Genomic DNA, 47,888 nt, shown 5'->3' on the forward strand with positions numbered 1-47,888 from the left:
CGGTGCTTTCAGCCGTTGTCGTCTGTGAATTTGAACTACAACCGCCCAAAAATACCATTATCACTAATAAAAATGGTATCATCCTCTTTAATCTTTTCATTGAATTCTTTCCTCTCTTTTTCTGTTAGACTTTATGAGGCGTTTTTATATCGGCAATATTCTCACATAATCAGGGATAGACTTTGTAGTAAATGAGAATCTCTTGATCATTTTAAGGTGCCCGCCTCGCTTTTTTTATTATAGGCGGATTATGTGACGGCTATATGGATAACGGCTGTTTTTTTATTGAAAGACCGCCTTTTATTTTCTATCATCAGCACTATTCTAAGTCTACAATTCTGGCCATTTCTTTTTTGCAAAGTTTGCTTGACATTTTTTGCAAAGCAAACTATACTAAAAATGCAAAGTATGCTATGCAGATTATTAGAAGGTGTCATATGAAAACACGAATCAAAGAATTACGAAAAGAACGAAAACTCTCCCAAGAAGAACTGGCCCTGGCGGTGGGCACAACCCGACAGACCATTACCTCCATTGAAGTGGGCAAATATACGGCTTCGCTGGTATTGGCCTATAAAATTGCCCGTTTTTTCGGGCTGACCATTGAAGAAGTTTTTGACTTTTCAGAAGAAAATGAATTTTAGGAGGCAGGATCATGGAAAAATTTAAAAGAACGGTTAAACGAAGAATTACCATTTCTTCAGGAATGGCCTTGTTGGCCCTGGTCTTGGGGGCTTATAGCATTTACTCAATCATTACCGCAGATATCTCAACAGCTACCCATTCTGACGGTTTTGTGGCAGGATTCCAGTTTGGTCTGATTGTCAGCATTCTGGTACTCTCGGTGATTGACATCATCAAGCTGAGCCTGACGATTAAGGACGAGACCAAACTGAAGCTATTATACAATAAAGAACATGACGAACGCATGAAAGCCATCCGCAGCAAAGCGGGGATGCCGCTGATTGCTGTCACCTCAGTGTTGCTGATTATTGCCGCTATTATTGCCGGGTACATTAATATCACCGTTTTTTATACCCTGATCATTGCTGTAGCTACCCAACTGTCAGTCAGTGCCGTGGTCAAGCTTTATTGTATGAAAACCATGTGAAGGGGGGACGATGATGAAAAATAATCGTTTGTTTCCAGTGATTATCACGATCCTGATGGTCTGTCTGGGCGTCATGGTCGTTAACTGGCTGATTGTACCCCTGCCAGATTGGAGCGTTCGCAGCTTTGGCCTGCTGATGCTGGCCGACTTGCCGGTTCTGGTTTATTCCCGGATAAAACTTAGCAAAACCATCAATAAAAAGAAAGGGAGTTTTTAATATGAAAGCAACCATGCGAAAAGAACTAAAAATCGGACTTATACTATTTGCCCTATTTAATCTCGTCAATTTGTTCACCAATAACCTGTTCCCAGAAGTACCGGCCCTGCACTTTATCCTCGGTGGGCTGGCCGGGCTGGCGTTTTGCGAGACGATTATCGGTATCTTACCGGAAACCACTTACACAAAACTGAAAAAATTAAAAAAGAACTTATAAATAAAACCCTCAACAACCGAGAATTGTTGAGGGTTTTGTTGTGAAATTATTAATTTTATCGGCTACTTCTGCAACCGTCTTTTTTAAACTTAGTTTGCAGTCGTCTCAAACTGAAGTGCGGCCAATTGATAATGGGCGGTTTTATAGGTACTGTAGCCACCAGCCAGATTGTAAATATTGGTAAAACCATGGCCCTTAAGAATCCGGATCGCCAGATACGCCCGTTGTCCCACCTGACAGCTTACATAAATCGGGGCATCTTTGTCGATTGGTATTTCACCAATCCGATCCCGAAGACTATCCAGCTCAATATTCACGGCACCCTTAATCCCACCTGCCCGGACTTCCATCGGTGAGCGGACGTCCAGTAGAAATCCGCCAGCTGCGATAATCTGGTCAATTTCATGCCACTGAACGGTTTGATAAACGCCATCGATAATATTCTCGGCGATATAGCCCAGAATATTCACCGGATCTTTCGCCGATGAGAACGGCGGCGCGTAAGAAAGTTCAAAGTCCTGCAGATCCAGTACCGTGGCACCCAATTTCATCGCCGTGGCAATCACATCGATCCGCTTTTCAGTGCCCTCCTGGCCAACCGCCTGGGCGCCAAGAATTTTCAGGGTTTGCGGGTCATACAGCAGTTTTAAGGCAATATTGGTGGCATTGGGATAGTACCCGGCATGGTTGCTGCGGTGAGCCACTACCACCTGATAGGGGATTTTTTTGAGATCCAGCAGGGCAGCATTATTGCCGGTGGCGGCAATGGTCTGATTAAACACCTTGGCTACGGCAGTTCCCTGAATCCCGACATTACCGATTTTTTTACCGTTAATATAATCGGCTACCAACCGTCCCTGACGATTAGCCGGCCAGGCCAAGGGAATGGCAGTCGGCGTTTTGGTGACAAAATCGACCACTTCCACGGCATCGCCGATGGCAAAAATATCGGGATTGACGGCATCATTTTCGCCGATAAAGACCTCATAATTGGGGGTCGTGACGATATGTCCCCGGGGCCCCACTTTCAGGTTAGCCTGTTTGGCCAGGGCATTTTCCGGCACCACCCCAATCGCCAGAATAACCAGATCGGCTTTAAGCACCTGGCCGCTTTCGAGCACCACTTCATGGCCCTCGTTCTGGAAATGATCAACCCCATCTTCGAGAATCAGATTAACGCCATTGGCATTGATTTCCTGATGAACCAGCTGGGCCATTTCAAAATCCAGCGGTTTTAAGACCTGGTTCATTTTTTCCACTAAAGTCACATTGATTCCCAATTCCTGGAGGTTTTCAGCCATTTCAACACCGATAAAACCGCCGCCAATGACCACGGCCCGGCTAACCTTGCCACTGTCCACCACGGCCTTGATTTTATCGGTATCGGGAATGTTTCGCAGCGTCAGGATATTTTTGGCTTCCGCCAATCCCGGAATCGGCGGTGCGATGGGTTTGGCCCCCGGTGAAAGGATCAGTTTATCATAGCTCTCGGTATAAATTTCACCGGTTTGATGGTTTTTTACCGTCACGGTTTTTTGATCCGGATCGATGGCGGTTACCTCACTGAAATTGCGGATATCCAGGTTAAACCGTTTGGACATCCCTCCAACCGTTTGAACCAGCAGTTTCTGACGATCGGTAATCACATCGCCGATGTAATAGGGCAATCCACAATTGGCAAATGAGATATATTCGTCCCGTTCAAACAGGATGATCTGATCTTCCTCACTTAAACGTCGAAGTCTGGCGGCTGCGGTGGCACCGCCAGCGACACCACCGACAATTAGTATTTTTTTCATTGGGTTATCTCCTTCTTGCTATTTATTATTTGGTTTCAAAGCTGGTTTTACATTTAGGGCAGCGGATGGTGATTTTGCCCTTATTACTGGGGGCCCGCATTCTGGTCTGACAATTCGGACAGGTCACCACCCGATGATCGACCAGTTCCAGTACCTTGGCCTGATCCAGACCGATCACGGCATCATCGCCGATGATAAAGGTCGGTACGCCACGAATGCCCCTGCGGGCCATTTCCTCTTGGGCCGCGACATCAACATTAACGTCCTTCTCAACAAATTGAATGTGATTCTGCCTGAGAAAAGCCTTTGCGGTCTTGCAATGCGGGCAGGTCTGGGTGGTAAATAAGGTTACATCTTTCATTACTCTCACCTGATTTCTTTTTTTATTTATGACTTTGTTTGTTTATAAATTAACGTAATTCATCCTACCAGATTTGTACCCGATTCTCTGTGATTTCATCACATAGGAGTTAAAATTGACAAAAAAATAAAACAACCGAAAACTTCTGTTTTCCCGATTGTTTTATTCAGAATGAACAGTCTGTGACTGTTGAGGTTGTCGATAAACTCCCGTACCGACCAATTGTTAATCTGTTGTCCGCTGCGAAATCGGACAGGCGATGCCGTGTCCGCTCCGATGCGGACAACATGATGTAACAATTGTCGGTACTAGGTTATCTTTTTTGACAGTCTGAACAGTCTGTGACTGTTTTCTCATTTTTATCAAACCACGCTCTGTTTCAGACCGCTTCTTCAATCCGATCCATTTCACAACAATACGCCACTTTCTTTAATTCGGTTTTTTTTACGGTTTTTCATTTCCTTATAGGCAAACTTGGTTCCTTTTTTACAGCCATCATCCTTGACCATCAAAACCGAAAGTCCTTCCATCAGCAAGGTCATTTCACATTGACGGGGGCAGCTGTTACAGGTGAGTTTAATTTCGCTGATCCTATCCTCTTGCGGAATTTTCACTTTTTCGTTTTCTAAATATGTCTTGCTCATTGATTCGCCTCCAAAACCTTTACTCAGAAACAGATTGACCTCGACGACACCGCCATTGTTTACCGGGACCGTCGCCACGTTCTGGCCGATTTTTGTAAAATATCATCTTTTCTGAATTATAACACAAAATCCAATGATTGTTAAATAAATAACTATTGGAAACGTTATCTGTTTTGGTGGTTAATCTTTTTTAAAGAATCCTTCTGCTAAACCGATAAATTTTAATACCGAATGATCCGTCTTCACCCAAAAAACAATTCGGTAATCTGATCTGCAAAAAACCCCCCCTCTTTTCAGTCATCTCACTAATTGAGGGGGGATTTTTTATTTGACTACTAGTTTCTTTACACAATCACCCGAACCGCAAAGGATTCTTTGCACGCCGGACATTTAACCATATGTTTACCCCGTTTGATCGGCAGTTTCAGGGTCTTCCTGCAATGGGGACATTTCCGATACCGATGAACCCGGATTTCTTTGATCCGCCGCAAAAATATCCGGCCTGATTTTTTGACGGGGTTCCACAGTTTCAGGAATTGTTCGTTTTCACTCCGTCGGCGACTGATATTTCGGGAAAAACCCCGTAACACCATCAGCAGAATCAAACCGTTTGAAATGACCATCAGGATCGTTGAATTGACCATCATATTGATCATCATCAGTCCCAAAGCCAGAAATAAGCCAGCGTAATAAAGCGGATCAATACCATAACGGCCCGTCATAAAGCGGATCAGCTTATTTTTTATACTTTCCATTTGTTGTCTCCTTCATCCGTTAACCATCGATACTAAAATATTAATCCCAAAAACGACAGCAAAAACTGGATTGCATAAAAACCAATAAACAACTTAACGATGGTACCCAGTGGGGAAAAACTGGACGTGCGTCGACTGGTGCTGCCAAACCAGCTGCGTCGGCCACTCATTTGACTCAGCAGGTTTTGATACTCGGCATTATCCGGCTCCATCTCAACGGCCATGCGGGCATGTTCCCGGGCTACGTCCCGGTAACCCAAGCCATAGTTGGCGATGGCACTATAAAAATGCCACTTAGCGCTACGATCCGCGAGATGATTAAGAATATTAAGCGCTTCTTCGTAGTTGTTCATATTAATCTGGTCAGCGGCGGCTTCAAAACTGTAGCTCCGCCGCTGGCTGTAAAAAGCTCCAAAAATCCATTCAAAGGGATCAAAGCCTTCAAAGGGGTCAGCCTGACCGCTTCGGCCATCGCTGCTGCTATATCGATAGGTATAGGTTCTGGTTTGTCCCGGATGACCTGGTTGATAGGGACTGGCATTGCCATGAGCATTGCCGTAAGCATAGTTGGCCTGACCGCTTTTGATCAGATCATAGGCCGCATTGACCTCGCTCATTTTTCGGGCGGCTTCCGGATTACCTGGATTCAAGTCGGGATGGTATTGCTTTGCCAGTTTTTTATATGCTTTTGAGACGTCCTCATCACTGGCATCGTGAGGAACCCCCAAAATGTGATAGGGATCCAAATTCATGGTTATTCCACCTTTATCTGCAAATTTATTTGAAAATTTAATCGTGGAACGATTGTACCCCTTAATGTTTAGGTTTTGTTTAAACAATTGAATAAAAGCATTTCAGATTTATGTAAATAGCCTGATAATTTTGTTTCTTGCGAGATTATTTAAAAAAATTCTTTTTTGTTCATGCCCTAAAAAAACACCGCCAACCGATGAAGATCTCATCTGCTCACGGCATTTAAAATACTAATTACCTATCATTCAGCGTTTTTGTGACAAAATTCCGATCGTCGATCGCCCCGGTAGCACAAAATAATTATCGCCCAGGGTCACGCCAATTTTGGCGGTTTCGCCAGCAAACATGTCAAACAGTCGTTTCTGTTCCACCGTTGACCATTCTTCCCCGTTTCCGGGAACGTAATCCTGCGCCGCTGACCAGCCAGCTTCAGCTTTAACCGCCTCGGCAACAAAGACCTTACCGGTATTGACCAGCAGATTCATGACCTCATCAATCATAAAAAGCTCCATGGAGTCTTTCAAAATTTTGGCATAATCATCCAGCTCCGTACCGACCGTGACAATATAGGGAAAAACCGGCTCGCTCTGGTCGACATAGCCCCGGAGCAGTGTGCTTTCAAAAGGCACTCCGTTGATTTTAACCCATTCATCGGTTTTTTCGGTAACCTCAGCTTGAAAGTAAATCGCCTTGGGCCGGGCAATCTGTTCCACCACTTCGTAAATAGGCTCGAGAATATCCAACATTGCTTCATTGCCTCTTAAGTGTAGCTCTTTGTCCAGGGTTTCCATATCGTAATTAAAGGGAAATTTCTCAAAAATTCTAAACTCCATTTTTACATTCTCCAATCTTTTGACTTGTTTTAAATATACCCATTCTTCATTAAAATATTAAATAAGAGTAAACTTTTTATTGTAAATTATGTTTCTCTATCCAAACTCATTGTGACGACCCATTGCGATCCCTACCAAATGAAAATCTGTCAGCATATCTTTGCCGAATTTAAAAGTATTTATTTTATGTAAATAAACTCTGTGATAAAATGATTTTACCAGCTTTTGCAAAACATTTGCAAAAGCAAAATAAACTAAAGGAGTCACCCAATGAAAAGAAAACTGCTGCCCTTATTACTTATCCTGGCTCTACTGTTAAGTGGCTGTGCAACAACCAAATCCAGCAACGGTAATCCCGATACGCTTTCTGATGCAACAGCTGCACTACAGACGGAAATGGACGAGATCCAGACGATGTTGGAAGAAATCGGAACTTCCGTCGGGAAAAGCCCGGCCGGTGATGAAAAAGCCTATTCACTGATGAACAAACAACTCAACAGTAAAACCTATTTCTTTGATATCCTGGTCTGTGATGCCGATTCCAATGTGACCCAGGTCGCCACGAAAATGGACAGCCCTTTTATTGGTCTCAATTTAAAAAGCATCAACCGCCATCCCGAACTATTTGTCGATACCCCGGCGATGGTTATCAAACCCCACACCTCCACTGATGACACCCCTTACCTCTATGCTTCAGTACCGATCAAAAACGGTGGTTGGGTAATCGCCTACATCGATCCTTATAGCTTTGGGGCCGAACTCAGTAAACTGGCCATTGGACAGAATCTCGACCTCGGCCTCATTGACACCAATGGAACCAATGTCTACACCAGCAACATGACCGAAATCGGCAAAAATATTCTGACTGACCCCATTTACAGCAGTTTTGTCGAACTGCAAACCCTGATTAAAAATAAAATGATCCCCAATGCCCAGGGCGAAGGAACCTATACCTATAATGCCGTCGGCACGAATGACCCCGTGCAGAAACAAGTAAAATGGGACACTGTTAGCGCCTTTGGCTCGGATTTGCGGATTTATGTCAATTCCGAACCTGGTACGGGTGAACCCACAACCAGCAAAGGTGACCTGCGCCAGTTTACTGACGAGGAATTATCCTGGTTGGATACCGCCAGCACCTTTATCTATAGTGAATTCACAACGCTCGAAAACCTCACCAAAGCAGCTGTGACTGCCTATCAACAATCCGGTGAAAATAGCGACGCTTTCTCCAGCGCCTTAGCCGCCATTGCCAAAGAAAGCCCAATTGCCAAAAATGTCGCCTTTGTCAATAATCAAAACCTCATTACCAACGCCTATCCCACTTATTTTAAGGGTATTTCCTTTGATCTTTATGATAAGAACATTCCAGCTATCAGCCAGCAAAAACAGCCTTTTATCACCGACCTGACCTTTGCCGATCATCAGTCTCCCTCGATGCAGCTGCTGGCCTTTGTAACCCCCGTTGAAAAGGATGGTCAGATTGCCGGATATATTGTGACCCAGGTACGCCTCTATGATTTTGCGGCCTATCTGACCAATCTGGAAAGTATCGGCAAAGATGTCAACTTCATGCTCACCAATAACGACGGAACGATTCTATACGATGGTGATCTCACTGAAATTGGCATGAACACGTTTGAAGATGACCTCTACGCTGAAGGCACCTTAAGTGACTATATTCACAATGAATATAAGCCCAATCGGGAAGGCCAGTCCCAATATGAATTCTATGGCGCCGGAATGACAGAAATCATTCCCAAGCGGGTTGTCTGGAAAACCATGACCTTTATGTGGAATGACTTTAAGCTCAGCATGAATTCGGAATGGAAACCGGTGGAATAACAAACCTGGCCATTCTTTTATACTTTACCCTGACACCTGCGCTAAAAAGCCGGTTCAAAGCAGACAGATTTTTCTTCCGCTTTGAACCGGCTTGTCTGGCGTTGGTTGTCGATCAGACTAGCTGTTGCGAATGGCTTTAACCGGATAGGCTTCAATGTACCCGCGGTAGCCCATCGGTGCCAATTGGAACCGCGGTGCTGCTTCGGGTGCCCATTGGTAGCCGTAAACGGTTGGATCAAAGCGTTTAGCATGCTCCCAGATCGCACCGATTTCGGCCATAAAATCGATATCATCATAGGGTTCACCCTGAAATACCAGCATCGTGCAGGGCGGCAGCTCGATCAGCTCGTATCCTTCCGGAATGACATTGGCATAATCCAGCGGTACCTCCACCCCCTGTACATATTGGGATGTCCCTTCCCGGATCAGATGCCCGGGCAACCACATCCCGATGGGTTCGTACAAGGCTTCCTTGACACTGGTCAGCACCGACCAGATCTCACAACCAACTTCTTCACAATAGCCAAAATACTCGGTTGCTTTGACACCCCGCTTTAACAAAAGCTTCCGGGCTGGCCGCTCAATTACCTGAACAAATACCGTTTTGGTTTCTTTTTTTTCGCTCATTCTATTCTCTCCTTTATGCATCGACTGGTAGGTATCGAAAACTTTCTGAGGCATAAATAATTTGATCGGCGGCGTCTGACGACCATATTTGCCGGGGGCCATACCAAACTCCCGGGAAAATGCCCGGGTAAAGCCTTCATGGGAGTCAAAAACAAAATCCATGGCTACATCGATGATTTTCACCTCCTCATCTCTCAAAAGAAGTGCTGCCTGCGTCAGACGCAGGGCCCTGATATAGTCAAAAGGCGGTTTTCCCGTAACCTCTTTGAACAGCCTGGCCGCATGCCAGGGCGAATATCCGGCTACATTGGCCAGTTCTTTCAAGGTGATCTTGCGGTGGAGATTCGTTTCGATATACTCCTGCATCCGCTGCACCGCCTGAATAACCTGTGCCTCTTCCATTTTTCTCACCTCCTGACTTGATTATAGACCAGAACTTCAAACCGTTCTTGACATGCCTTGCGAAACGACCATTTTCTCGCACCCGGGTAGCCACTACCCCACCAGATGATTAAACTGGCTGTTATACAAATCAGCATAGAATGTCTCCGCAGCCAACAACTCCTGATGGGTTCCTTTTTCAACAATGGTACCGTTATTCATTACCAGAATCAGATCGGCGGACTTAATCGTGGACAGCCGATGGGCAATCACAAAACTGGTTTTGCCCTTCATGCTCTGAACCATCGCTTTCTGGACTTCCAGTTCGGTTTTGGTATCAACGCTGGATGTCGCTTCGTCAAGAATCATCAGGGCCGGATTGGCCAGCATCGCCCGGGCAATGGTTAATAACTGCATTTGACCCTGGGAAACCGTTCCTTCTTCATTGGAAATCACTGTATCATAGCCCTCTGACAAGGTTCGGATAAAATGGTCACAGCGGGCCGCCTTGGCGACCGCAATGATTTCTTCACGGCTAGCATCCATTTTGCCGTAAGCAAGGTTCTCTGCAATGGTACCCTTAAAAAGCCAGGTATCCTGAAGTACCATCCCCACCATCCGCCGCAGCCCACTTTTTGACAGTTTCCTGACATCAATGCCATCCACTGAGATGGTTCCGCCTTCCAGCTCATAAAAGCGCATCAACAGATTAACCAACGTGGTCTTACCGGCACCAGTGGGCCCGACAATGGCCACCATCTCATTGGGTCTGACGGTAAAGCTGACATCCTCCATCAACAATTGCCCGGGTTTATAACCAAAGCGGACATGTTCAAAGGCCACCGCCCCGTCTGGCGCTGTGATCGCTATGGGGTTGCTGGTTTCCGGCAGCTCTTCGGCTTCGTCCAGAAATTCAAAAACCCGCTCGGCTGAGGCCAGCGCCGCCTGCATTGAATTGATAAAATAAGATGCCTGGGTAATCGGATCGGCAATCTGGTTAACATACTGCAAAAAAGCCTGCACGGTTCCAATGGTCATACTGCCGTTAATGGCAAAGATCCCGCCAACAATGGCCGTCACCACAAAACTGAGTTGTGTCAGAAAACGGATCGCCGGATAGATGGCATAGGTCACAAATTGTGATTTTTTGTTGGCCTGATACTGTCGTTCACTTAACTCCCGTTCGGTTTGCGTGACCATATCCTGCTGGTTAAAGCTTTTGATAATCAGATTGCCGGTATAATATTCTTCGATTTTTCCGTTAAGTTCCCCTAACACCTTCTGGTTTTCAGCGAAAATTGCCAATGTTTTTTGGGAAATCGCTTTGGTGGCAAAAACGCTAAGCGACATCGTCGCAATGATGATCACCGCCATAATCGGGCTGAGTGCAAACATAATCACTACACTGAAAACCAGGTTGCAAAGGGCATTGGCAAACTGTAAGGCCCCTGTTTTTAAGATCTCAGCAATCTTATCGGGATCATTGGTGGTGCGGCTTAATATTTCGCCGGTTTCATTGGCATCGTAATAATGAAGCGGCAACCGGGTAATTTTTTCGCTTATTTTCTCCCGCATCGATAAGGCCAGCTTTTCTCCGACACTGGCCATGGTATACTCCTGAACAAAGGCCACCGCTGCCCCAATCAGATAGGCCAGCGCCAACAAGAGCAGCGGCAACCCGACAATTTTTGCCAGCTGTTCATAACTGCCACCCAGGCCATTTGCACGAATGGCCTGAATCAGCTGATCCAGGGCTTTGCCCATGATGATCGGGGTAACAGCAAAGAGTCCGCTGCTGACTACTGCCGCCAGCAAAATGATCAGCAAGGCCCATTTTTGTTGCAGCAACAACCCCATCAAGCGTTTTCCCGCCAGCTTGGTATTTTTCGGAATATCTTCCATTTCCGGTTTTACTTCGGGATTAAACGCCTGCTTCTTTTGCTGTTGTGGTTTTTTTCGCCGTTTCCTCATAAACTGCCGACCTCCTTTTCGCACAGCTGCGATGCCACAATTTCCTGATAGACCAGGCAAGTATTGATCAGTTCAGCATGCCGACCAATACCAGCCATCCGACCGGCCTCCAGCACGATAATCTGGTCAGCATCAATAATCGTGCTGACCCGCTGGGCGACGATCACCACCGCTGCCGAAGCCATCTCTTTTTTTAAGGCTTGTCTCAGCGCCGCATCGGTTTTAAAATCGAGTGCCGAAAAACTGTCGTCAAAAATATAAACCGGGGCTTTTTTTACCAGCGCCCGGGCAATGCATAACCGCTGCTTCTGGCCGCCGGAAAAATTGGTGCCACCCTGGGCCACCGATCGCTGGTAGCCTTCGGCAGTCTCCATAATAAAGTCATGGGCCTGGGCGGTTTGGGCCGCCTGTTCCAGTTCCTGCTGAGTGGCCTGACTGTTTCCCATCCGCAGATTATCGGCAATGGTGCCACTAAAAAGGAGCGCTTTTTGGGGTACATAACTGATGTTTTCCCGCAGCTCATGTTGAGAAATCTGGCGGATATCCACCCCTTCGAGTGTGATGGTGCCGCTGGCGACATCATAAAGACGCAGCATCAGACTGGCAATGGTACTTTTGCCCGAACCGGTGCCACCGATAATGGCCGTTGTTTTTCCCTGCTCACAGGCAAAACTGATTTCCTTAAGAACCGCCTCCTCGGCACCCCGATAGGAAAAACTAACCTGATCAAAAACAATTTTGAAGGGATCAGCCGGATTTCTTCTGGATTGCGGTACGGTCACATCGTTTATTTCCGGAATCGTATCCAATACCTCCTGGGTACGATCAAGGCAAGCCTTCATTTTAGGCAACATAACCATCACCATCGACGACATAATCAGAGCGATCAGCAAAAGAATGGTATATTCTGAGACGGCGGTAATGCCGCCAACCTGTATTTCGCCATTGAGCACCAAAAAGCTGCCAAACCATAACACCGCTACCAAACTGATTCCCACAACTGACCAGATCAGCGGACTGAATACCGCAAAGGTCTTATTCAGTTTAATCACGTTATTGGCGTAATTTAAAAAGGCCGCATTGGTTCGATTTCTCTCAAATTCGGAATTATCAAAGGCCCGGATGACCCGCACCCCGGTAATCGCTTCGCCCATGATCCGGTTAATGCTATCCAGTCGCATTTGGATGGTTTTGGAGATCGGACTGGCCTTGATAAAAATTACATAGATACCCAACATGAAAAAAACCATGGCCAAAATCGGAATCGCTACCAATTTGGGGCTCACGGCGATCGTCATAATAATCGCCGTCACCGCAATAATCGGTGCCGGCAAAACCATTTGGGCCAGCATAATCACCGTCTGTTGGATCACCGTGATATCGCCAGTTGCCCGGGTAATCATTGAAGCGGTACTGAAGTGATTAAAGTCACGGATTGATAAAATCTGGGTTTTGTCAAAAATCCGATCCCGCAGGTATTTTCCTGAAAGGGCGGCTAAATCGGCACTCATATAGCTGGCCCATAAGGAAATCAGGGCTGATAACCCAACCGCTGCCAGCATCTGCAAGCCCAATCGCACAATTGCCATCAGATCATTTTTGAGAATCCCATCATCAATCATTTTGGCCGCAAAATAGGGCACCGCCAGCATACTAAAGGACTGGATTACCGTGGCCAGTATGATTAAAAACAACAGCGCTTTTTTTGTTTTTAAAAATTTAATCAAATATGTCATCTTTCTGCCCTCCGAAGTTGTTGTGAATCGTTATGTCGGTGTATTCTTGCTTTTTACGAGATTCGACAATTGTTAGACCTGGTTTCTTAGGTTTTAATCACGAACAGAGAATCAGCCTTGCTTTTTTTCACCTTTCGTATAGCAGGCATCACTTTTTTCCCTGGCTAGTTTCAACAGATAGGCCATTTTGTCATCGGTATCGGTGCCAGGTTCGGGAATATGCACGGCCATTTTGAGGTTGGAATGATCCGCTACATCAAAATTGCTAATTTCAAAATCCAGGCGGCCAACAATGGGATGTATCAATTGTTTATAGAGTTCGCCATTATTTTTTATCTCATGGAGTGGCCACCAGCAATTGAAATCGGTACTTGCGGCTTTGAGGTCCTCAACAAACTGTTTAAACCAGGGATCATCAACAAATTTTCCGCAGCTTGCCCGGAAGCGTCCCACCATCCCTTTGGCATGGTGTTCCCAGTCGACAAACATGGTTTTATATTTTGCATCGGTAAACATGGCCCAGACGATGTTTCGCTCAAGCTCATTCATCTCATCGAAATCACCAAAGATTGTGCCAGCCGCATCGTTCCAACCGATGACATTCCATCGCTGGTCGGTGATCAACGACGGACAATGGCAAAGACTATCCAGAACATGTTGCAATGCCGGACTGATCAGATGCTGACGTTTGGAACTTTCCGACGGAAGAGGCTGGTTGGATAGGCGGTAAAGATAAGTTCGCTCTTCCTCATTAAGCTGCAATACCCGGGTCAGGCTCTCCACCACCGAAGTCGACACCTGAATGGGTCGCCCCTGCTCAAGCCAGGTATACCAGGTTAAACTGATCCCCGCCATTTGCGCCACTTCTTCTCTTCTTAATCCCGGTGTCCGCCGCCGTGCAAGCGCTTCAAGCTCAAGTCCCACTGGTGTCATGCTTTGTCTGCGCTTTTTTAGAAAATCACCCAGTTCTCTGTTTCGCTGTTCACCATCCATTTCTCTGCTCCTTCCCGTTAGTATTGATACTAGTATAATCACTCTTCTGGTAACATGATCGCATTTATTGTATTCTGATTAAAAAGTTATTATTGGAGGCAAATCATGAACTACCAAACCCTTAAACTGGTCAGTTTTTCACCGACCGGTACCACCGAAGCTATTCTGAATGCCATTGCCCAAGGTTTTAATCCCGGCGATTTGATCACGATCGATATCACCCGACCGAAACAACGGAGCCAACCCCTTCTACTCGCCACTGATGACATCCTGCTCATCGGCGTCCCCGTTTACATGGGGCGTGTCCCGGAAGTGATTGGCCCCTGGTTAAAAACGCTTCATGCCACAAACACGCCGACGATTTGTGTGGTAGTCTATGGCAATCGCGTCTATGATGATGCCTTGCTGGAACTGCGGGACATCATCATCGGCAATGGTTGTCTGCCCATTGCCGCCGGAGCTTTTATTGGCGAACACTCTTTTTCAAGTTCCGAAACACCCATTGCCGCCGACCGACCCAATCCAAGTGATCTGGCGCTGGCCGAAAGCTTTGGTCGAAAAATTAAGGATAAGCTGCTTACACACCCAAACCCTGACCGCAATTGCCTGATCTCGCCCCCGGGCCAGATACCCTATCGTGGCGAAACGACCCTTTGGGATGTTGATTTTATCGCTGTCAGCCCTGCCTGTAACAACTGTCAACGCTGCTCAAGCATCTGTCCCACCGCTGCCATTAATCCCCAGGATAGCCGTCAGATTGATCATAAAAAATGCATCACCTGCTGCGCCTGTATTAAAAAATGTCCCACCCAAGCCCGATCAATTAAGCCGGGGCCGGTTCATGACGCTGCTAACCGGCTTCACACTAATTTCAAAGCTCCCAAGCAACCAGAACTTTTTTATTAGCAGCAGCATCGCTTTCACCCTTGTTCGTATCGACTGGTGTCCGCTGACAACCGTTGCCCTTTCTGACAAATGCCCAAATGACCTATTTGTCGCCTAAGCCGCTACCGTAAAACCCTGAATCACTAAAAACTAGTCCAGTTCAAACAGTAATGGTGTGTGATCCTGTCGTGGCCCTGAATCAATCATTTCCGATTTGACAATGCGGTTAGCAATCCGATCACTGACCAACCAGTAATCAATCCGCCAGCCCGAATTGTTGACTTTGCTGGTCTTAACCCGTTGCGCCCACCAGGAATAAACGCCGGTCACATCGCCATGCAAAAAACGAAAGCTATCGGTAAAACCTCTGGCCAGGAGCTGGCTGAAACCCTGCCGTTCCTCATCGGTAAAGCCAGCGGAGCGGCGGTTATTTTCCGGATGGGCCAAATCGATTTCCTGATGGGCGACATTAAAATCACCGGTCGCAATGACCGGTTTTTTCTGATCCAGAGCAGCCAAATAATCGGCGTACTTCTGGTCCCAGATTTGACGATCAGCCAGACGATTCAAGCCATCTCCAGCGTTTGGGGTATAAACCTGGGTCAGATAAAAATCATCAAATTCCAGGGTGATGATCCGACCCTCTGCATCCATGGTACCTGGTGCGCCAATGACTGGCCTTGTAACAGCTGGGGTCAGATCTTTCTGGTATAAAAACATGGTTCCGGCATAGCCCTTACGGGCTGGTTGGACGGAACTGCTCCAGACGATTTCATAATCTGAGAACCGGTCACTCAGAATTTCAAAGTGTCTTTTCGTTGGCCCCTTATCCGACAGTTTTGTTTCCTGAATGGCAATCACCTGGGGCTGATGTGTGGCGATCCTTTCCAATACCTGCTGCGATAATTGCGCCCGGGGTGACTCTCCGGTTAATGCCGCATTTAATGAATCAATATTCCATGATATAAACTTCACGCTTTTTCTCCTCGTATCCTAGCTTAAAAAATTCTTTCATTGCCGAAATTGCTTGTTTTTTCTTTATAATTTATGTCTCATCATCTCATAATATCGCTGTCGAAACAATAATTTTTCTTAATCGCTACGCCAATTTCTTTTCTCAGGGCGTCTCTTTTCTCAAAAAAAGATTGCTTAATAAATATCGTTATGATATTATTTTGATATCATATTGAAAGAAGGTATTTATTATGGACGAGAAAATTCTCCATGGCAAAAAGCATGGTATGCTGGTATTCCTGATCTCGCTGCTCATTTATGCCGCAGCCCTTGTCGGTCTTATCGCCACAATTGCCACTGACGGTAGTGGCATTGTGATTGTTATTTGTCTTATTTTGCTTTGCACCACCTGGCTGCTCTGGCCGGGGCTGAAAGTACTTAAACCTCAGGAAGCTCTGGTGCTGACCCTTTTTGGTCATTATGTCGGTACCATCCGAGAACCGGGATTTTATTTTGTCAATCCATTCTGTAGCGCCGTTAATCCGGCAGCCAAAACCCGTTTAATCCAAAGCGGTGATGTGAAGGGGGATAAAGATGCGGCAACGGCCGAACCCGCCTCACGTAAAATTTCCTTAAAAATTATGACCCTTAATAATAGTCGCCAGAAAATCAATGATTGTCTTGGTAACCCCATCGATATCGGCATTGCCGTTACCTGGCGCATTACCGACACCGCCAAGGCTGTCTTTAATGTTGACAATTACAAAGAATACTTATCCCTGCAGTGCGACTCTGCCCTGCGAAACATTGTGCGACTTTATCCCTACGATGTGACCACCAATGTCGATACCACCGGCGACGGGATTGCCGACGAGGGCAGCCTGCGCGGTTCCAGTGAAACCGTGGCTAAACGAATCAAAGAAGAAATTCAGAGTCGGGTCGATGAAGCCGGGATTGAAGTGGTGGATGCCCGCATCACCTTCCTAGCCTATGCCCCCGAAATTGCCGCCGTCATGCTGCAAAGACAACAGGCCTCAGCCATTATTGATGCCCGTAAAATGATTGTTGATGGTGCTGTCGGAATGGTGGAAATGGCTTTGGCCCGTCTGAATGAAAATGAAGTGGTGGTGCTTGATGAAGAACGGAAAGCCGCCATGGTGTCAAACCTCTTAGTCGTTTTGTGCGGTAATCATGATGCCCAGCCGATTATAAATTCAGGCAGTCTTTATTAGGATCATGGCCGATAACAAAAAAAAACAGATCCCCCTCCGACTTTCCCCAAAACTTTATGATGCCATCGCCGCCTGGGCCGAGGATGATTTTCGATCCGTTAATGGCCAAATCGAATACCTCTTATCCGAATGCGTACGGCAACGGAAAAAAAACGGGAAATATGTCTCGGATGAAATAGACATCCCGCCCGAATTGGATATTTAAAAACAATCAATGCTGCTGTCGGGAATTGAGAAATATAGGCATCAATCGGGTTGATCTCATCAATTTTAGTCGTGGTGGTTCACTTACTCTACTATTAATTTAAACAACCCATTTCGTTCTCCGTTTCTTTACTTAAACCACATCATGATCATTTTGGGGCGGGAAATCATGGGCTAACAGATCGACGAAGCTATACTGCTTCTCGCCCTGAATCAACTCTCTTTTGAGGACGACCTGATTTTCGCTGATGATTTTAATCGCAGTCTCCGTGGATTCCAGAAACCCCCTGGCCTGATTGGTAGGAATCACCACTGGCATCCGGTCATGAACTTCCGCCACCAGTTTTACCGGTGGCTTTGTCATAATCAGAAATTCATCAGGCCCCTCTTCCTGCCCATGAAAAAAGCCACCAAGATACATCAGCCCGTCAGCACCACTAAAGCGGAATTTCTCTTTTTTCGCATTCCATTCATAAAACCCCACCGCCGGAATCAGACAACGACGCTTTAGAAAATCATCCCGAAAAACGGCTTTTTCCAGCACCGTTTCGGAACGGGCATTAATCAACAACGTCTTTTTTTGATAATGCCGATTATACCCCCATTTAAGAAGCCTAAGCGCCATTCCCTGCTGATCCGGCCCGGACACATAAACCGGGGCCAGATCGGTTGGGTAAATATCCCCTTTTTTAATGGTTACATGATATTTTTTATTGACTTCTTCAACAATCGCCTTAATCGCTTTTTCTTCTTTGTCAGAATAAAGAATATAACGTCCACACATATTTTACACCTCGCTTTTTATAACTGGTTGTAATTTCGCCTGTAAAAAGGAATACTGCTATCGACTGCTGCGCCCTTTACTCACTGCTTCTCAAATTATTTTACAATCTCCAAAAATGCGGCTTCATATGGTGCCCGCTTTTCTGATTGCAAGGCATTATCCAGCCGCAACAAGATATTGCCGATCTGATAGGTCGTTCCTGCTGCATCAGAAAAAACCGTTAAATAATCGTAACGCTGTTTCGCTACCGCATAGTCCTGATAAACTTCCACCGATCCACCGATGGGTTCAATCTGATTTTCCACCTGCTCAATGGAGGTATCTTCAAAGCGGGCGGCCTGGGCTAATTGGAGATTTGGCTGTTTTAATAAACCCGTTGCATAATCAGGATCGGTATATACCACCACTTGCCCAATCGGTTGTCCCATTGCTTTTAGCTGCTCGATGATTTCCTGCGGTGACAGGGTGCAAAACAATTGCGCATCCTGTTGTTCTTTTGCTTTTTGTTTTTTTGCCGCTGCAATCAAACTTTCAAAGCTAAACTGCTCGGTCTTTTGATAACGGCTATCATAGGTGGTTTTACCTTCTTCGGAATCTGAAAAAAGATATAAGGTTTCCTCCTCTACTTTAAACCGGATCTTCCGCTTTGGTGTATCCACGTCATCTAAAAATAACTCCAGATAGTTTTTATTAATACCACCGATCTGCCACTGACCTTCCGAAACCGTCAGTTTTCCATCATAACCATTATAAAAAGTGACAGACCCATTTTCGCTAAAAGCATAGCCCGTCATTGCTGTATCATTTAAATCCCCCTCACTGGGCACTAATTCCCAATTACCAACGAGTACTGCTTTATTTTCAGCACAGCCCGAAAGTACCAACAATGAGCTAACCAGAAACAGAAGTATCACTAACCCCTTAATACCTGTTCGTGTCTGCATCTTTCTTATATTTATTTCCCCCATTTGGAAAAAGGAATCCTTTTTCATGCTTTTCTTCATACTATCCTACCACCTTAAAACACCTTTGATAATTCTTCCAGATAGACCAAATTTAAATCATTTTTTGCAACGCTCATCATCTTATTCTGTTTGCTTTCTTCTGTATAATGATTCAGTAAATCAACGGTCATCCTGCTTGCCAAGCTCAGGGTCATCGTTCACATTTTTATTCTTGATTCCAGCTTCGGTCTTACGCTTCTTTTGTTTATTTTCACTAAGTATCTGATTCTCTGCCACTCTGAATGCAACGATTTTTTGGATCAGATCAAAGGGGATTGGCTGATTGAGAGGAAATTGAACCGAGCCTTTGGCACCTTTATATTTTGACAATTCTTGCTTGAATTTTTCGATACCCGATGGGGCGGGATAAAACCCGATATGGTTTTTATAAGCCGCAAAATGAACCAGATTGCCGCCCTGATAAAAAGTCGGCATCTGATAACTGATTTTTTCTTCCGCTTCGGGCGCCGCTTCTTTAATAACTTGCCGGATCTCCTGAAGGATTTCCTGAATTTCTGCCGGGAATTGACCAATATAGGTATCAATGGAGTTAACATTTTCTTTTTTAATCATTGCTACTTTATTCCTTTCGACTTTAGTATAAGTGTACCAATCACCATCACAATTTACCACTATTTTTATGTTTTACTTGACCTGTCTGAGGCATGGTGATAAATTCTAAATATAAAATTATCGGTAATTGGGAAAAAACCGGATTGGACATCCTGCTTCTGCACCTATTCCTGCTACGATTGCCAGAAAATATTGGAGGTTCCCCATGGAATGGAGTCTATCTTTTGAACAGGACCATGAACCAACCCTGGCTGAGATGATCAGTTTTGTCAATAATCCGCTCTGGGTTGATTTACAAAGCTTTATTGAAACCACCTATCATATCCAACCGGTCATGAATTACAGCCGTTGCTCCGCCCAGCACGGCTGGAATCTGAAGTACCGGAAAAGCAGCAAATCCCTTTGTGTTCTTTACCCTATGGATGGCTATTTTATTGCCCTGGTCGTAATTGGAAACAAAGAGCTTAACGAAATGGAAGCCTACCTTCCCCAGGCCAGCCCAGAAATTCAGGCCCTGTTTAAACGAACCTCCTTTGCTGCCGGCGGCCGCTGGCTGATGATCCCGGTTACCTCGGAACGGATTCTTGACGATGTCAAAAACCTGATTCAAATCCGGGTTCGACCGAAATTGTAATGGGCTTATTACTGGATTCTGACAGGCTTTATTCGCACTAAAGGGGCAATCTAGACGCTCGACCAGAAAGGTATGAATTTTCAAAGGAGAATCAAATGAAAATAAATGCAAATGGACGTGAAATAAGAATCCTCGGTTTTGGTACTGATGATGAAAATTAAGCCTAACCGATATTGCGATATACAAAAGTGATGATCCAACTGCAGTAATTGCCAATTGGATGAGAAATAGGGATACTGTTGAATTTCTTGGTTTATGGGAATCTTTTCATAATCCAGATTTTAAACCCCTCGAATTCGAGGGGTTTAGAAGACAGGCGGGATTAAATGCTTTTACAATATCACCCAAGAAATGGATCGGAAGCGTTAATGCAATCGGCATAACTAGCAAACCCGGGAGATACGGCGGAACTTATGCCCATTCAGACATTGCCTTTGAATTTGCATCATGGATATCCCCTGAATTTTACTATACCTCAATCATCTGATTATACCTTAGAAACAATGAATCGTGGGACTATTATAAAATTTGATGGCAATATTGAAGTACCTTCTGAATTTGATATGACACATCTGATAGGACAATTCAAGGGCATGATTAGTCAAGAAATTTCATCAAAAATGTCCGATGGTGAAGCGGAAGTATTTGTAAACTTTTTTGAAATATGCAATCCAAAAATTCCGATTATTAGTCAATTCGACACTGGTGACGTTATTTCATTAATAGAATCAGAAAACCTTTTAGTTCAATACCCTGATATTGAAGATTATGAGATCAACTTCAACTATACTACCAAAGGAAATACTCCATAAGAATGAAATTAATTAAAACAGACCGTGATTAGCAATTGACAAACAATAACTCGCGAGTTATTATAATATAAACAGGGGGTGTGAGGTTTGCACAAAATACTTTTTTATAAAGACCCAAAAGGCAATGAGCCAGTATTGGATTTTATCAGAGAATTAAGCAAAAAAAACGATAAGGACAGCCGTGTTAATCTCAATAAGATCAATGATTACATCCAAATGCTCAGTAAATACGGTACAAAGATCGGCGAGCCATACATCAAGCATTTAGAGGGCGAAATTTGGGAGATCAGGCCCTTAAGAAATAGAATCTTCTTCGTCGCCTGGGTAGATGGTAGTTATGTATTGCTACACCAATTTATAAAGAAATCACAAAAGACCCCTAAACGAGAAATCGAACAAGCCAAACGAGAATTGGCATTCTTAAAAGAAAGTGGTGAAAATAATGAATAATAAAGCAATTGGTAGTAGCTGGACCGATGTCAGAAAAGAAATTTTTACACCTGAAGAAATTCTGGAATCAGATTTAAGGGTTGCTCTCATGGGTGAAATCATTAAAGCACGCCATGATAAAGGGATTAGCCAGAAAAAGCTTGAAGAATTAAGTGGTGTCAGACAGCCAGTGATTGCCAGAATGGAAAGAGGTTCTACCGATCCCAAATTAACAACAGTCCTGAAAATTTTGGAACCGTTAGGAATGACTTTGACGATTGTGCCCATAAAGGAAAAACGCATGCGTCTTAAACCGCCGTTTGAACTCAATCTTTCTAAAAATGGCGGTAAACATCCTATAAAAAGAGGCTAGCCAATGAGCCTAAAGTTTTGAAAGAATGGACGCATTAATCAAGAGTCTTTAGGGGTCAAAAAATCTCTTTGGGGTAACCTTAGGGGTCAACCCTGCAAAGAGTATAAAAAAACAGCCACAAACGGCTGTATTATTCGATTTCTTTATTAATTTCAAATGGCGGAGAGAGAGGGATTCGAACCCTCGGTACGCTTTCACGTACACACGCTTTCCAGGCGTGCTCCTTCGACCACTCAGACATCTCTCCTCAGGTAGAACAAAAAAATTATTCAATTTTTTCATGCTTGTTGATTATACGGTAATTGACCCTAAAAGTCAATCTTTTCTTTGTAAAACCCCTTTTTTTCTAAACCAACCGCTTCATTGCGCCAATTATTTTATAAACGGCGGTTACCTACTGGCACCCGCCGCTTTTAACTTATCGCTTTGTTGGTTTAGCAAAGCTGTTTTTTATCGTTTATAACGCTTTGCCACCAGAATCCCCAACAGCAGTACCAGACAGGAGCCTCCCAGAAGCATCAGGGATGGGAGATCCATCGTGCTTGCCGTGGTATCACTGGGCCTGGTGCGCTCCTCTGGCTGATTTGTTGCATTTTCTGACTCGGTTTGCCCATTCCCGGTCTGATTTTCACCAGCAGCCAAATCGCTCTCTGCCGTTGATTGCGTATTGGTTGCCGCCGTGGTCGTATCCGCATCGGGTCGGTTTGGCGGTTGCCCTTTGGCGGACTGCAGAGCCGTTGCTGACTGCTCACTGGTAGCATCGGCATTGGCCGTTTGATCGGTCCCTTGCATAGTCGGTGCTGTCATTTCCCGGTCCATACCACCACCCATACCGCTGCCCATGGCCGCAATGTCAAGACTGCTGGCATCGAGCAGCGCCGTTGGCTGAGCAGCCTGTCCCTCGGTGGTCGCCGGAATGGTTCCGTCCAGCTGGCCGCTGATGCTTTCGGCCCGGAGGGTACAAAATTGCTCAAGTACAGCAACCCCGGCCTGATACTCTTCATAAGTACAGAAGGCCGTCGGATCGTCTTTTACATAATCCGATATCAGAGCCGTAGCCTGATCGATGGTCTCGGTACATTGACCACTCTCAAAATAGCCGGAAATAAATTCCTGAAAATACTGATGATATTGTTCTAAATACGCTTCATTGGAAAGCAAGACACCCAGTAGCGGTCGCTCGTCCATGGTGGTTCCCGATACCGGGGTATCAATGGGATTGTTCACCAGGGTTGTTGCTTCATCGGTGCTGGTAGCCGTTGTTGTTGTCCCGCCACCCATGCCGCCACCACTGAAATTGCTAAAAGCCAGATTATAATCCCAGGCAATCATTGATAATTGGCCCTGATCTTCCCGTAAATAATAGTTATGTTTCATGCTGCCAGTGTAGCTGTCAAAATTGTCGACGAAATTATGCACCACAAAATATTTAAGCACCGCTTCCACATCCACCACCGTTTCCAGATTTTCCCCGGCATTAAGCTGTTTAATGGAATCAATCAGTCGTTCTTTATCGCTGGTGGTGACATCAAAAACGGCCCCTTCCCAGATATTTTCGTAGCTGGAGAGTTCATCATCGGAATAGATTAGTGCCACATCATTTCCCGAGTTAACGCCCATTCCCATTTGGCCGATGTCCGGAAACTGACCAGCATTGGCGGCCGTTTGATCGGGCTGACCGGTCGTCTCGCTGTTCATTTCCGGAGGTGTACCGATGTTTTGTGGTTGAAACCCATCAGCAGTTTGGGAAGCACCGTTTTGGTCGGTCGTTGTCTGACTGTCAGCGGTTCCCTGCGGCCGTTCCGGCATCTGGCTCATATCGGGCTTTTCACCATCGCCCATTTCTTTGTCACCCCCAATTTGCATGCTGTCGGGTTTATAGATATTGCCATAATCCGAACCGTAATTGCGCTGGGCAAAGGCTTCTTCCACCCCTTCCACGGCCAGGTAGAGACCAAAATATTCACCATTTACCGACACTTTTGCAAAGCTCGCTAGCGGTGCCGCTACTCCCATATAAGCCATCATGTCATAACTGAGGTATTCTTTTAAATAAGTATTGTCCGAAATGATATTGTTTAAATTGAGCTTATCCAAACCATGATAGGTTAAACCGTCACTGTATTTGTCAAAGTCAATCTTGAAGCTATAGCGCTCCGAATCCGACGAGACCACGCTGGTAAGCGATGAATTGCCCTTGGGCCGAATCGCCACATTGTCAAGGGTTTCGCCATCAACGGTAATGGTACAAAGCTGATATTCTTCATCGGCGGCATTCTCCTGCAGATTGTTCCAATCCGATTCAGCAATCTCAATGTCGATGGTATGAACCATGCTGTCGTCAAATAATGTCGTTGCATAACTCAAGTCCGTACTGCCACTGACGGTGATCCCCAGGCTTTCGCCAAAATAGGCGAAAACCAGTCCGAACATCAGGGTGATGATGCCAATGATGATGCAAATCCGTTCAATATTTTTGTGATCGGCCAATCGGGTCACCTCGCTTAATTCATAAATTCGCCATTATAGCTGACCAGGACGGCATGATTAACATTTTTCAACTCAACCACCTGGTTAATAAAGTCGGTGTTATCATTTTTGAGTCGCACCTCGATGTTCAGTTCGATACCCTCCCGGGAAACTGTTTTATTTTTGATAATGCTTTTGGTAACACTGGCATCGATGAATTTTTTCACTTCTGCTTCAGCTTCCCGATCGCTACAGTTAACCACGATAATATAGGGTATCTCATTGGGTTTGCGGTTAACAAACACCAGCAGAATGATCCCGATCAATACCGAACCGAGAATCGCCAGGGGAATCATCCCGGCTGAGAGGACAATCCCGGCAGCAATCGACCAGAACACAAAGGCGATGTCCAAGGGTTCTTTGACCGCCGTTCTAAACCGGACAATCGAAAGCGCCCCAACCATCCCCAAGGACAGTACCACGTTGCTGGTAATCGCCAGCATCACAAAGGTGGTGATCATGCAAAGGGCAATTAAGGTAACTCCAAAGCCGGATGAATACATCACCCCCTTATAGGTTTTTTTATGAACCAGATGGACAAATACGCCAATCCCAAAGGCCAGAATCATGGCCATGGCGATATCGATCATCGATACCGATGTGACATTGTCCAGAAAATTTGACTTAAAAATATCGTTAAAACTCATTTAGATCTCCTTGTTGATTTGCGTAATTGAATTTGTTAAACAAAAAATTAGCTGTAAATCCGGCTGGCTGCGTATTTTGAAAAAGCCGTTTGTCTTCGGCCATCCAGCTGGATGATATCGGCAATCACGGCGGGAATAAAGTTATCATACTTCACTTCCAGCAGCAGCTGCTGATCCCCGGCACAAACGGTGGGTAAGTCGGGATTAAACAGATCCGTGCTGAAAAGACCGGTGCGGATGTCCCGGTCAATCGTAACCCGGACGTTTCCGGGTCGATAAACAAAGGCCTCCCGTTTATAGTCAACAATGGTTTTGGGCCTTAGCTGGCCCGACTTCATTTTGGAATAGAGCTCCACCACCAGGGGTTCTGAACTTGTAGCCATCCAGTCGGTATCATGGGCCAGAATCGCTTCAACCTGCTCCCTGGTAATATTGGCCTTGATCTTGGCACAAAGGCCATTGATCTTGCTCTTTTTTTCCAGATTGATAAAGGCAAAGTCTTTGTTATAACAGCGGATTCTGAATTTTTCCCGATGGTTGATCCCACTGATCTTATCCTGCAACGCCACGTCCCGATAATTATCAAAATACAAACTGCGAATCTGGTATTCGCCTGCTTCATCGGTATTGACGTCGGGCTGCATCACGGCTTTTAGCTGCCTGCGCAGAACCAGGTAATCCAGATAATTAATATAATGTTTGTGTTCATGCCGAAATTGCATGTCGTACCTCCTTTTGTGATTTAACACGTTCTTAACAAAACCTATGATAGTGAGGCTAGCTTGAATAAAGATTGAAGCAAGAATCTCTTAAGCTGGAGTTCAAGCTTCATTCAATTAAAGATGCTATAATAAAAAATAGCGATTGGGACGAGGAGGTGTTTTTAGCATGCGGCTATTACTGGTGGAAGATGAATGGGGACTGGTCGAAGCCCTGAGAGCAATTTTTACCAAAGAAAATTATGGCGTGGATATTTGCATGGATGGCGAAAGTGGTCTGGATAATGCCCTGACCGGGATTTATGATCTGATTATTCTGGATATTATGCTGCCCCGTAAAGACGGCCTGGCGGTTTTACAGGAGCTGCGCAAGGCTAAAATTGAAACTCCGGTGCTGATGCTGACGGCCCGAGCCGAGCTGAACGATAAAATTGCCGGATTGGATCGGGGGGCGGATGACTATCTCACCAAGCCCTTTCAAACCGGGGAACTGCTGGCCCGAATCCGGGCGGTGACCCGACGCAAAGGTGAGGTGGTGACGAATGATCCGGGCTGGGGCGATCTGACCTTACGACAAAAAACCCGGGAGCTTTGCTGTGGCAATACGACGGTAAAACTGGGTTTGAAGGAATTTTTGCTGTTGGAAACCCTGATGATCCATTCCCGCCAGATCATTTCCAAGGAACAGCTGATTGAGAAGGTTTGGGGCTTTGACAGCGAAGCTGAGTATAATAATGTGGAGGTCTATATTTCGTTTCTGCGAAAAAAGATCAGTTTTGTGGGATCTCAGGTCCAGATTAAGGTTAACCGGGGGATCGGTTATTATCTGGAGTTGTCGGTACAAGGGTAAGCATGATGATCAGAAACCTGAAACGCCGCTTTGTGGCAACGATTATGATTATCCTATCGCTGGTTTTTGCCCTGATTCTCGGTTCCATCAACTATTTCAACTACCAGTCCAGTGAACGCCAGAGTATTTCTCTGTTATCAGCACTGGCCGATAATGATGGGGTCATTCCTCCGGCTACTCCTGGAACTCCAGGGGCGGCTAATCCCCTGCCACCAGATATTTTTGAGCGGGAAAAAACCTACTCGGTTAAGGTTAATGCAGCGACTAACCTCTTCACCATCAATGGCAGCAGCGATACCAGCCAGGTATCTCAGGAGGTTCTGGATCTGGCAAATCAGATGCTCGCAAAAAACAAAGTTTCCGGCGCCCTTAACGGTTACCGCTATCTGGTTGTTGACAAACCCTATGGACAACTGCTGGTTTTTGTCGATCAACGAATTTCCAATGCGATGGCGGATCGGCTGCTAACCACCTCCCTGATCATTGGCAGTATCACCCTGCTGGTGCTCTTCTTTGTCTCGCTTTTTCTGGCCAACCTGATGGTTAAACCCGTGGCCGACGCCTTTGAAAAACAGAAGCGATTTATTTCGGATGCCAGTCATGAACTCAAAACACCCCTCTCCGTTATCAGCGTCAACGCCGATGTTTTAGCCGGAGACATCGGAACAAATCGACATCTTGGCTATATCCAATCTGAAACCGACCGGATGAATACCCTGGTCAACGACCTGCTCACGCTGGCCCGGCTGGACGCCGACAAAACGCTCGGGGTTACCTCAACCTTTGATTTGAGCCAAGCCATAAAAAGCATTGCCTTAAGTTTCGAGAGCATTGCCTTTGAGGCGCATAAAAACTATGCCCTTGATATTGAGAACGGGATCACCTATCGGGGTGATGCCAATCAGATCAAGCAGGTTGCCGCCATCCTGATTGACAATGCCATTAAACATACCAATGATGATGGGGAAATTGAGCTCACTCTTAAGCGCATTGGTGATAAAATCCATCTTGAGGTATTTAATACCGGTGCCGGAATTCCTTACGATCAGCGGGATAAGATTTTTGAGCGCTTCTACCGCTACGATGAATCCCGTTCAAAGGCTACCGGCGGCTATGGCCTGGGGCTGGCCATTGCCAAAGCGATTGTTTGCGAGCATCAGGGCAAAATTAAAGTAAGCAGCGAAGTCGGCAGTTGGGCCCGGTTTAGTGTGATCCTCTAAACTGCTGCAGCCCCAAAAACAGCACCTGAAAAAAGCCATCCGGATCTTTTGATCCAGATGGCTTGTTGATGTTCTGACTGCGAGCTCCTAGTTGGGAAGATTTCTGATCATGTTAACAAATTCCCGTTTAATTTCCGGGTCAAAATGCCCTTCCAATTGCTCCAGCTGGCTAAGCGGATTTCCCTCTAATCCCAGGCTGGCTTCTTTCTGGGCCAAGGTCAGGCGATCATAATAACTGGCCACTGCAACGACTCTTGCAATAAAAGGAATTTCTTCACCCTTTAAACCCTTGGGATAACCAGACCCATCCCATCGTTCGTGATGATGCAGCACCGCATCGGCCAGGGACATGGTATCATCAAAAGCATTGAGAATCCGATATCCCATAATCGGATGCTTCCTGATTTCAGTTAATTCTTCTTCGCTGTGGTTACTGTTCTCAACCAGCAAGTCTTTATGTAAGACAATCTTGCCGATATCATGAAAATAACCGGCCAGTTTCAGCCGTCTGATTTTAACATGGGGCAGTTCCATTGACACTCCCAGATCATGACACCATTGACTAACCCGCTGGGCATGTTCCTCTTCCTGGGGACAATCACTTTGCAGGCTGGTGACGATGGAATCCAGGGTTGAGCTCTTAAAATCATCCCGTTCCAGCACCTTGATGGCATACATTCGTTCTTCAGCGAATTCCAGGCATTCCATAATACTCTGGTTCATCGCAGTTTTAGCCGCACAACCGAGAGAGATATTCCCCCGGATGAGCTTGACGCCATCCTGGGCAAACTCGGTTTTAATCCGCTTTTTAATCTGTTTTGCCTGTTCAATGGTGGTTTTTGGCAGCAGGATCACAAATTCATCGCCGCCCCAGCGGGCAATGATGTCATCAGACCGGCAGACTCGGCGCATCACATCGGCTATTTTCTTCAGAAAAACGTCCCCGTGGGCATGGCCGAAAATATCATTGGTCAGTTTTAAGCCGTTGACATCCCCCATGATAATCGAAATCGGCAGATTTCTTTCGGTATCCAGCCGCAATAACTCTTCTTCCAGAAAACGACGGTTATAAAGCCCGGTCAGGGCATCGTGAAAGCTCAGATATTCAATCTCTTTACGTTGCTCCTTTTTCTCGGAAACGTCCCGAAAAACAAGCACAATCCCCACCGTTTCACCCTTTTCATTTTTAATCGGCGCCGCACTGTCCTCCAGGTGAAAGACCGATCCATCCTTGGCTGTTAAAACGGCATGATTTTTAAGTTCCTGGGTCTGATCCGTCGCCATCGCTGCAACGATGGGATCTGCAATTTCCTGGCGACTGTCTTCATGGGATAAAACAAAAACCTCCCGATAATGCCGCCCTTTTGCCTCTTCATTGGTCCAACCGGTCAGTTGCTGGGCCACCTTATTGAGCATTTCGATCTTGCCCTGGGGATCCACCACCATGACCCCATCGCCTATGGAAATCAGGGTCTGGAAGTATTTACTGCGTTCGGCAAACAGTTTATTCTGGATATTTCGCCGCTCCACATTCGTTAAGACCCCGTTCATTAATACGGTTATTTCATACACATCATTATCGCCATATACGTCAACTTTACCGGCGAAGCCCACCACCGCTGTGATTTTTTCATCAATAAAAATGGGAACGGCGATAAAATTGCCGGTAATCGTCGATCCCCCCGGAAGTCCGCATTCTGATGCTAATTTGTCGACTTGGTTATTTAAGATGACCGGCTTGCGCTGACGTACCGCATCTCCCCACAGCCCGACTTCCTCCAGTTGGTAGCTCTGCTTAAGGCGCATCATATCCGCCCCTTTAATTAGGCCTTTAGACCAGGCTTTGAGGGTAAATTGCCGTTTCTTTTCATCATAAAAACAGATAAAACCGCTATTGCTATCGGTCAGTTTCAGGACTTCATGCAAGACATAGTCCAGCTGCTTCTGATCATTCCTGAACTTCTTGCTTAAAACATTCACCAGAATCTTGTTTCGAAAGAGCACCCGCTCCTGTTTTTTTATCAATTTTTCTTCATCGGTGATTTCTCGAATAAAAGCGCCGACCCCAATCCGGTCATTTTCTAATTCCACGGGAAATTTCTTGACTTTGAAAATACGGTTTTTGTGTTTTTCTTCATACTCAATTGTTTTTTTAGTTTCGATAACCTGCCGATCAGTCACAAGAATCGACGACTCAAAAGCTTCTGCCTCAAGGGACGGATCGATCTGGTTAATGCGCTCCGGCACCAACTTCAAAAAATGCGACTCGGCAGCCTTATTCAAAAAGACGTAGTTCAAATCCTCATCTTTCAAATAGATGGCTGTTTCATGACCATTCATGAATACATCACAGATGTTCTTAATGCTTTTTGTCTCCGCATTGTTGTCTGTCAATTTTTTTTTTGTTTGAACGAATAATAGCAATAGCGTCACGACTGCAATCACAAGTCCAACAATCAATAGACTATCTGCCGCTGCTGGTTCCATTCTTTTATCTCCTCATCCAACCTTTTCCACTCATGTCAGACTCTTATATAAAGCATCAAAATCTCATTTTTTCACTTGTAAAGGTTTTCTTTTTACTATTGATTTCATTATTATATAACAAAATTAAATTAATTCCTATTTTTTTATCAAAAAAAACACTATTTTTATTTAATCTTGTTATTAACCACAATATTCCAAATTCAATTCAATCAAATACTCATGGGGTTTATTCAATTGTTTCCAGAATTTCCTCAGTTTTTCTTCTCGTTTTCGGACGATGATCCCGGTTTTTATACCCAAAGGCAATCATGCAGGATAATCCAAAGTGGACGGGATCGAGAATCCCCTCCTGCACCAGCACGACTTCGACCTTTTCGGTATTAAATCCTTCCATCGGGGTGGAATCTACGCCCAGCATGGCGGCAGCCGTCAGCATATTGGCCAGTGGAATATAGGTTTGCTTGCAGGCCCAGTCAAAAAAAGCCCGATCGTTTCCGGCGATTTTCAGATCATCCTCCTGAAAGCTCTTCAGTTTATTTTTACGGGCGGCTCGCAAGTCGTCAGTGAAATGCTGGATATCGTTCATAATGTACTCCACATAGTCAGAATCCGGCTTTAGATCAACCGGTTTTCTGGCCAGAATCAGGACAAAGTGGCTGGCGCCATCGAGACTGACTTCTGCGCCCCAGGCGAAGGGTTTAATTTTTTCGCGAAGCTCCCGGTTATTGAGCAGCACAAATTTCCAGGGTTCCAGCCCCATCGAGCTGGGTGAGAGCCGGGCCGCCTCCATGATCACAGCAAAATCTTCATCGCTGACCTTTTTATTGGCATCATAACCTTTGCAGGTGTAGCGATTGTTAAATATATTCAGAATCAGGTTTCGAGTTTCTTCTTTTTTCATCTTGATGGCCTCCCATATTTTTTATTATCTTTTAATATATTCCCTTTGAAAAATCACTCAAACATGACATGTTATTATTTTTTTCTTTTCGCCCTCATTTATCCCCATTAAATCATTGTTTATTTTTACTTGATCCGGGTAAATTAATTGGAGAACACCGAATTATTTGAATCGAATTTGAAAGAAGGGGATCTGCATGAATGTAATTGAAATCAATCAACTGACAAAATATTATGGAAAACATCGAGGCATTGAAAACGTATCCTTTTCTGTGGAAGAAGGCGAGATCTTTGGTTTTATCGGTCCCAATGGCGCCGGTAAATCCACCACCATCCGGGCGCTGTTGTCGCTGATCCATCCCACCAGTGGCTCAGCCACCATTTTCGGCAAAGACTGCATTAAATACGGCAGCGAAATTCGCCGGGATATTGGCTACCTGCCTTCGGAAGTCTTTTATTACGAACACATGAAGGTCAAGGAGGTACTCAATTATTCGGCCAGCTTCTATGATAATGTCGATACTAGCCGGATTGCCAGCCTGGCGGAGGTTATGAATCTTGACTTAAATAAGCGCATTGATGACCTCTCCTATGGCAATAAAAAGAAAGTCGGCATTATTCAGGGCCTGCTCCATGAACCCCGACTGATCATTCTTGACGAACCAACGGGCGGTCTGGATCCCCTGATGCAGCAAACGTTTTTTGAACTGATCCGGGCGGAAAACAAAAAAGGTGCCACCGTTTTATTTTCTTCGCACATTCTTTCTGAAGTACAAAAGCTGTGTGGCCGGGTGGCCATCATTAAAGACGGCACCATTGTTCGGGTTGAAAATATCCGGGATATGCAAAAACACAATTATAAAAAATTCACCCTGGACTACAAAGGCGTGATGGATGTTCAACACTTTAATCTGGAAGGGGTCACGAATTTAACGGTCAATGAAAACAGCCTGCATTTTTTATTTAAGGGTGATATCAATCGGATGGTTGAGCGCCTGCAGGGCCAGTATCTTTTAAATCTGCTCGTTGAAGAACCTTCGCTTGAGGAAATTTTTATGCATTATTACCAAAAGGAGGAAAAGGAGGCCCAACCATGAACATTTTAATACAGGAACTGCGAATGGGCCGAAAAACCCTGATTATCTGGTGCATCTCACTAATTGGGGTATTAAGCCTCTTTATGTTGCTCTATCCTTCCATTGCCAGTCAACTGGAGGACTTCCAAAGGGTCTTTGAAAGCTTCCCGATTGAATTCCAACAGGCTTTCGGGGTGGCTGATCTGGAGCTTGCCAGTATTTTAAGCTTTTATCAATTTGCCCTGATGTACGTTTTGCTGGCAGGGGCCATCCAAGCCATGAATATGGGGGTTTCGATCCTCTCCGCCGAAGTCCGGGAAAAAACTGGCGATTTTCTGTTTGTCAAACCGGTCAGTCGTAACCGGGTCGTCGCCATGAAAATCCTGGCGGTGCTGGTTCAAATTCTGATTACCAATGCTGTTGTTTTTACAGCTTCCCTGCTCATGGTTACCCTGCTCAGTGACACCGCCTACAACCTTAAGCTGTTTACCCTGTTTACCCTGAGCCTACTCTTTATCCAGATTTTCTTTGCCAGCCTGGGTCTGTTTGTGTCGGTTTTTTTAAGACGGATCCGCACCGTTCTACCCATCAGTATGGGGGTTGTCTTTATTTTTTATATTATTCATCTGCTCAATGAAACCTTAAACGATGACAAACTGGGGCTGGTCTCCCCCTTTGATTATTTCAATTTGACTGAAATCTCCATGAATATGAATTACGATTCATTGTACCTGCTGTTATGGTTTGTTTTAGTCGGCCTCTTTACTTTTCTGACCTTCAAACTGTTTGCCCGAAAAGATCTGCCGTCGATCTAGCCTAAAAGGAGGCGTTATCCATGAATGTATTTAAAAAAGAAATGAAAGCCAATATTAAATCGCTGATCATCTGGTGTTGTGCCCAGGTTTTCATTATCTTTGCCGGAATGATGAAGTACCAGGGTTTTGCCGATTCCCAAGTGGACGTCAACGCCCTGTTTGCGGCCTTTCCCGAAGAAATCATGGTCGTTTTTGGGATCGGCTCGGTGGATATTACCAAAGTCGCCGGTTTTTATTCGGTGTTCTTTCTCTACTTTATGCTACTGGCCGCTGTTCATGCGGTAATGTTCGGGGCGGTGGCGGTGTCCAAGGAAGAACGGGATCACTGTGCTGATTTTGTCTATACCAAACCGGTTCGTCGGTTTCAGGTGATCTGGCCCAAGTTGTTGGCCGGGCTCATCAATATTCTAATTTTTAATATTGTTACTTTTTGTGCTTCCGTATTTTTCATTGCCCAGCACAACGATGGCAACGGCCTGATCGACAAAGTATCCCTGACAATGCTGGCACTCTTTATCCTGCAACTGTTCTTTTTGGCGCTGGGATCTATGTTTGGTGCCGTTTTAAAAAACACCAAGCGGGCGACTGCCGCTGCCTCCGGGCTGGTGATGGGGTTTTTCATCTTATCGGTGGCAGTGGATTTATATGACAAGCTGGACTTTCTTGCAATCTTCACTCCCTTTAAGTATTTTGAAGGCGCCACCCTGATGATTAATGATCAGCTATCCTTCAATTCTGCTGCCATTTTACTGGTTGTCTCGCTGGTCTTTTTCGTTTTGACCTTTGTGGCCTTTAACCGCCGGGATTTAAGTACCTAGGTTCTGGTGATCATTCCCAATACAACAAAAGCATCCAAACAGTTTGTCTGGATGCTTTTGTTGTCGATAAAATACCGTACCGACCAATTGTTAATCTGTTGTTCGCCGCGGAATCGGACAGGCGATGCCGTGTCCGCTCCGATGCGTACAACATGATGTAACAATTGTCGGTACTGGGTTATCTTTTTTGATAGTCTGAAGCATCCAAAAAGCGTTGGATGCTTTTTGAATGGCTTTATTCGGCTTAGTAACCGCTGACGGCTTCGCCTTTTAATAGTTTAACAGCGGAGCTGGTGCCGATGCGGGCACAGCCTTCGTTGATAAAGGCGATCAGATCATCCACGGATTTTACCCCGCCGGCGGCCTTCATCTTTACGTCTGGGCCGATGTTGGCTTTAAATAAACGGATGTCTGTGATGGTTGCCCCGGCGGTTCCAAACCCAGTGGAGGTTTTGATGTAGTCGGCTTTGGCATTGGTCACCAGCTCACAGACCTTGACCTTCTCATCCTCGGTCAGGAAGCAGGTTTCGACAATCACCTTGAGGATCTTGTCGCCAATGGCCTGTTTAATTTCGGCAATTTCATTTTGGACCAGGTCATAGTCTTTGTTTTTCAGGGCGGCGATATTAATGACCATATCAATTTCTGAGGCGCCGTTTTTAACCGCATCAACCGCTTCAAAAACTTTGACCGCCGTGGTATTGTAGCCGAGCGGAAAACCAATCACAGTGCAAATATTCAGCTGCTCGCCATAGGTTTCTTTAATCTTTTTAACATAGGACGGCGGAATGCACACTGATGCCGTTTGATAGGTGATGGCATCGTCGCAGATCACCTTAATCTCTTCCCAGGTGGCAAATTGTTTTAACAGGGTGTGGTCAATATGGCTTAAAATTTCCTTATTTGTCATATTCATTCTCCTAATTTTCGTCAATCAATGGTGTCTTATTTGGCCATGGTGTCTTTGAGGTTTTCATAGATTTCGGTATAGGTGTCAAAGACGCCCTGATAGGTTGCATAGAGGTCTTTATTGGGCTGAACCGAATAGGCTTCTTTGACCATGCCGGTCGTTGCGGCATCAAAGGACTCGTAAGCACCGGAACCAACCGCCGCAACAATGGCACAACCCAGCACACTGGCGCTGGCGTCTTCAGTAACCACAATGGGCTTGCCGGTAACATCGGCGATGATCTGCATCCAGGTGGCGTCTTTGGTGACCCCGCCACAGCCGACAATGATGTTGATGGGACAGCCCTGCGCTTCAAAGTTGTCAATGATATTCTTGGTGCCCAGCGCTACCGATTCCAGCAGCGCCCGGTAAATATGAGCTTTGGTATGGCTCAGGGTTAAGCCGTAGATCACCCCTTTGGCATTGGCATCTTTGTAAGGGGTCCGATTGCCCTGAAAGAAATCAAGGGCTACCAGGCCTTCGGAGCCAGCCGGGATTTTGGCTACCAGTTCGTTCATATAGGCATAGGGGTTTTCGTGAGCGCTCATCTCAAATTCCCGCATAAACCATTTGATGATTGAGCCGGCCGAAATCTGACCGCCTTCCAGTAACCACTGGTCAGGTACGATGGCGTTGTTGTAAGGGCCCCAGATCCCGTTGAGATTCAGTTTCTTTTCCGAGAAGGCCAGCTGGACAAAGCTGGTTCCCATGATCATCGCCAGTTTACCTTCTTTAGCTACGCCTAAACCAAGCATTCCGATATGAGCGTCGATCCCGCCCTGAACCACCTTCATGTCCGGGTTGATATCGTACTGATCGGCAAAGGAACGGTTGATGGTACCGACTAATTCACCCACATGCTTAACATCCAGCACCAGTTTTTCAGCATAATCTTCCAGTCCTACCTGTTTGAAGAATTCGCCATTCCAGCCGCCTTCACACTCAATATAATTCCATTTACAGGTTGAGTTACAGATCGAGGTCGCATAGACGCCGCACAGCTGATAGTTCATCCAGTCCAGCTGTTCAATGATTTTATGGCTTTTTGCATAGATATCTTTTTGATTGTTTTTGATCCACAGAACCTTGGGGATCATCCATTCCACTGAGTCTTCGCCGCCAGAGTATGCTAAAACCGGGTGTTTGGTCGCATTGATAACGTTCATTTCTTTTTTGGCCCGGGTATCCATCCACATAATTGCATCAGTTAACGGGTTGCCTTGTTGATCCACCGGAATAACCGTTGATGAAGTGGAGCAGACACTGACCGCCTGAATCTGGTGGCGGATTTCTTTTGACAGCGACGACATTACGTTTTTAACCGCTTCATTAAAACAGCGCCACCAGTCCCCCGGTTTCTGTTCGGCCCAACCAGCTTGTGGATAAAAAGTTTCATAAACCTGTTCATCACCGGCAATAACTGTTCCTTTTTTATCCGTCACAACAACTCTGACACTCTGTGTTCCAGTGTCAACACCCATAAAATACGTTTCAGTGTTCATTTAATTTTCCCCCCATGGATAAAACATTATTTTATTGTAGAAATAGCCACCTTTGGCTATTTCAGAAAAAACCTTGGGCACTTCATCAAGCGGTAAACGGTGGCTGATAATGTCTCTGGCTGTCATACCTTTTTCGGCAAACATTTTTAAGGATTCGGTCCAGTCTTCACCGGGATAGGGTTTGGTAAACGAATTCCAGGAACCGATCAGACTCAGCTGGCTTCGCATTAAAGTATCCAGTTCTTTTTCACTGAGATCCAAACCTTTATGGGAGATCCCCAGGTAAACCACCCGGCCCATTTTGCTGGCCATCAGAATACATTGTTTTTGGGCTGTCGGTACCCCGGAAAAATCAATGACAATGTTGGCGCCTTTTCCATTGGTAGCTTTCATGACTGCGGCCACCGCATCTTCTTTTAATGAGTTGATGATGACATCAGCGCCGACTTTTTTAGCGATTTCCAGTTTTTCATCCCAGACATCCACCGCAATCACCTGGGTTGCCCCCGCCAGTTTGGCGTATTGCGCGGCAAACAAGCCGATCGGTCCAGTCCCCACCACACAAACCGAATCGCCCGGAGCAAAATTGGCCCGGGCCAAGCCGTGATAAGCATTGGCACAGGGATCGAGGGTAGCGGCATCTTCATAGGAAACATTATCTGGCACTTTCAGTAGATTGCCTTCTTTCACGGCCACATACTCAGCCAGGGCACCATTGCGGCGGGAGCCATAATAGTCATAATGCTCGCAGAGGGAGTAAATGCCTTTTTGGCACCATTCACATTCAAAACAGGGAATCAGTGGCGGTACCACGACCCGATCGCCAACCTTGAAGCTTTTAACATCCGCCCCCAGCTCCGTGATTTCACCGGAAAATTCATGGCCGATAATAATCGGCGAAACATGGGCGCCATAGGTCAGGGCCCGGGGAATATCCGATCCGCACAGACCAACCGCCCAAACCTTGACCATCACCTCATCAGGCTGCACAATTGGTCGGGGCACTTCTTCCACCCGCAAATCGCCAGGTTTATACATCGATACTGCTTTCATTCTTTCCTCCTTAATAAAAACCTTTGGTATGAACTTAAAATGGCTGATCGGGGTTGATGTAACCCTTTTCCTAATGCCTAAAAAAATATCGGCAGCCTTTTTGGCTACTGATAAAAACCGTCAGATAGTTTAAAATTTACTATCATTTTATTAAGACAGTTTAATTTAAACTCATTCTACCACCATAAATTAACGCTGTCAATGCTCTTTGCGTTAATTATTAACTTTATTAAGCCGCTGGCAATTGTCAAACCACCTTTTTTGACGTATAATAATCTAAGAAAATAGATCGGAGGCCATTTCATTGACGTCACTGCTAACTGAAATACGCACCAAGTACAACTTGTTCTCATGCACCCAAAAGGTGATTGCCAATTACATCTTAGACCATCCCGATACGGTTTCGCTGCTGTCGATTACCGAACTGGCCAAAAAATGCGAGACCAGCGAAACCACAGTGATGCGGCTGTTAAAAAAGCTTAATTACAGTTCCTATCAGATTTTTCGCATTAATCTGGCCAAGGAGTTTTCGGACACCCCCTCAGAAAGCATCATTGAGGAGATTCTCGGAGATGATGACATCAATACCATCAAGAAAAAGGTCATCGGCCACACCATCACTGCCATCAATGATCTGGAACATTCCCTGAAGGATGAGGTCATTGAAGCCGCCCTGAAGCTCCTGCTCGCTGCTAAACGGGTGCTGTTTTTCGGCGTCGGCGCCTCAGCCTCCATTGCCATGGATGCCATGCATAAGTTCGGAAAAATCGGTCTCAATGTCTGCAGTTATCCGGATCCCCATTTTATGAATATTATTGCCTCCCATGCCAGCGCCGACGACGTCTTGTTTGCGGTTTCCCATACCGGTGAAAGCCTGGAAGTGCTAAGCACCGTCGCCATCGCCAAAAAGAACCAGGCCAAGATCATCGCCCTGTCCAGTTTTGAAAATTCAACCCTGGCCGAGCAGGCGGATATCTTTTTATCCAGTTCCACCAATGATAAAAAATACCATTCTGAAGCGATGGCCTCCCGCATTGTCCAGCTGACCATCATCGACATCCTCTACTTAAGCGCCTTTATGCGAAACGAAGCGGTCTTTTACGAGGCCCTCTCGGCTTCCCGGGATGCCGTCGGTCTGAATAAAACCTGATTCTTAAGTCACGTGTAAAAATGAGAAAAGGAGCTTGATTATGAGTGTTATAACCTTTGTAGGCGCCGGTCAGATGGCTTCGGCCCTATCCTTTCCGGCCACCGAAAACGGCCATGAAGTCCGCCTGGTGGGCACCCACCTCGATCGGGACATTATCGATTCCGCTGAACTGACTGGCTTTCACCCAACCCTGAAACGCCAGCTGCCCAAAGAAGGGATCAAGTATTATCAGATCGAAGATGTCGAGCTGGCCCTGGATGGCACCAATGCGGTGCTGTGCGGCGTCAGCAGCTTTGGGGTGGACTGGTTCTGTGACCAGATCCTGCCGCTGATCCCCGATACGGTTCCGGTGCTGTCAGTCACCAAAGGCATGATCGATCAAGAAGACGGGACGATGATAACCTACCCGGATTACTTTATCAGTAAACTGCCATCGGGAAAAAAGCTCTCCATTAATGCCATCGGCGGACCCTGCACCAGTTATGAACTGGCCGACAAGGATCACTCGGCCGTGGCTTTTTGCGGCACCGATATGGAAATTCTGCGGCGCTTTAAAAAACTGTTTGCCACCGACTATTATCACATCAGTCTGTCCACCGACGTGGTCGGCGTTGAATGTGCGGTCGCTCTGAAAAACGCCTACGCCCTGGGGGTTTCCCTGGCGGTCGGCCTGGCCCTTGGTCCCGACGGCACGGGCAGCGAACATTATAATTCCCAGGCTGCCCTCTTCGGCCAGAGCGTCAAAGAAATGACACAGCTGCTGACCCTTGTCGGCGGCGGTGACGAAAATATTATCTATGGCGCCGGCGATCTTTACGTCACTATTTTTGGCGGACGCACCCGAAAAATCGGCACCCTGCTGGGTCGGGGCTGGTCTTTTGAAAAAGCCATGACCGAACTCGAAGGCGTAACCCTGGAATCCATCGTCATCGCAACCCGCACCGCCCGCTGCGTAAGACGGCTGGCCGAACGGGGCGTGGTTAAGTTAAAAGACTTCCCTCTGCTGATACACGTCGACGATATCATCAACAACGGCGCATCCGTGGCGATCCCCTGGGCCGCTTTTGAGACTGAGAAATATTAATCAGCAATTTTTCGATGCGTCTGATTTCTTAAATAAATATTTTACTTCCCGGCAGATCCCCAAAAGATGGTGTGGATCTGCCGGTTTTATGCTAAAATGATTAAAAGAAATCGAGGTAAGAAATGGAAATTTTTTCAACACTTGACACCTTGCAGAGCTTTCTTTTACAATTTGGCATCTGGACCCCGCTGGCATTTTTTTTATTGCAGCTGCTCCAGATTATTATTGCCCCCATTCCCGGGGGAACCGTGGGTCTGGTCGGCGGCGCCCTGTTTGGCACCATCGGTGGTTTTTTAATCAGTGCTGCTGGCACCCTGATCGGCTCAATTATCGTTTTTGTTTTGGCCAAACGCTTTGGGAGGCCCTTTGTGCTGCGCTTTGTCAGCCCGGAACTCGTTGAAAAATACGATCATATTAAAGAATCCCGGCTCAATACGGTTCTTTTTCTGATTTTTCTGTTTCCACTGTTTCCTGATGACATGCTGTGTTTTATCGCCGGTCTTTCGCCGATGCCGGTAAAAACCTTTATCCTGATTATTATGTTGGCCCGAACTCCCAGTGTCTTTATCAATACCATGATCGGCGCTGGTATTATGGATGACAGCCCCACCCAGTTTATCATAGCGGTATCTATTTATGCAGTACTGATCGCTGTTCTTTATTTTAACCGTAAGCGCCTGGATACTTTTATTGATCACAGTAAAAACCGGGTGGCCGAACTTCCCTCCCCGCCCAGTCTTGACAAGGAGCTATAAATGACCGAGAAAACAAAAAAAGAACTGAACCGTTTGTATATGAGTGAACTGCTCACCGCCCTGGTCTGCGGTATGCTGATGTATCTGCTCACCGACTCTACCGGTCAGCCCCTGGATCTGCGCCTGCTGATACCTGGCGGCGTGCTGATTTTTATCATCCTCCAAAGCGCCGGCTATTGGTATTATCGCTATCAGCTACTGGAGGACCCCCGCAATCCGATGGACTGGGTAATGCCGGTTTTTTCGATGCTGAAAAAGTTGGATCTGGCTTTATTCGCGCTATACCCCCTGTATTTGCTTTATCTGCTAATTTTTCAGCCGGATGCTTTTTTTATGACAATGAATATTTTTGGCCTGATCCTTTATGCTTTTTCGATGATCGAATACTATAACTACTATTATTTCAGTGTCCAGATCGGAACAATTAAAAAGAAAGTCCCCTCTGAACTCAGTCTGGAACTTTCACACTATGAAAAGACAAAATTAATTTAACGAAGGGTAACGGTTTCCACCTGGTCTAAACCGTGGTTTATTAACACATGACTTATTTTGTTTCTCTTTTACACACCATTAATCCACTTTTTTTTGCACTTTTAGCGGTCCTGGCATTGCTTCTCTGGAAAGCCATCTATACCTTCAAAACCTACCCGGACGACCCGGAGCTACGCCGCAATGCGATTAAGGAAATGTCCGTCGGCGGCCTTGTACTGGTCTTAATTCTGGGTATCTTTGTGGTCGTTCCCCTGGTCGCCGGAATTACCGTTAAAGACGATGAATTATCGTTGCGACTGCCCACGGGCTTCACCTATGAGACCTACCCTGAAGCCGATATCCTCTCGGCCAAGATAGTCAGCCTCGATCAGAGTGAGTATGCCATTGTGTCCAAAGTGGTTGGTACCGAAACCCGAGCTTACCGGGAAGGGATCTTCCTGCTCCAGAACGGCACCGAAGCAGCCGTCTTTGCCAACGGCAATACTGCCATCCTGGTGGAAACCCCCAACCGGATCCTGTTGTTAGGACCTGATCGATTCGATGATTTTGTGAAAAACTTCAGTGAAAAACTGATTCCTGTACAGCCGTGATAAAAGTATTAATCTAAAAAAAGCGTGCCTCTTCATCGATGGCACGCTTTTTTTGCTCTTTTGACTATTTGGGATCTTCAACGATCTTGGCGACCCGGCCCACCTGTCCATCGGTGAGCATAACCTTGATGCCGTGGGGATGAGTGGGGCTTTTGGTCAGCAGTTTGGCTACCCGACCCGGGGTCAGCTTACCGCTGCGCTGATCAGCCTTTAAAATAACCTCCACTGAGGCCCCGACCTTAACGTCACTTCTTTTTTGTCCATTCATTGCTTTTCCTTTCGGGCTTCTTCCAGGGCAATGGCCAGCTGATCCATGCAGGAGGTAGGCTTTTTTCCACAGGTTTGACCGCGAAACATGGCGATAATCTCATCGGCCGGTTTTCCTTCAAGCAGTTTAACCAATGCTTTTAAATTCCCGTCGCAGCCACCTTCAAAGGCCAGATTAGTGACCAAGCCATCGCTTAGATCAAATTGTAGGTTACGAATGCAAACGCCCTGGGGCTTATACGTTTCTGTCATTTTTTCCTCTTTCTACTTTAGTACATTTTCCAGTCTACTTTTCATTTGTTTGGCATAATCCTCAATCGGATGCACATATTCTTCGTTCATAAACCGGGAATGAATGATAAAATCGGCTGTTGCCAGATTATTGGCCACCGGGATATCATAAACCGTGGCAATTCGCAGCAAGGCTTTAATGTCCGGATCATGGGGTTGGGCTTCCATGGGATCCCAGATAAAGATCAGCATATCAATTTTGCCATCCACAATCCGGGCCCCGATCTGCTGATCACCGCCTAATGGACCACTCTGAAAAATCTGTACCGGTAGTCCGGTTCGTTCCTGAATCAGTCGGCCGGTAGTACCGGTGCCGCATAAAAAATGGCTCTGTAATATTTCTTTGTTCCGGACGGCCCAATCCAATAACTCGGCTTTTTTTCCATCATGAGCAATTAAGGCAATTTTCTTGGTTCTTTCAATCGTAACATCAATGTATTCCGTTTCCATTTCATTCCTCACGCACTTTCTATTAAATTTTTACACCTTATTTTTTTACTTCAAAATCCAGCAGTTTGACATCTTTTGATAAGAACTCCGGTTTTACCGTTTCTTCCTTAACATAATCGGTACTTAAATATTTTTTATTATCATCGGCAAAAACGGTGACCACCACTGCATGGGGGTCTTCCATGAGATCTTGGGCAATAATGGCAGCAATAAAGTTGGCCCCGGATGAAATCCCCACTCCCAGTCCCAATTCTTTGGAGAGCTTCTGAGCCATAATGATGGCATCCCCATCATCCACCGCAATAATATCATCCAGTTCTTCCAATTTTATCAGATCCGGAACAAATTCGTCTGAAATACCCTGAATTCGATGGCTACCAACCTTATAGCCCGTGGACATGGTTGGTGAACTGACTGGTTCCATCGGATGGACTTTAATCTCGGGATTCTTTTCTTTAAAGTAGCGGCCTAAACCCATAACCGTTCCCCCGGTTCCAACCCCTGCTACAAGGGCCTGGGGCATGACGCCAAAAGCCGCCAGTTGGCATTCAATTTCCGGAGCGGTGCGCAGATACTGTGCCTGAGTATTTTCTTCATTGGAAAATTGGCAGGGTAAAAAGGCATTGCCTTCGGCCGCCAGAGCCCCGCATTGGGCAATGCTCCCTAAAAAGCCGCCCTCTTCTTTGGACACCAGCCGAACTTCTCCGCCATAACTGCGGATCAGGTTTTTTCGTTCATCACTCATCCAGTCCGGCATGTAGATCACAACCGGATGTCCCAGACAGGTGCCGACGGCCGTAAAAGCGATTCCGGTATTTCCACTGGTGGCTTCGATAATCGTTTCCCCTTCATGGATCTCGCCCTTTTCATACGCTTTTTTTAGAATATGCAAAGCCACCCGATCTTTGATGCTGCCGGTGAGATTATAATGCTCTGCTTTGGCATAAACACTACGGGATACCCCCTTATATAAAAAATTGATCTTTAACAAGGGGGTATTCCCGATGAGTTTTTCCAGCTCTCCAAATTTTTCCTGGTTATTCATTTACCTTTTCCTTTATTGTATTTAGTTTGTGTCCCCAATGACCCAAGTCAAATAAAATTGGTGTCAAACTGAGGCCGCCATCCGTCAAAGAGTATTCGACCTTTGGGGGTACCTCATGATAGGATTCCCGATGGACGATTCCGCATTCCTCCAGTTCCTTAAGTGAACTGGTCAGCATCATGCTGGTAATCCCGACGATCTCCCTTTTTAGTTCATTAAACCGCATCGTCTGATCGCCCAACGTACAGATAATTGGGAGTTTCCATTTACCGTCAATCATTTTAAGAGCCTGTTTAATGCGACACTCCGGTTTCACACACGGATGATTCTGCTCCGAATCGACCTGATTGATCGGGCATGTTTCGCCATTTATACAATGGTTGTCTTTCATTTTTCTCTCCAACACTCAGAAATATAGTTCTAAGTCATAATTTACTACCTACTTGTTTTTTATTCTGGCATTGTTATAATCATACTAAAATAAACCAAATAAATCAATGTTTATCAGGAGGTAAAGATGAACGAAGTAATTGAATTTCTAACTGACTGTGGTGTTTTCTTTCTCGCTACCGTTGAAGGCGACCAACCCAAGGTTCGTCCCTATGGATTTGTGATGGATTATGATGGTAAACTCTGTCTCTGCACCAATAATAAAAAACCCAGCTATGCTCAAATGAAGGCAAATCCGGCAGTGGAAATTTCGGCCTCAAAAGAGGGCAAGTGGATCCGCCTTAAAGGCAATGCCGTTTTCTGTACAACACCTGAATCTCAGGCCAAGGCTCTGGAAGCAATGCCTGGACTGGCTGGCATGTATGCCGTTGGCGATGGCTTATTTGAAATCTTTGCCATCGAAAACGGGGTAGCGGATTTCTGTTCCATGGCTGGCGAAAACCACCAAGTTATTTTATAGTCTACCCGATCATCAATTTATAAACGGCTCTATCTAAGCAGTCTGACCTTCAACTCAGACTGTTTTTTTATGCTGGCAGGACGGATTCTGCTATGCAAGTTTAAACAACCGTGCTAAAATAAAAAGCATCAATCCCCTAACTGCCCCCCACGATACTGAATCTAATTACCTTTTTATCAGTAACAACGATTTAAAACCCAGGAGGTTAATGAATGATTGTCGGTTTAACCAAAAATCAGCAGATTCCTACGGCAAAAATGAATCGCAATAGCGGTCGGGCCATTCGGGAAAGAATTCCATTTTCTGCCCAATCCGTTTTTCACCCTGTTGATCGTGATCCAGTTGCCATCATTGAGAGTCAGAACTATTTTCGGATTCCCGAACTGATTCCGCTGCGACACCAGAAAATGACGGCATCTCCTTTTGCTTTTTTCCGGGGAACAGCCCTGTTGATGGCCAATGATCTATCCCATCAGGCCCAGTCCGGCATTCACGTGACCATCTGCGGTGATGCCCATATTGGCAACTTCGGATTCTACGCTTCTCCGGAACGCCGACTGATCTTTGATCTCAACGACTTTGATGAAGCCGCTCCCGGCCCTTGGGAGTGGGATTTGAAACGACTGATTACCAGTGTGATTCTTTGTGCCCATGACTTGGGCTTTGATAACAAAAAAATCCGTGAGGTTATTTTGCAAACCGCCGCCTTTTACCGCAAAGGTCTTGACTTGATGTCCGATATGACCTCCCTTGAACGCTACTTTATCCTGGGCGATGAGGAACTTTTTCTGAAAAGTTTTTCCGATTCCTCCCGGGAAGAGTTTGAAAAAATCATCAAAAAAGCCAAAAAAAGAACCTCTAATCAGGTTATCTCTAAGATGACCGAAACAGACCAGTTCGGCCGTCGGGTTTTTATTGAAAGTCCCCCGATTACCACCCATTTAGATCCCAAACTCATTGATGAAGTGGAACAGTATTTTCGGCAATATTTAAAAACTGTGCGTCCGGATATTGAAATGCTCTTATCCCAACATGTGTTAACCGATATTGCCCAGCGCGTCGTGGGCGTTGGCAGTATTGGTACCCGCTGTTACCTGCTGGTGCTAACCTGTGAAGATGCAAGCCATCTTGTTTTACAGATCAAGCAGGCCAATGAATCGGCGATTACCCAATACAATCAGAAAAATTTCACCACCCCGGATACGCTTTCTCATGGCCTTGGCAATGGCTATCGGGTCGTTAGCCATCAGCAGATCCTTCAGGCCGCTTCAGATCCTTTTCTTGGCTATTTTTCAGCCTCCGAAGGGATGGATTTTTACGTCCGTCAGTTTCGGGACATGAAAGGCACCGTCGATCTATCCGAACTGGATTTTGAAGCCTTTAAACAATACGTTATTAATTGTGGTTTATCCCTGGCCCGGGCTCATGTCCAAAGCCCTTATGCCAACTGGATTAATGGCTATTTAGGCACTGACGATGGGTTTGATCACGCTGTTCTTGACTGGTGCCTGGCCTATTCTGAGCAAGTTTACCGGGATTATGAAATCTATAAGCAAAGTCTGGCAAGTAACTAAATCCGCACTTCAATACTTGAAAATGTCCGTAAGCCGGGCATTTTTTCTTGCTTTTTATCCGAATATCCGTTATAGTGTTAATAATGGGATCTATCTCATTTATTCTTCGTGTGTTCGTGACCTTCCACACGTAAAACAAAACTAAAGGAGTTTTTTTTATGCGAAAAATCAGTGTTCTCTTTGTTACCCAGGCAGCGGTCATTGCTGCCATGTATGTGGTTTTAACCTTTGTGTCCAGCTCGTTGGGTTTGGCCAGCGGTGAAATTCAAATTCGGCTCTCCGAGATGCTTGTTATCCTTCCGGCCTTTACACCGGCAGCTATTCCAGGTCTTTTTCTCGGTTGTCTGCTGAGCAATCTCTTAACCGGCTGTACGGTGATTGATATTGTCTTTGGCAGTCTGGCAACTCTCGTTGCGGCGATCATCAGTTATCAACTGCGCAACAACAAATACCCTATGGTTGTTGCCCTTCCGCCAGTTATTGCCAATATGATCGTGGTACCATTTATTTTAAAATTCAGCTATGGTGTTCCTTTACCAATCCCAGTCATGATGGCGACGGTGGGTATTGGCGAAGTGATTTCCTGTGTTGTTCTGGGATCGGTTCTTTACTTTGCCCTGGACAAGCGTCGGGTTATTTTTCATCAGAGTTAAAGCGATCTGTGCGATAGTACAGTCGATTCTTAAAGACAGGCCGGTGGCCTGTTTTTTTAATGACAGCCGTTTAAAAAAACAGCCGTTTAACTCGATCATGCGGCACGTAGACGTCGCGTCAGTCGCCAGATGGCTCCTTCCTTAAAAATATAAAAAGAGCCTTCGTCTCAAACGGCTCCTAAAGTTACTGCCGCTTAATGAATCCGTGCAACTCCGTCGCAGCTATCGCTGCGCCTCCGTTTGGGGCTTCGCCCCATAAAAAAATACAGACATAAACATTGATTTCCAAGTGAACTTGAATCAGGCTCATAACTTTACTGCCGTTTACTCGCTCATGCGGCACTTCGACTCCGCTACGCTGCGCCTCAGTCGCGTCAGTCGCCAGATGGCTCCTTCCTTAAAATATAAAAAATAGAGACCAAAAAACAAATAAAATTTGCTCTTTGGTCTCTATTTTTTATATTTTCGCCGCATGGCTCGTTGTTTCACGCAAAAAAATCCCGCAACGTCCTATCCTCCCAGGCAGTTGCCCACCAAGTACTTTCGGCGCTGGAAGACTTTACTTCTGTGTTCGGTATGGGAACAGGTGTGGCCCTTCCGCCATCGTCGCGAGATTAATTAACTATTTAATTATTATTGCATTTATCAATTGTCTTTTATGATCACGCAGTGATCATTCAAAACAGCACAGTGTATAAATTCTTGGATCAAGACCTCGGTCGATTAGTACTGGTCAGCTCCATATGTTGCCATACTTCCACATCCAGCCTATCTACCTGATCGTCTATCAGGAACCTTAACCATTTCTGGTGAGATATCTTATCTTGAGGGGGGCTTCGTGCTTAGATGCCTTCAGCACTTATCCCTTCCAAACTTAGCTACCCAGCTATGCTCCTGGCGGAACAACTGGTGCACCAGTGGTTTGTCCGTTCCGG

Annotated in this window: 53 protein-coding genes, 1 tRNA gene, 2 rRNA genes and 1 pseudogene (1 of these 57 cut by a window edge); 26 read left to right on the forward strand and 31 right to left on the reverse strand. The window is 45.7% G+C overall.

Annotated elements, in window-relative coordinates; translation table 11 throughout:
- Positions 1 to 100, reverse strand: the 5' portion of a protein-coding gene (locus tag ACWI_RS12170) for a carbohydrate-binding domain-containing protein (protein ID WP_070371707.1). The gene continues 1,382 nt to the left of window position 1, outside the view; the window shows 100 of its 1,482 coding nt (coding positions 1–100); its start codon is at positions 98 to 100; its stop codon lies beyond the left edge, outside the window.
- 337 nt (positions 101 to 437) lie between these two features.
- On the opposite strand from ACWI_RS12170, the gene ACWI_RS12175 reads away from it, so the two are divergent.
- The 4 genes from ACWI_RS12175 to ACWI_RS12190 are packed head-to-tail and all read left to right on the forward strand — an operon-like array spanning position 438 to position 1,545.
- Positions 438 to 644: a helix-turn-helix transcriptional regulator gene (locus tag ACWI_RS12175; protein WP_070371764.1), complete on the forward strand. Its 207-nt coding sequence runs from the start codon at positions 438 to 440 to the stop codon at positions 642 to 644.
- An 11-nt stretch (positions 645 to 655) separates the two neighbouring features.
- Positions 656 to 1,111: a hypothetical protein gene (locus tag ACWI_RS12180; RefSeq protein WP_070371708.1), complete on the forward strand. Its 456-nt coding sequence runs from the start codon at positions 656 to 658 to the stop codon at positions 1,109 to 1,111.
- A gap of 10 nt (positions 1,112 to 1,121) precedes the next feature.
- On the forward strand, positions 1,122 to 1,328 hold the full coding sequence (locus ACWI_RS12185; RefSeq protein WP_139142367.1) for a hypothetical protein: 207 nt from the start codon (positions 1,122 to 1,124) through the stop codon (positions 1,326 to 1,328).
- A gap of 1 nt (position 1,329) precedes the next feature.
- Positions 1,330 to 1,545: a hypothetical protein gene (locus ACWI_RS12190; RefSeq protein WP_070371710.1), complete on the forward strand. Its 216-nt coding sequence runs from the start codon at positions 1,330 to 1,332 to the stop codon at positions 1,543 to 1,545.
- Positions 1,546 to 1,634: 89 nt separating this feature from the next.
- Here ACWI_RS12190 and ACWI_RS12195 read toward each other — a convergent pair whose 3' ends face one another.
- The 6 genes from ACWI_RS12195 to ACWI_RS12220 all read right to left on the reverse strand — a co-directional run bounded on the left by ACWI_RS12195 (position 1,635) and on the right by ACWI_RS12220 (position 6,690).
- The gene (locus ACWI_RS12195) at positions 1,635 to 3,344 is read right to left on the reverse strand and encodes a CoA-disulfide reductase (protein ID WP_070371711.1); all 1,710 of its coding nucleotides are present in this window, start codon (positions 3,342 to 3,344) and stop codon (positions 1,635 to 1,637) included.
- A 25-nt stretch (positions 3,345 to 3,369) separates the two neighbouring features.
- Positions 3,370 to 3,705: a glutaredoxin domain-containing protein gene (locus tag ACWI_RS12200; protein WP_070371712.1), complete on the reverse strand. Its 336-nt coding sequence runs from the start codon at positions 3,703 to 3,705 to the stop codon at positions 3,370 to 3,372.
- 407 nt (positions 3,706 to 4,112) lie between these two features.
- Entirely contained in the window at positions 4,113 to 4,349 is a 237-nt protein-coding gene (locus ACWI_RS12205; protein ID WP_070371713.1) for a hypothetical protein, read from the reverse strand.
- A gap of 344 nt (positions 4,350 to 4,693) precedes the next feature.
- On the reverse strand, positions 4,694 to 5,104 hold the full coding sequence (locus ACWI_RS12210) for a hypothetical protein (protein ID WP_070371714.1): 411 nt from the start codon (positions 5,102 to 5,104) through the stop codon (positions 4,694 to 4,696).
- A 32-nt stretch (positions 5,105 to 5,136) separates the two neighbouring features.
- The gene (locus ACWI_RS12215) at positions 5,137 to 5,856 is read right to left on the reverse strand and encodes a DnaJ domain-containing protein (protein ID WP_070371715.1); all 720 of its coding nucleotides are present in this window, start codon (positions 5,854 to 5,856) and stop codon (positions 5,137 to 5,139) included.
- 246 nt (positions 5,857 to 6,102) lie between these two features.
- The gene (locus ACWI_RS12220) at positions 6,103 to 6,690 is read right to left on the reverse strand and encodes a hypothetical protein (RefSeq protein ID WP_070371716.1); all 588 of its coding nucleotides are present in this window, start codon (positions 6,688 to 6,690) and stop codon (positions 6,103 to 6,105) included.
- A 270-nt stretch (positions 6,691 to 6,960) separates the two neighbouring features.
- On the opposite strand from ACWI_RS12220, the gene ACWI_RS12225 reads away from it, so the two are divergent.
- Complete coding sequence (locus ACWI_RS12225) at positions 6,961 to 8,535, forward strand: cache domain-containing protein (RefSeq protein WP_070371717.1); 1,575 nt, start codon at positions 6,961 to 6,963, stop codon at positions 8,533 to 8,535.
- A gap of 117 nt (positions 8,536 to 8,652) precedes the next feature.
- On the opposite strand, the gene ACWI_RS12230 is transcribed toward ACWI_RS12225, so the two are convergent.
- The 4 genes from ACWI_RS12230 to ACWI_RS12245 all read right to left on the reverse strand — a co-directional run bounded on the left by ACWI_RS12230 (position 8,653) and on the right by ACWI_RS12245 (position 14,243).
- A complete protein-coding gene (locus tag ACWI_RS12230) occupies positions 8,653 to 9,564 on the reverse strand; it encodes a helix-turn-helix transcriptional regulator (RefSeq protein WP_070371718.1) in 912 nt (303 codons plus the stop codon).
- A 93-nt stretch (positions 9,565 to 9,657) separates the two neighbouring features.
- Positions 9,658 to 11,514 (reverse strand): ABC transporter ATP-binding protein, encoded by a 1,857-nt coding sequence (locus ACWI_RS12235; protein WP_084633664.1) that lies wholly within the window; start codon positions 11,512 to 11,514, stop codon positions 9,658 to 9,660.
- Positions 11,511 to 13,250, reverse strand: coding sequence for an ABC transporter ATP-binding protein (locus tag ACWI_RS12240; protein ID WP_070371719.1), 1,740 nt, complete (start codon positions 13,248 to 13,250; stop codon positions 11,511 to 11,513). The genes ACWI_RS12235 and ACWI_RS12240 overlap by 4 nt, the downstream gene beginning before the upstream one ends.
- A 111-nt stretch (positions 13,251 to 13,361) precedes the next feature.
- The gene (locus ACWI_RS12245; RefSeq protein ID WP_070371720.1) at positions 13,362 to 14,243 is read right to left on the reverse strand and encodes a helix-turn-helix transcriptional regulator; all 882 of its coding nucleotides are present in this window, start codon (positions 14,241 to 14,243) and stop codon (positions 13,362 to 13,364) included.
- A 105-nt stretch (positions 14,244 to 14,348) separates the two neighbouring features.
- On the opposite strand from ACWI_RS12245, the gene ACWI_RS12250 reads away from it, so the two are divergent.
- On the forward strand, positions 14,349 to 15,149 hold the full coding sequence (locus ACWI_RS12250) for a 4Fe-4S binding protein (RefSeq protein ID WP_070371721.1): 801 nt from the start codon (positions 14,349 to 14,351) through the stop codon (positions 15,147 to 15,149).
- A 129-nt stretch (positions 15,150 to 15,278) separates the two neighbouring features.
- Here the strand turns inward: ACWI_RS12250 and ACWI_RS12255 are convergent, their stop codons facing one another.
- Positions 15,279 to 16,103: an exodeoxyribonuclease III gene (locus ACWI_RS12255; RefSeq protein ID WP_070371722.1), complete on the reverse strand. Its 825-nt coding sequence runs from the start codon at positions 16,101 to 16,103 to the stop codon at positions 15,279 to 15,281.
- Positions 16,104 to 16,333: 230 nt separating this feature from the next.
- Here ACWI_RS12255 and ACWI_RS12260 point away from each other — a divergent pair, with 230 nt between their 5' ends.
- On the forward strand, positions 16,334 to 17,314 hold the full coding sequence (locus tag ACWI_RS12260) for an SPFH domain-containing protein (protein ID WP_070371723.1): 981 nt from the start codon (positions 16,334 to 16,336) through the stop codon (positions 17,312 to 17,314).
- A gap of 4 nt (positions 17,315 to 17,318) precedes the next feature.
- Positions 17,319 to 17,519: a type II toxin-antitoxin system antitoxin gene (locus ACWI_RS12265; RefSeq protein ID WP_070371724.1), complete on the forward strand. Its 201-nt coding sequence runs from the start codon at positions 17,319 to 17,321 to the stop codon at positions 17,517 to 17,519.
- A gap of 132 nt (positions 17,520 to 17,651) precedes the next feature.
- On the opposite strand, the gene ACWI_RS12270 is transcribed toward ACWI_RS12265, so the two are convergent.
- From ACWI_RS12270 to ACWI_RS12280, 3 genes and pseudogenes are all read right to left on the reverse strand, one after another.
- Positions 17,652 to 18,302: an SOS response-associated peptidase gene (locus ACWI_RS12270; protein ID WP_070371725.1), complete on the reverse strand. Its 651-nt coding sequence runs from the start codon at positions 18,300 to 18,302 to the stop codon at positions 17,652 to 17,654.
- A gap of 95 nt (positions 18,303 to 18,397) precedes the next feature.
- The gene (locus tag ACWI_RS12275; protein ID WP_070371726.1) at positions 18,398 to 19,306 is read right to left on the reverse strand and encodes a hypothetical protein; all 909 of its coding nucleotides are present in this window, start codon (positions 19,304 to 19,306) and stop codon (positions 18,398 to 18,400) included.
- Between the two features lie 192 nt (positions 19,307 to 19,498).
- Positions 19,499 to 19,879 (reverse strand): annotated as a pseudogene (locus tag ACWI_RS12280) (iron chaperone); the annotation flags it as partial.
- A 205-nt stretch (positions 19,880 to 20,084) separates the two neighbouring features.
- Between ACWI_RS12280 and ACWI_RS12285 the strand changes: the two are divergent.
- The 5 genes from ACWI_RS12285 (at position 20,085) to ACWI_RS12300 (ending at position 22,127) form a co-directional block, all read left to right on the forward strand.
- Complete coding sequence (locus tag ACWI_RS12285; protein ID WP_070371727.1) at positions 20,085 to 20,513, forward strand: DUF3788 domain-containing protein; 429 nt, start codon at positions 20,085 to 20,087, stop codon at positions 20,511 to 20,513.
- A gap of 220 nt (positions 20,514 to 20,733) precedes the next feature.
- Positions 20,734 to 21,000 carry a KilA-N domain-containing protein gene (locus ACWI_RS18535; protein WP_479714950.1) on the forward strand — a complete coding sequence of 89 codons (267 nt, stop codon included), beginning with the start codon at positions 20,734 to 20,736 and terminating at the stop codon, positions 20,998 to 21,000.
- Positions 20,927 to 21,325 (forward strand): hypothetical protein, encoded by a 399-nt coding sequence (locus ACWI_RS12290; protein ID WP_070371728.1) that lies wholly within the window; start codon positions 20,927 to 20,929, stop codon positions 21,323 to 21,325. The genes ACWI_RS18535 and ACWI_RS12290 overlap by 74 nt, the downstream gene beginning before the upstream one ends.
- 87 nt (positions 21,326 to 21,412) lie before the next feature.
- Complete coding sequence (locus tag ACWI_RS12295; protein ID WP_070371729.1) at positions 21,413 to 21,775, forward strand: type II toxin-antitoxin system RelE/ParE family toxin; 363 nt, start codon at positions 21,413 to 21,415, stop codon at positions 21,773 to 21,775.
- On the forward strand, positions 21,768 to 22,127 hold the full coding sequence (locus ACWI_RS12300) for a helix-turn-helix domain-containing protein (RefSeq protein WP_084633667.1): 360 nt from the start codon (positions 21,768 to 21,770) through the stop codon (positions 22,125 to 22,127). Before ACWI_RS12295 ends, ACWI_RS12300 begins: the two co-directional genes overlap by 8 nt.
- A 157-nt stretch (positions 22,128 to 22,284) precedes the next feature.
- Here the strand turns inward: ACWI_RS12300 and ACWI_RS12305 are convergent.
- The 4 genes from ACWI_RS12305 to ACWI_RS12320 all read right to left on the reverse strand — a co-directional run bounded on the left by ACWI_RS12305 (position 22,285) and on the right by ACWI_RS12320 (position 26,025).
- Positions 22,285 to 22,374, reverse strand: a tRNA-Ser gene (locus tag ACWI_RS12305).
- Between the two features lie 203 nt (positions 22,375 to 22,577).
- Entirely contained in the window at positions 22,578 to 24,617 is a 2,040-nt protein-coding gene (locus tag ACWI_RS12310) for a CotH kinase family protein (RefSeq protein WP_070371730.1), read from the reverse strand.
- A gap of 14 nt (positions 24,618 to 24,631) precedes the next feature.
- The gene (locus ACWI_RS12315) at positions 24,632 to 25,303 is read right to left on the reverse strand and encodes a DUF4956 domain-containing protein (protein ID WP_070371731.1); all 672 of its coding nucleotides are present in this window, start codon (positions 25,301 to 25,303) and stop codon (positions 24,632 to 24,634) included.
- A 47-nt stretch (positions 25,304 to 25,350) separates the two neighbouring features.
- Complete coding sequence (locus ACWI_RS12320) at positions 25,351 to 26,025, reverse strand: polyphosphate polymerase domain-containing protein (protein ID WP_070371732.1); 675 nt, start codon at positions 26,023 to 26,025, stop codon at positions 25,351 to 25,353.
- Positions 26,026 to 26,191: 166 nt separating this feature from the next.
- Here ACWI_RS12320 and ACWI_RS12325 point away from each other — a divergent pair, with 166 nt between their 5' ends.
- Positions 26,192 to 26,872 carry a response regulator transcription factor gene (locus ACWI_RS12325; RefSeq protein ID WP_070371733.1) on the forward strand — a complete coding sequence of 227 codons (681 nt, stop codon included), beginning with the start codon at positions 26,192 to 26,194 and terminating at the stop codon, positions 26,870 to 26,872.
- A 2-nt stretch (positions 26,873 to 26,874) separates the two neighbouring features.
- On the forward strand, positions 26,875 to 28,092 hold the full coding sequence (locus ACWI_RS12330; RefSeq protein WP_070371734.1) for a sensor histidine kinase: 1,218 nt from the start codon (positions 26,875 to 26,877) through the stop codon (positions 28,090 to 28,092).
- Positions 28,093 to 28,179: 87 nt separating this feature from the next.
- Here ACWI_RS12330 and ACWI_RS12335 read toward each other — a convergent pair whose 3' ends face one another.
- A complete protein-coding gene (locus ACWI_RS12335; RefSeq protein ID WP_070371735.1) occupies positions 28,180 to 30,579 on the reverse strand; it encodes a diguanylate cyclase in 2,400 nt (799 codons plus the stop codon).
- A gap of 226 nt (positions 30,580 to 30,805) precedes the next feature.
- On the reverse strand, positions 30,806 to 31,480 hold the full coding sequence (locus ACWI_RS12340; protein ID WP_070371736.1) for an NAD(P)H-dependent oxidoreductase: 675 nt from the start codon (positions 31,478 to 31,480) through the stop codon (positions 30,806 to 30,808).
- A 196-nt stretch (positions 31,481 to 31,676) separates the two neighbouring features.
- On the opposite strand from ACWI_RS12340, the gene ACWI_RS12345 reads away from it, so the two are divergent.
- The 3 genes from ACWI_RS12345 to ACWI_RS12355 are packed head-to-tail and all read left to right on the forward strand — an operon-like array spanning position 31,677 to position 34,188.
- On the forward strand, positions 31,677 to 32,576 hold the full coding sequence (locus tag ACWI_RS12345; RefSeq protein ID WP_070371737.1) for an ABC transporter ATP-binding protein: 900 nt from the start codon (positions 31,677 to 31,679) through the stop codon (positions 32,574 to 32,576).
- The gene (locus tag ACWI_RS12350) at positions 32,573 to 33,370 is read left to right on the forward strand and encodes an ABC transporter permease subunit (protein ID WP_070371738.1); all 798 of its coding nucleotides are present in this window, start codon (positions 32,573 to 32,575) and stop codon (positions 33,368 to 33,370) included. Before ACWI_RS12345 ends, ACWI_RS12350 begins: the two co-directional genes overlap by 4 nt.
- A gap of 20 nt (positions 33,371 to 33,390) precedes the next feature.
- The gene (locus tag ACWI_RS12355) at positions 33,391 to 34,188 is read left to right on the forward strand and encodes an ABC transporter permease subunit (RefSeq protein ID WP_070371739.1); all 798 of its coding nucleotides are present in this window, start codon (positions 33,391 to 33,393) and stop codon (positions 34,186 to 34,188) included.
- Between the two features lie 244 nt (positions 34,189 to 34,432).
- Here ACWI_RS12355 and deoC read toward each other — a convergent pair whose 3' ends face one another.
- Genes deoC through ACWI_RS12370 form a run of 3 tightly spaced genes read right to left on the reverse strand, consistent with a single transcriptional unit; the run spans position 34,433 to position 37,692 of the window.
- Complete coding sequence (deoC, locus tag ACWI_RS12360) at positions 34,433 to 35,098, reverse strand: deoxyribose-phosphate aldolase (protein ID WP_070371740.1); 666 nt, start codon at positions 35,096 to 35,098, stop codon at positions 34,433 to 34,435.
- A 35-nt stretch (positions 35,099 to 35,133) separates the two neighbouring features.
- A complete protein-coding gene (locus ACWI_RS12365) occupies positions 35,134 to 36,639 on the reverse strand; it encodes an FGGY-family carbohydrate kinase (protein WP_070371741.1) in 1,506 nt (501 codons plus the stop codon).
- On the reverse strand, positions 36,640 to 37,692 hold the full coding sequence (locus ACWI_RS12370) for a galactitol-1-phosphate 5-dehydrogenase (RefSeq protein WP_070371742.1): 1,053 nt from the start codon (positions 37,690 to 37,692) through the stop codon (positions 36,640 to 36,642).
- Between the two features lie 304 nt (positions 37,693 to 37,996).
- On the opposite strand from ACWI_RS12370, the gene ACWI_RS12375 reads away from it, so the two are divergent.
- The 5 genes from ACWI_RS12375 (at position 37,997) to ACWI_RS12395 (ending at position 41,763) form a co-directional block, all read left to right on the forward strand.
- Positions 37,997 to 38,842, forward strand: a complete 846-nt coding sequence (locus ACWI_RS12375) for a MurR/RpiR family transcriptional regulator (protein ID WP_070371743.1) — start codon at positions 37,997 to 37,999, stop codon at positions 38,840 to 38,842.
- A 40-nt stretch (positions 38,843 to 38,882) separates the two neighbouring features.
- The gene (locus ACWI_RS12380) at positions 38,883 to 39,926 is read left to right on the forward strand and encodes an NAD(P)H-dependent glycerol-3-phosphate dehydrogenase (protein ID WP_070371744.1); all 1,044 of its coding nucleotides are present in this window, start codon (positions 38,883 to 38,885) and stop codon (positions 39,924 to 39,926) included.
- 122 nt (positions 39,927 to 40,048) lie between these two features.
- Positions 40,049 to 40,681, forward strand: a complete 633-nt coding sequence (locus ACWI_RS12385) for a TVP38/TMEM64 family protein (RefSeq protein WP_070371745.1) — start codon at positions 40,049 to 40,051, stop codon at positions 40,679 to 40,681.
- Positions 40,682 to 41,173: a hypothetical protein gene (locus tag ACWI_RS12390; RefSeq protein ID WP_070371746.1), complete on the forward strand. Its 492-nt coding sequence runs from the start codon at positions 40,682 to 40,684 to the stop codon at positions 41,171 to 41,173.
- A gap of 116 nt (positions 41,174 to 41,289) precedes the next feature.
- Positions 41,290 to 41,763: a PH domain-containing protein gene (locus ACWI_RS12395; protein WP_175440949.1), complete on the forward strand. Its 474-nt coding sequence runs from the start codon at positions 41,290 to 41,292 to the stop codon at positions 41,761 to 41,763.
- Between the two features lie 64 nt (positions 41,764 to 41,827).
- Here the strand turns inward: ACWI_RS12395 and ACWI_RS12400 are convergent, their stop codons facing one another.
- Genes ACWI_RS12400 through ACWI_RS12420 form a run of 5 tightly spaced genes read right to left on the reverse strand, consistent with a single transcriptional unit; the run spans position 41,828 to position 44,207 of the window.
- Positions 41,828 to 42,031, reverse strand: a complete 204-nt coding sequence (locus ACWI_RS12400; protein ID WP_070371748.1) for a YwbE family protein — start codon at positions 42,029 to 42,031, stop codon at positions 41,828 to 41,830.
- The gene (locus ACWI_RS12405) at positions 42,028 to 42,282 is read right to left on the reverse strand and encodes a TIGR03905 family TSCPD domain-containing protein (RefSeq protein WP_070371749.1); all 255 of its coding nucleotides are present in this window, start codon (positions 42,280 to 42,282) and stop codon (positions 42,028 to 42,030) included. Before ACWI_RS12405 ends, ACWI_RS12400 begins: the two co-directional genes overlap by 4 nt.
- 12 nt (positions 42,283 to 42,294) lie before the next feature.
- Positions 42,295 to 42,771 (reverse strand): methylglyoxal synthase, encoded by a 477-nt coding sequence (locus tag ACWI_RS12410; RefSeq protein WP_070371750.1) that lies wholly within the window; start codon positions 42,769 to 42,771, stop codon positions 42,295 to 42,297.
- A gap of 37 nt (positions 42,772 to 42,808) precedes the next feature.
- A complete protein-coding gene (locus ACWI_RS12415) occupies positions 42,809 to 43,816 on the reverse strand; it encodes a PLP-dependent cysteine synthase family protein (RefSeq protein ID WP_070371751.1) in 1,008 nt (335 codons plus the stop codon).
- Positions 43,809 to 44,207, reverse strand: coding sequence for a winged helix-turn-helix transcriptional regulator (locus ACWI_RS12420; protein WP_139142368.1), 399 nt, complete (start codon positions 44,205 to 44,207; stop codon positions 43,809 to 43,811). Before ACWI_RS12420 ends, ACWI_RS12415 begins: the two co-directional genes overlap by 8 nt.
- 126 nt (positions 44,208 to 44,333) lie before the next feature.
- Between ACWI_RS12420 and ACWI_RS12425 the strand changes: the two genes are divergently transcribed.
- The 3 genes from ACWI_RS12425 (at position 44,334) to ACWI_RS12435 (ending at position 46,953) form a co-directional block, all read left to right on the forward strand.
- On the forward strand, positions 44,334 to 44,726 hold the full coding sequence (locus tag ACWI_RS12425; protein WP_070371752.1) for a pyridoxamine 5'-phosphate oxidase family protein: 393 nt from the start codon (positions 44,334 to 44,336) through the stop codon (positions 44,724 to 44,726).
- A 212-nt stretch (positions 44,727 to 44,938) separates the two neighbouring features.
- Complete coding sequence (locus ACWI_RS12430; protein ID WP_070371753.1) at positions 44,939 to 46,300, forward strand: DUF2252 domain-containing protein; 1,362 nt, start codon at positions 44,939 to 44,941, stop codon at positions 46,298 to 46,300.
- A 158-nt stretch (positions 46,301 to 46,458) separates the two neighbouring features.
- Positions 46,459 to 46,953, forward strand: a complete 495-nt coding sequence (locus ACWI_RS12435) for a QueT transporter family protein (protein WP_070371754.1) — start codon at positions 46,459 to 46,461, stop codon at positions 46,951 to 46,953.
- A 497-nt stretch (positions 46,954 to 47,450) separates the two neighbouring features.
- Here the strand turns inward: ACWI_RS12435 and rrf are convergent.
- Both rrf and ACWI_RS12445 read right to left on the reverse strand, forming a co-directional pair.
- A 5S ribosomal RNA gene (gene rrf / locus ACWI_RS12440) occupies positions 47,451 to 47,567 on the reverse strand.
- A gap of 89 nt (positions 47,568 to 47,656) precedes the next feature.
- A 23S ribosomal RNA gene (locus ACWI_RS12445) occupies positions 47,657 to 47,888 on the reverse strand; the annotation flags it as partial.

The sequence above is a fragment of the Acetobacterium wieringae genome (assembly GCF_001766835.1).
Classification (GTDB): domain Bacteria; phylum Bacillota; class Clostridia; order Eubacteriales; family Eubacteriaceae; genus Acetobacterium; species Acetobacterium wieringae.

Bases quoted from the DNA above. Each gene is read 5' to 3' on its own strand.
- ACWI_RS12350 (WP_070371738.1), top strand. From the start codon at position 32,573: ATGAACATTTTAATACAGGAACTGCGAATGGGCCGAAAAACCCTGATT.
- ACWI_RS12335 (WP_070371735.1), bottom strand. From the start codon at position 30,579: ATGGAACCAGCAGCGGCAGATAGTCTATTGATTGTTGGACTTGTGATT.
- ACWI_RS12265 (WP_070371724.1), top strand. From the start codon at position 17,319: ATGGCCGATAACAAAAAAAAACAGATCCCCCTCCGACTTTCCCCAAAA.
- ACWI_RS12285 (WP_070371727.1), top strand. From the start codon at position 20,085: ATGGAATGGAGTCTATCTTTTGAACAGGACCATGAACCAACCCTGGCT.
- ACWI_RS12185 (WP_139142367.1), top strand. From the start codon at position 1,122: ATGATGAAAAATAATCGTTTGTTTCCAGTGATTATCACGATCCTGATG.
- ACWI_RS12380 (WP_070371744.1), top strand. From the start codon at position 38,883: ATGAGTGTTATAACCTTTGTAGGCGCCGGTCAGATGGCTTCGGCCCTA.
- ACWI_RS12405 (WP_070371749.1), bottom strand. From the start codon at position 42,282: ATGACAGAAACGTATAAGCCCCAGGGCGTTTGCATTCGTAACCTACAA.
- ACWI_RS12390 (WP_070371746.1), top strand. From the start codon at position 40,682: ATGACCGAGAAAACAAAAAAAGAACTGAACCGTTTGTATATGAGTGAA.
- ACWI_RS12420 (WP_139142368.1), bottom strand. From the start codon at position 44,207: ATGAAAGACAACCATTGTATAAATGGCGAAACATGCCCGATCAATCAG.
- ACWI_RS12190 (WP_070371710.1), top strand. From the start codon at position 1,330: ATGAAAGCAACCATGCGAAAAGAACTAAAAATCGGACTTATACTATTT.
- ACWI_RS12355 (WP_070371739.1), top strand. From the start codon at position 33,391: ATGAATGTATTTAAAAAAGAAATGAAAGCCAATATTAAATCGCTGATC.
- ACWI_RS12410 (WP_070371750.1), bottom strand. From the start codon at position 42,771: ATGGAAACGGAATACATTGATGTTACGATTGAAAGAACCAAGAAAATT.
- ACWI_RS12435 (WP_070371754.1), top strand. From the start codon at position 46,459: ATGCGAAAAATCAGTGTTCTCTTTGTTACCCAGGCAGCGGTCATTGCT.
- ACWI_RS12320 (WP_070371732.1), bottom strand. From the start codon at position 26,025: ATGCAATTTCGGCATGAACACAAACATTATATTAATTATCTGGATTAC.
- ACWI_RS12215 (WP_070371715.1), bottom strand. From the start codon at position 5,856: ATGAATTTGGATCCCTATCACATTTTGGGGGTTCCTCACGATGCCAGT.
- ACWI_RS18535 (WP_479714950.1), top strand. From the start codon at position 20,734: ATGAGAAATAGGGATACTGTTGAATTTCTTGGTTTATGGGAATCTTTT.
- ACWI_RS12315 (WP_070371731.1), bottom strand. From the start codon at position 25,303: ATGAGTTTTAACGATATTTTTAAGTCAAATTTTCTGGACAATGTCACA.
- ACWI_RS12245 (WP_070371720.1), bottom strand. From the start codon at position 14,243: ATGGATGGTGAACAGCGAAACAGAGAACTGGGTGATTTTCTAAAAAAG.
- ACWI_RS12205 (WP_070371713.1), bottom strand. From the start codon at position 4,349: ATGAGCAAGACATATTTAGAAAACGAAAAAGTGAAAATTCCGCAAGAG.
- ACWI_RS12210 (WP_070371714.1), bottom strand. From the start codon at position 5,104: ATGGAAAGTATAAAAAATAAGCTGATCCGCTTTATGACGGGCCGTTAT.
- ACWI_RS12290 (WP_070371728.1), top strand. From the start codon at position 20,927: ATGCCCATTCAGACATTGCCTTTGAATTTGCATCATGGATATCCCCTG.
- ACWI_RS12180 (WP_070371708.1), top strand. From the start codon at position 656: ATGGAAAAATTTAAAAGAACGGTTAAACGAAGAATTACCATTTCTTCA.
- ACWI_RS12225 (WP_070371717.1), top strand. From the start codon at position 6,961: ATGAAAAGAAAACTGCTGCCCTTATTACTTATCCTGGCTCTACTGTTA.
- ACWI_RS12195 (WP_070371711.1), bottom strand. From the start codon at position 3,344: ATGAAAAAAATACTAATTGTCGGTGGTGTCGCTGGCGGTGCCACCGCA.
- ACWI_RS12365 (WP_070371741.1), bottom strand. From the start codon at position 36,639: ATGAACACTGAAACGTATTTTATGGGTGTTGACACTGGAACACAGAGT.
- ACWI_RS12430 (WP_070371753.1), top strand. From the start codon at position 44,939: ATGATTGTCGGTTTAACCAAAAATCAGCAGATTCCTACGGCAAAAATG.
- ACWI_RS12230 (WP_070371718.1), bottom strand. From the start codon at position 9,564: ATGGAAGAGGCACAGGTTATTCAGGCGGTGCAGCGGATGCAGGAGTAT.
- ACWI_RS12385 (WP_070371745.1), top strand. From the start codon at position 40,049: ATGGAAATTTTTTCAACACTTGACACCTTGCAGAGCTTTCTTTTACAA.
- ACWI_RS12415 (WP_070371751.1), bottom strand. From the start codon at position 43,816: ATGAATAACCAGGAAAAATTTGGAGAGCTGGAAAAACTCATCGGGAAT.
- ACWI_RS12330 (WP_070371734.1), top strand. From the start codon at position 26,875: ATGATGATCAGAAACCTGAAACGCCGCTTTGTGGCAACGATTATGATT.
- deoC (WP_070371740.1), bottom strand. From the start codon at position 35,098: ATGACAAATAAGGAAATTTTAAGCCATATTGACCACACCCTGTTAAAA.
- ACWI_RS12300 (WP_084633667.1), top strand. From the start codon at position 21,768: ATGAATAATAAAGCAATTGGTAGTAGCTGGACCGATGTCAGAAAAGAA.
- ACWI_RS12400 (WP_070371748.1), bottom strand. From the start codon at position 42,031: ATGAATGGACAAAAAAGAAGTGACGTTAAGGTCGGGGCCTCAGTGGAG.
- ACWI_RS12250 (WP_070371721.1), top strand. From the start codon at position 14,349: ATGAACTACCAAACCCTTAAACTGGTCAGTTTTTCACCGACCGGTACC.
- ACWI_RS12175 (WP_070371764.1), top strand. From the start codon at position 438: ATGAAAACACGAATCAAAGAATTACGAAAAGAACGAAAACTCTCCCAA.
- ACWI_RS12270 (WP_070371725.1), bottom strand. From the start codon at position 18,302: ATGTGTGGACGTTATATTCTTTATTCTGACAAAGAAGAAAAAGCGATT.
- ACWI_RS12345 (WP_070371737.1), top strand. From the start codon at position 31,677: ATGAATGTAATTGAAATCAATCAACTGACAAAATATTATGGAAAACAT.
- ACWI_RS12240 (WP_070371719.1), bottom strand. From the start codon at position 13,250: ATGACATATTTGATTAAATTTTTAAAAACAAAAAAAGCGCTGTTGTTT.
- ACWI_RS12425 (WP_070371752.1), top strand. From the start codon at position 44,334: ATGAACGAAGTAATTGAATTTCTAACTGACTGTGGTGTTTTCTTTCTC.
- ACWI_RS12220 (WP_070371716.1), bottom strand. From the start codon at position 6,690: ATGGAGTTTAGAATTTTTGAGAAATTTCCCTTTAATTACGATATGGAA.
- ACWI_RS12260 (WP_070371723.1), top strand. From the start codon at position 16,334: ATGGACGAGAAAATTCTCCATGGCAAAAAGCATGGTATGCTGGTATTC.
- ACWI_RS12235 (WP_084633664.1), bottom strand. From the start codon at position 11,514: ATGAGGAAACGGCGAAAAAAACCACAACAGCAAAAGAAGCAGGCGTTT.
- ACWI_RS12340 (WP_070371736.1), bottom strand. From the start codon at position 31,480: ATGAAAAAAGAAGAAACTCGAAACCTGATTCTGAATATATTTAACAAT.
- ACWI_RS12325 (WP_070371733.1), top strand. From the start codon at position 26,192: ATGCGGCTATTACTGGTGGAAGATGAATGGGGACTGGTCGAAGCCCTG.
- ACWI_RS12370 (WP_070371742.1), bottom strand. From the start codon at position 37,692: ATGAAAGCAGTATCGATGTATAAACCTGGCGATTTGCGGGTGGAAGAA.
- ACWI_RS12275 (WP_070371726.1), bottom strand. From the start codon at position 19,306: ATGAAGAAAAGCATGAAAAAGGATTCCTTTTTCCAAATGGGGGAAATA.
- ACWI_RS12200 (WP_070371712.1), bottom strand. From the start codon at position 3,705: ATGAAAGATGTAACCTTATTTACCACCCAGACCTGCCCGCATTGCAAG.